The sequence below is a fragment of the Rhodopirellula europaea 6C genome (assembly GCF_000338295.1).
GTDB lineage: Bacteria > Planctomycetota > Planctomycetia > Pirellulales > Pirellulaceae > Rhodopirellula > Rhodopirellula europaea.
This window is the reverse complement of sequence record NZ_ANMO01000118.1, coordinates 1-57671: the sequence shown is the minus strand read 5'-3', so window position 1 is coordinate 57671 and position 57671 is coordinate 1. Positions and strand designations below refer to the sequence as shown.

Annotated in this window: 37 protein-coding genes; 23 read left to right on the top strand and 14 right to left on the bottom strand. The window is 56.1% G+C overall.

The annotated features are described in order from the left end of the window. Nucleotides 1-238 precede the first annotated feature (238 nt). Together RE6C_RS12400 and RE6C_RS12395 are read right to left on the bottom strand one after the other, a co-directional pair. Nucleotides 239-526, bottom strand: coding sequence for a hypothetical protein (locus RE6C_RS12400; protein WP_231846076.1), 288 nt, complete (start codon nucleotides 524-526; stop codon nucleotides 239-241). A gap of 611 nt (nucleotides 527-1137) precedes the next feature. Further along, nucleotides 1138-2025, bottom strand: a complete 888-nt coding sequence (locus RE6C_RS12395) for a formyltetrahydrofolate deformylase (RefSeq protein WP_008657006.1) — start codon at nucleotides 2023-2025, stop codon at nucleotides 1138-1140. Between the two features lie 65 nt (nucleotides 2026-2090). On the opposite strand from RE6C_RS12395, the gene RE6C_RS12390 reads away from it, so the two are divergent. Continuing rightward, the gene (locus RE6C_RS12390; protein ID WP_007329341.1) at nucleotides 2091-2582 is read left to right on the top strand and encodes a YkgJ family cysteine cluster protein; all 492 of its coding nucleotides are present in this window, start codon (nucleotides 2091-2093) and stop codon (nucleotides 2580-2582) included. Between the two features lie 114 nt (nucleotides 2583-2696). Beyond that, nucleotides 2697-4025, top strand: a complete 1329-nt coding sequence (gene hisS / locus RE6C_RS12385; protein WP_008657005.1) for a histidine--tRNA ligase — start codon at nucleotides 2697-2699, stop codon at nucleotides 4023-4025. A gap of 333 nt (nucleotides 4026-4358) precedes the next feature. Here hisS and RE6C_RS12380 read toward each other — a convergent pair whose 3' ends face one another. The 3 genes from RE6C_RS12380 to RE6C_RS12365 form a co-directional block, all read right to left on the bottom strand. Further along, nucleotides 4359-4865, bottom strand: a complete 507-nt coding sequence (locus RE6C_RS12380; protein ID WP_007333407.1) for a carboxypeptidase-like regulatory domain-containing protein — start codon at nucleotides 4863-4865, stop codon at nucleotides 4359-4361. A 57-nt stretch (nucleotides 4866-4922) separates the two neighbouring features. Then, nucleotides 4923-5927 carry a DUF1559 domain-containing protein gene (locus RE6C_RS12375; protein WP_039961894.1) on the bottom strand — a complete coding sequence of 335 codons (1005 nt, stop codon included), beginning with the start codon at nucleotides 5925-5927 and terminating at the stop codon, nucleotides 4923-4925. Between the two features lie 315 nt (nucleotides 5928-6242). Next, the gene (locus tag RE6C_RS12365; RefSeq protein WP_039961893.1) at nucleotides 6243-7391 is read right to left on the bottom strand and encodes a linear amide C-N hydrolase; all 1149 of its coding nucleotides are present in this window, start codon (nucleotides 7389-7391) and stop codon (nucleotides 6243-6245) included. 366 nt (nucleotides 7392-7757) lie between these two features. On the opposite strand from RE6C_RS12365, the gene RE6C_RS12360 reads away from it, so the two are divergent. From RE6C_RS12360 to RE6C_RS12350, 3 genes are all read left to right on the top strand, one after another. After that, nucleotides 7758-9539 (top strand): BBP7 family outer membrane beta-barrel protein, encoded by a 1782-nt coding sequence (locus tag RE6C_RS12360; RefSeq protein ID WP_236618158.1) that lies wholly within the window; start codon nucleotides 7758-7760, stop codon nucleotides 9537-9539. 191 nt (nucleotides 9540-9730) lie between these two features. Next, on the top strand, nucleotides 9731-9997 hold the full coding sequence (locus RE6C_RS12355; RefSeq protein WP_008656998.1) for a hypothetical protein: 267 nt from the start codon (nucleotides 9731-9733) through the stop codon (nucleotides 9995-9997). Nucleotides 9998-10102: 105 nt separating this feature from the next. Further along, nucleotides 10103-11935 (top strand): UbiD family decarboxylase, encoded by a 1833-nt coding sequence (locus RE6C_RS12350; RefSeq protein ID WP_039961892.1) that lies wholly within the window; start codon nucleotides 10103-10105, stop codon nucleotides 11933-11935. 260 nt (nucleotides 11936-12195) lie between these two features. Here RE6C_RS12350 and RE6C_RS32460 read toward each other — a convergent pair whose 3' ends face one another. From RE6C_RS32460 to RE6C_RS12335, 3 genes are read right to left on the bottom strand one after another with little or no spacing between them, the layout of a single operon-like run. After that, nucleotides 12196-13185: a hypothetical protein gene (locus tag RE6C_RS32460; RefSeq protein ID WP_039961891.1), complete on the bottom strand. Its 990-nt coding sequence runs from the start codon at nucleotides 13183-13185 to the stop codon at nucleotides 12196-12198. Beyond that, nucleotides 13178-14590, bottom strand: a complete 1413-nt coding sequence (locus tag RE6C_RS12340) for a DUF1501 domain-containing protein (RefSeq protein ID WP_039961890.1) — start codon at nucleotides 14588-14590, stop codon at nucleotides 13178-13180. The genes RE6C_RS32460 and RE6C_RS12340 overlap by 8 nt, the downstream gene beginning before the upstream one ends. 18 nt (nucleotides 14591-14608) lie before the next feature. Continuing rightward, the gene (locus RE6C_RS12335; protein ID WP_008656993.1) at nucleotides 14609-17890 is read right to left on the bottom strand and encodes a PSD1 and planctomycete cytochrome C domain-containing protein; all 3282 of its coding nucleotides are present in this window, start codon (nucleotides 17888-17890) and stop codon (nucleotides 14609-14611) included. 265 nt (nucleotides 17891-18155) lie between these two features. Here RE6C_RS12335 and RE6C_RS12330 point away from each other — a divergent pair, with 265 nt between their 5' ends. From RE6C_RS12330 to RE6C_RS12295, 8 genes are all read left to right on the top strand, one after another. Continuing rightward, nucleotides 18156-19127 (top strand): DUF2062 domain-containing protein, encoded by a 972-nt coding sequence (locus RE6C_RS12330; protein ID WP_008656991.1) that lies wholly within the window; start codon nucleotides 18156-18158, stop codon nucleotides 19125-19127. Continuing rightward, nucleotides 19124-20875, top strand: a complete 1752-nt coding sequence (locus tag RE6C_RS12325) for a TIGR03545 family protein (protein ID WP_008656989.1) — start codon at nucleotides 19124-19126, stop codon at nucleotides 20873-20875. Before RE6C_RS12330 ends, RE6C_RS12325 begins: the two co-directional genes overlap by 4 nt. A 392-nt stretch (nucleotides 20876-21267) precedes the next feature. Continuing rightward, the gene (locus tag RE6C_RS12320; RefSeq protein WP_008656987.1) at nucleotides 21268-22218 is read left to right on the top strand and encodes an aldo/keto reductase; all 951 of its coding nucleotides are present in this window, start codon (nucleotides 21268-21270) and stop codon (nucleotides 22216-22218) included. Between the two features lie 107 nt (nucleotides 22219-22325). Beyond that, nucleotides 22326-23144, top strand: coding sequence for a sugar phosphate isomerase/epimerase family protein (locus RE6C_RS12315; RefSeq protein ID WP_039961900.1), 819 nt, complete (start codon nucleotides 22326-22328; stop codon nucleotides 23142-23144). Nucleotides 23145-23408: 264 nt separating this feature from the next. Further along, on the top strand, nucleotides 23409-25028 hold the full coding sequence (locus tag RE6C_RS12310; protein WP_008656985.1) for a sulfatase family protein: 1620 nt from the start codon (nucleotides 23409-23411) through the stop codon (nucleotides 25026-25028). A gap of 163 nt (nucleotides 25029-25191) precedes the next feature. After that, nucleotides 25192-27018: an arylsulfatase gene (locus RE6C_RS12305; protein WP_008656984.1), complete on the top strand. Its 1827-nt coding sequence runs from the start codon at nucleotides 25192-25194 to the stop codon at nucleotides 27016-27018. A gap of 226 nt (nucleotides 27019-27244) precedes the next feature. Then, on the top strand, nucleotides 27245-28963 hold the full coding sequence (locus RE6C_RS12300; RefSeq protein ID WP_037252285.1) for an OprO/OprP family phosphate-selective porin: 1719 nt from the start codon (nucleotides 27245-27247) through the stop codon (nucleotides 28961-28963). Nucleotides 28964-29061: 98 nt separating this feature from the next. Next, nucleotides 29062-29736 (top strand): hypothetical protein, encoded by a 675-nt coding sequence (locus RE6C_RS12295; protein ID WP_008656979.1) that lies wholly within the window; start codon nucleotides 29062-29064, stop codon nucleotides 29734-29736. A 148-nt stretch (nucleotides 29737-29884) separates the two neighbouring features. On the opposite strand, the gene RE6C_RS12290 is transcribed toward RE6C_RS12295, so the two are convergent. Then, entirely contained in the window at nucleotides 29885-33031 is a 3147-nt protein-coding gene (locus tag RE6C_RS12290; protein ID WP_008656975.1) for an efflux RND transporter permease subunit, read from the bottom strand. Beyond that, the gene (locus tag RE6C_RS12285; RefSeq protein WP_236618156.1) at nucleotides 33031-34371 is read right to left on the bottom strand and encodes an efflux RND transporter periplasmic adaptor subunit; all 1341 of its coding nucleotides are present in this window, start codon (nucleotides 34369-34371) and stop codon (nucleotides 33031-33033) included. The genes RE6C_RS12290 and RE6C_RS12285 overlap by 1 nt, the downstream gene beginning before the upstream one ends. Nucleotides 34372-34655: 284 nt before the next feature. Here RE6C_RS12285 and RE6C_RS12280 point away from each other — a divergent pair, with 284 nt between their 5' ends. From RE6C_RS12280 to RE6C_RS12250, 7 genes are all read left to right on the top strand, one after another. Continuing rightward, nucleotides 34656-36422, top strand: coding sequence for a TolC family protein (locus RE6C_RS12280; protein WP_008656971.1), 1767 nt, complete (start codon nucleotides 34656-34658; stop codon nucleotides 36420-36422). Nucleotides 36423-36600: 178 nt separating this feature from the next. Continuing rightward, on the top strand, nucleotides 36601-36831 hold the full coding sequence (locus tag RE6C_RS12275) for a hypothetical protein (protein ID WP_236618155.1): 231 nt from the start codon (nucleotides 36601-36603) through the stop codon (nucleotides 36829-36831). A gap of 113 nt (nucleotides 36832-36944) precedes the next feature. Beyond that, nucleotides 36945-37292, top strand: coding sequence for a hypothetical protein (locus tag RE6C_RS12270; RefSeq protein WP_008656968.1), 348 nt, complete (start codon nucleotides 36945-36947; stop codon nucleotides 37290-37292). 173 nt (nucleotides 37293-37465) lie between these two features. Continuing rightward, on the top strand, nucleotides 37466-37891 hold the full coding sequence (locus tag RE6C_RS12265) for a hypothetical protein (protein WP_008656967.1): 426 nt from the start codon (nucleotides 37466-37468) through the stop codon (nucleotides 37889-37891). Between the two features lie 504 nt (nucleotides 37892-38395). After that, nucleotides 38396-39136 (top strand): cupredoxin domain-containing protein, encoded by a 741-nt coding sequence (locus RE6C_RS12260; RefSeq protein WP_039961883.1) that lies wholly within the window; start codon nucleotides 38396-38398, stop codon nucleotides 39134-39136. A 126-nt stretch (nucleotides 39137-39262) separates the two neighbouring features. After that, entirely contained in the window at nucleotides 39263-39643 is a 381-nt protein-coding gene (locus tag RE6C_RS12255; RefSeq protein WP_236618154.1) for a hypothetical protein, read from the top strand. Between the two features lie 66 nt (nucleotides 39644-39709). Next, nucleotides 39710-40006, top strand: a complete 297-nt coding sequence (locus RE6C_RS12250; protein WP_236618153.1) for a hypothetical protein — start codon at nucleotides 39710-39712, stop codon at nucleotides 40004-40006. A 14-nt stretch (nucleotides 40007-40020) separates the two neighbouring features. Here the strand turns inward: RE6C_RS12250 and RE6C_RS12245 are convergent, their stop codons facing one another. The 4 genes from RE6C_RS12245 to RE6C_RS12225 all read right to left on the bottom strand — a co-directional run bounded on the left by RE6C_RS12245 (nucleotide 40021) and on the right by RE6C_RS12225 (nucleotide 49166). After that, nucleotides 40021-43263: an efflux RND transporter permease subunit gene (locus tag RE6C_RS12245; protein WP_008656961.1), complete on the bottom strand. Its 3243-nt coding sequence runs from the start codon at nucleotides 43261-43263 to the stop codon at nucleotides 40021-40023. A 161-nt stretch (nucleotides 43264-43424) separates the two neighbouring features. Then, complete coding sequence (locus RE6C_RS12240; RefSeq protein WP_008656960.1) at nucleotides 43425-45290, bottom strand: HlyD family secretion protein; 1866 nt, start codon at nucleotides 45288-45290, stop codon at nucleotides 43425-43427. 16 nt (nucleotides 45291-45306) lie between these two features. Next, on the bottom strand, nucleotides 45307-46026 hold the full coding sequence (locus tag RE6C_RS12235) for a CerR family C-terminal domain-containing protein (protein ID WP_008656959.1): 720 nt from the start codon (nucleotides 46024-46026) through the stop codon (nucleotides 45307-45309). A 566-nt stretch (nucleotides 46027-46592) separates the two neighbouring features. Further along, nucleotides 46593-49166: a S8 family peptidase gene (locus RE6C_RS12225; protein WP_008656957.1), complete on the bottom strand. Its 2574-nt coding sequence runs from the start codon at nucleotides 49164-49166 to the stop codon at nucleotides 46593-46595. A gap of 503 nt (nucleotides 49167-49669) precedes the next feature. On the opposite strand from RE6C_RS12225, the gene RE6C_RS12215 reads away from it, so the two are divergent. From RE6C_RS12215 to RE6C_RS12205, 3 genes are all read left to right on the top strand, one after another. Beyond that, entirely contained in the window at nucleotides 49670-54238 is a 4569-nt protein-coding gene (locus tag RE6C_RS12215; RefSeq protein WP_236618151.1) for an Ig-like domain-containing protein, read from the top strand. A 313-nt stretch (nucleotides 54239-54551) separates the two neighbouring features. After that, nucleotides 54552-56315 carry a hypothetical protein gene (locus RE6C_RS12210; protein ID WP_008656955.1) on the top strand — a complete coding sequence of 588 codons (1764 nt, stop codon included), beginning with the start codon at nucleotides 54552-54554 and terminating at the stop codon, nucleotides 56313-56315. A gap of 252 nt (nucleotides 56316-56567) precedes the next feature. After that, the gene (locus RE6C_RS12205; RefSeq protein ID WP_008656953.1) at nucleotides 56568-57482 is read left to right on the top strand and encodes a lactate/malate dehydrogenase family protein; all 915 of its coding nucleotides are present in this window, start codon (nucleotides 56568-56570) and stop codon (nucleotides 57480-57482) included. Nucleotides 57483-57671 lie beyond the last annotated feature (189 nt).

The window sequence follows — 57671 nt, the reverse complement described above, 5'->3', positions numbered from 1 at the left end:
CGCCCCCCACAACCGAGGAAACGGAAAATACAGTCGTTTTATGGCGAAAACGCCGCTTTCAATCTTGATCCAAAACGCAATTTCACTTCGCGTGTGAACTTGGGCGTTTTGCATTCGTCGAGGCACGGATGCATGGTCCGCCACGACGTGATTGAATTCGCTTCGCGGGTGCCGGATCAGCTCCACCGGCGTCGGTTTTCCCTTGCCAGGTGACTCGCAAGAAGTTGATCTATCGGATTCAGGCGGCGGCCCGCGTGAGGTTTTCCATCGGAACTGTTTCGCAACGGACCCCGTCGACGCCGTAGTAGACGAGCGATTGGGTTTTGAGGTCGGCGATCGCGGTCAGCTTCACGCTTCGGGGGCCATGCAGACAAAAATAGAGTCCGCAGGTTGCTCCCCGTCGAACCACTTCCCGCTGAGTCAGCGGGAACTGATGGGGTTCAAGTTGGCCCAGATCGCACAGTTTGTCTTCGACTTGGCGACGCAGTTGCGGCAAATCGATCGTTTCGAGGGAGTACCCGATCATCAACATCCTTTCGTCCAGCGGGAGGTCTGCTGCCGATGGTGCCACGCCGCCTCGACATGGCAAATTTCCTCGAGAAACGAGGCCATCTGGTCACTGCGTGCATCAGACGCCGTGGGTATCGACCCGCCACGCGGAAAATCTTGGGGACGAATTGGTTCAGGTCCGGTCGTGCGGCCAACCCAATTGAAATTCATTCCCATTGCAAGCGTTGCGGCAGACTTGCGCGATTAGATGGGGGGAGCGACTCCGGTCGGTCAGACGGATTGAGCCCGTTGTTGGACGAAAAACCGCGACTGAAACGCTAATTGAAAGTTCGGCCGGAATAGAGCGAGATGCGGAGGTCAGGCCGAGGGATGTTTGAACGCGGTTGATGGGGCGCGACAACTGAATTTATTAGCCGGTGTGCGTTAGCACCGGTTTCTGCGTGGCGAGAATTCCGTGTGATGGGAACCGGGCCTAACGGCCGGCGGCTGATTGGTGCGGGACGCTGGAGGTAGAGGAGATCGTTCGCTGAGTCTGGAAGTATTCGCCGCCGTGCGTTAGCACCGGTTTTTGTGTGGTGAGAATCCCGCTTGTTGAGAACCGGGCCTAACGGCGTTCGGCTGATGGGGTCACTTGGTGCCGGCGAGATCTTTGCGGGGCACGACTCGATGGAAGTGCAGGTGGACCTCTCGGTCGACGACGCGTCGGACGCCTTCGACCAAACAGGCTGGTTCGTTTTCTGATTCGCCTTGGGCGATGATCTCTTCGAGTGGCGTGCCGGGTGCCACGGAAAAAGTTCGCTGGTTGATCGTTTGATTTCCCGCGTCGAGCTCGGGAATGATGAAGTGGCACGTCGCACCAAACGTCAGCATTCGGACATTGTGGGCGTCATGGTACGGGCGGAATCCAGGGAAGCCTGGCAGCAATCCATGATGCAAGTTGATGATTCGGCCGCCCGCGAATTGCCAGCACGCATCGGCGGGAAGGATTCGCATGTAGCGAGCCAGAATGAGATAATCGATGTCATATTCATCCAGCGTCGCCAACAGGGCCGCGTCATCGACCGCTCCGGTGCCATCGCCGATCATCCGGAAATCACAGTCGAACTCATCGGCCAGAAACCCCAACTTCTTCCGGTTGGAGATGATCACCGGCACTTCCGCGGCGATTTGACCCGAGGAAACAGCTTCCAATACCGCTCGCGGAGTGTGTTCGACATAGGTGCACGCGACCGCCAAACGTGGCCGGTTCGCACGAGCATCGGGACTCCAGGCCCGGATCGACAACCCAGTGTGCTCGCCGATCTGTTTCATCTCGTCCTGCAATTGCCCGAGCAGTTCTGCTGGATCGGCACCCGCATCGAACTGCAGTCGGCAGAGCATCGCGAAGAGCTCTTCCTCGTCGTGGTCGTACATCTGGATTTCGGAAATCCGAGCCCCTCGTGCGGTGACGTGGTGAATGATCGGATCGGCCAAACCGGAGTGATCCGGACCAAGGGCGGTGATGACGACTTCCATGTGGAGGCTTTTGCGAGGAAACTGTTGGCCCGACGAATTCGCAAATTATCACATTCGACCCAATCATGCCCACCGCATCCAAGTTGCCTGTCGCCACGCCGCCCTCGGTCAATGGCCGTCGCCGATCGGACTTTCCCGCCGACGCGAATCTGTGTGATCACTGCACGGCCAAGTGCTGCAAGTACTTCGCGCTGCCGATCGACGAACCGGTGACACGAAAAGATTTTGACTTTATGCGGTGGTATCTGCTGCACGATCGAGCCACCGTGTTTGTCGACGAAGACACTTGGTATTTGCTCGTTCACACGACGTGCAAGCATTTGCAAGACGATCATCGGTGCGGCATCTACGAAACCCGGCCTCAAATTTGTCGTGAGTACACGACGAAGGAGTGTGAGTTCGAGGACGATTGGTGCTACGAGAAGTACTTCGAAACGCCTGAGCAGATTGACGAGTACGCCGACGCTTTGTTCGGGCCGCAATTCCCCGAAGGAGCCGACCGGGACATCGATTCGATCCGCAGTCGACGCCCGACTGGATTGCCGGTCGTTGGGTAGCGGACCTTGTCAAGAGTTTTGGCAGACTTGGATGCCAACCGAAAGTCTTGGCGACTTCCGCTACGACTCACACCCTCCACTTTCCTTCTTCCCATTCACCCCTCACCGACCTCCATGATCCAACCTCGCACGCTGAAGGGATTCCGCGACTACTTGCCCGCCGCGATGATTCCGCGGGAACAATTGATGCAAACCGCTCGCGAAGTGTTTCGCAGTTTTGGGTTCGCACCGATCGACACACCGACGCTCGAACACCTGGAAATTTTGACCGGCAAAGGCAGCGACGAAACCGATCGGCAGCTTTACTCGTTTGAAGACAACGGCGGTCGCCCCGTCGGCATGCGGTTTGACCTGACGGTGCCATTGGCTCGCTTTGCCGCGCAGCACATTGGCACGTTGGGGACGCCATTCAAGCGTTATCACATCGCTCCGGTGTGGCGTGGTGAGAAACCACAAGAAGGCCGGTACCGCGAATTTGTGCAGTGTGACTTTGACACGATTGGCACCACATCGGAACTGGCGGACATCGAAGCGGTCTGCGTGATCGATGCGTTGTTGCGAGCGATCGGGATCGATGCGTTCACGATCAGCATCAACAACCGGGCGATCTTGACCGGGTTGTTGGAATCGTTGGGATTGGCCGACAAAACGACACCGGTGCTGCGAAGTCTCGACAAGCTCGGAAAGATCGGCCGCGAAAAAACGGCCAATGAGATGGTCGAATCCGCTGGTGTGACGGCCGAGCAAGCTGACGCGGTGTTGCGATTGGCAGAGTGCGACGGCGACGCGGAGTCCATCTTGGCATCGCTGCCCGAGATCACCGGTGGCAATGAAACCGCCGCGGCAGGCATCGAACGTTTGACCCAAATTTATCGTGGTGCCTTGGCGTCCGGAGTCAGCCCGGACCGTTTGAAGATCGATGTCTCGATCGCTCGCGGGTTGGACTACTACACCGGAGTCATCTTTGAAACGACGCTGGACGAATTGCCCGGCATCGGCAGCGTTTGCAGCGGTGGCCGCTACGACAACTTGGCGGGGCTGTACACCAAGCAACATCTGCCTGGCATTGGTGCGTCGCTGGGTCTGGACCGATTGCTCGCCGCGCTGGAAAGCCTCGGTCGATTGTCGGGTGTCAGCAAACCCTGTGCGGTGTTCGTTCCGTTCTTCGACAAGGGACACCGGGATGACTATTTGAAGTTGGCCTCGCAGCTTCGCGATGCTGGAATTGGCACCGAAGTTTATCCGGAACCCAAGAAGCTGGGACAGCAACTCAAGTACGCCGACTCACAAGGTTTCGCCGTCGCTCTCATCGCGGGCGGCAACGAATGGGAAGCCGGCACGGTGCAAGTCAAAACGCTATCAACCAAAGAGTCGCAAGACGTGGCTTACTCACACGATTCGCCGCAATCGTTGATCGAAGCGATCCAAGCGGCAACTTCGTAGGCCGCTTTTGCACGGTCGATCAGGACGACGCCGTATCATTTCGGCGCACGAACAACGGGTGCTCCCTTTAGGAAGCACCCGTTGTTGTTGAGGTTGATTTAATGAGCCGTACCGTGTTAGCGGCGGTTATCAGACGCCAACCGGGGCTAACGCCCATCGGCTAATTGTTGTCATTCGGTATACGACTCAATCAACAGCCCGTTAACCAGCTGGCGGCTGACCGGGCGAATCCTTAGCAACGCGTGAACAACAAGTGGCGATGTTAGCGGTGTGGCGCAAGCCGCCCGGTGAGGAACCGGAGGGCTCGCGCCCTTCCGCTACGTCACGTGGACCTTAAAGCGGTGAGCCGTCGGACTTCAGTGCGAAGTCGTAAACGGTTTGGCTGTCGCTGACGGTGGCTTTGATTTGCGAATTCTCGTTGTAGGCTTCAGGGACCTGCTCGTTCGGATTGCGTTTCTTCTTCTTTTTGCGTCGAGCCGCGGCGTCATCGTCATCTTCATCAGCGCCTTCCGTGTCAACTTCACCGGTCGAGGCGGTGGTGCTGATTCGCACGACTTTTTCTCCCGGAGGAACGCCCATCACTTCGCTGTTGAATTTGATCTCGTAGTTGCCTTCCGCGTCCGTCGTTCCATAGCAGAACGTCGTGTCGGGCGACTCGAACATCACCACGGCTCCTTCGAGAGGTTGGCCGTCTAAGGTGACGTTCCCGGTGATCGGGACCAAGCCGATCGATGCGTAGTCTGCTTGGGCACTTGGTCCGCAACCCGTGCTGGTTGCCAAGGTGAGTGCGAGGCAGGCGACCAATGTCAGCGCCATCGCTCGTTGGATTGCTGAGTTCATAGCCATGATTGAAAGTTCAATGTGTTGTCGGATGGAATGTGATGGGCGAACTGCGAATCAGAGTTCGCTGGGGATCTCGCCGCCGTCACGTGAGCCCAGGGCATCGTAGACGTCTTCGGCCAGCGATTCGGTCAAGAAGGTCACCGAGCCATCGCATTTCAGGAAGTGAGCACCACCAATGTGGTAGCTGCCGAAAGACAGTTCCATCAATCGACCGCTCATCAGTGGAGCACGGATGACAGCGTTGACCGGAGTGATCGTAACGCCAGCGACTTCGGAGAATTCCGTTCCGCCAGTTCCGCCGTCGCAACGGCAAGGATCGGTTTGTGGAGCACCGATATACCAGTAGTCCATGCCCTGGCCGTCTTTGACGAACTTCGGGTTGTTGTAGCTTTCGCCGATCATGATCGTGTTGGACGTTCCGTCCAGGATGTCACGGAACTTGGTTTTGCTGCAGGCATAGAAGATGCCGTCTTGATCCAAGCTTTCCAATGAAATCGTGTCGGGTAGTGCGGTGCTAGTGTCGTCGGAGGTTGCCAAGGTTCCGGCAACGCCGCGGTAGCTGGCGGGCACGCGTTGTGGGATTCCGTTGTAATCCATGTGCAATGGCAGCGCCATGCTGGGGCAACGATAGGTCGGGATGACCGTTTCGCAGGCCTCTTCGTTGGGGCCATCGTCGGTCGCCCAGTTGCCAAGCCCCGACTCTTGGAAGATCAGGGTTTGGTACAGGTTGGCTTGTTCGATCTGCGGCAAGATGTGACCGCTCCAGGTCATGCCGCGGTTGTCCCAGCCGTAGGGGAACTTATTGAATGTGTCGTGATAAACGTGAAGTCCCAAGCCAATTTGTTTGAGGTTGTTACTGCATTGCATGCGACGTGCGGCTTCGCGAGCGGACTGAACCGCCGGCAGCAGAAGTCCAACCAGGACGCCGATGATGGCGATCACAACCAACAACTCGACCAGCGTGAATCCGCGAGTTGATGTGGCGGAACGCTTGGTGATCGGAGCGGAGCACTGGTGGGCAGAGGTTCGGCGACTCGATTGGGTCGTCAGGCAGGTCATTCGTTTCTTCCAGCGAATTATGTGGGGTGAGAACGGCGGAAAGCGTCATCGCTGATTTGCCGCCGTCAGTGATTTGGGCGGGACTCTAGGAAACAAATGTGAAGAAACAGCGAAGCTCAAAGTGAAGGTTTGGTGAACAGAAATGAGCGTTCGTCGTTCGCTGCGCAGCGGGAAAATTGCGTGCTTGAGCGACGCTTTCTGGTCCGTCTAACGTTCCGCTCAGCTTCATAGAAGCGGATAGTCTCCCCGTGGAGGGGGTTCCGTTCCTCAAAAGAATTTTTCGAGAAAGCTAGTTTCCCGACGCGCAACCCAGATTCAGGGAGCGGTTTGAGCCGATCGAAACTTGTTCGGATAGTCCAGTAGAAGCTGTTTGATCATCAGGCTGGGCAGACCAGCGGGAACGAAATGGTCAAACGCATGGTTGACGATGCGTTCGTTGTCCGCATCGGTGACCGATTGCATGTGCGACGCCACGTTTCCATCGATGTTGCGATCAATGTCGATCGCCTGAGGAGTCTGCTCCGGATCGAAAGACAGATCATCCAGGTCGATCCATCGCCGTTGTGGCGAGCTTTGTGTGCGGAAGTGGATCCGACGCTCTTCGGGTTGGTAGATCAAGTTCCACTGAGTCAGCGGCCCTTGGGCGACCATTTGCAAACATCGAGTGGCGTAATCGACGGGAGCCGTTTTGGAGCCGATGTCATTTGCCATTTCGACCAAGCGGACTCCACGGCCGTAACGCATTCGGCTGGAGTTGTTCAGCAGTTCCGTTTGCGAATCTTCCCAGGACGAATTGGCCAACACGCACGCGTGAGTCTTTGGCTTTCCGTCGTCCAGGCGGTATTGGTCGCCGTGTCGGACCACCGCTTTGCCGTCGATGAACTCGACCACAGCAACATCGCCTGTCGCATCGGTGACGAAGTAGTGAACGGTTTCGACCTTCGGCAGCATTGGAATCGGCACGATGGTGGAAAGACTGTCGACGACTTCCGCGACGGTTTCGGCGGTGTCGAGTTGGTACTGAACCCACTGAATCGCGTTGACCGCCGTGAGGTTTGGATCGGCTTCCACCGCAACAGGATCCGGAAAGGTGGCTCCAGGCAAATGCAACAAATCAACCGTCAGTCCTTTTTCGTTCATCCCAGCAAACGGAATTTCGCGGCCGAACTGGCAAAACGAAACGCTGCCGTATTTGGATACCCAGGTCGCGGGTTTGATCGGCGCAAGCGATGTTTTCTCGATGCCACGATGGTTGGTGATCACGAGTGCTTCGCCAAACGGCCAATCGTGATTTCGGGCGATCACCAATTGTCCCTGGATGGTCATCCGCATCACGGTGCACGCGGTAGCGGGCCGGATTGTCGTGATGGTGAAAGCACCAACCATCGCGGCAAGCAATGCGAGGCCGAGTCCGGAGACGGAATGAATTCGTCGGGTGGAATGGCTGTTTCGGCGCAAACGCATGAGCGTGGACTCCGGCAGTGAGTGGGCGGCGACAAGAGCGAACGTGAAGGCCATTGCAGGACGCCTCGTTCGCGAATTCATCGTAGCAAATTCGATGAGCGAAAGCCGATTTCGTTTTGCCGGTGCCGATATCGACCTCAATGACAACCGTGAAACACGGCCAGCGTGAAACTGCGGTTCAGCCTTAACCGCGGCCTAACCCGCAAAGTTTGCCAAAACGGCTCAACCGTCACGATCATCCCATCCGATACCAGTTCACGTGGCATCTGGTGTTGCGCGAGGTCGCGTGTGGAAAGCACGCTCCGAGCCCGCCGGTCACTCCGATTCGCGACTACCCCCGACGATTGAATCCAAGCGAAACACCCCATGAACTCTTTGATCTGGCGCCGACTTCCCCGGTTTGCGAAAAACTGTGCTGTCCTTGTGGCATGCCTGGCGTGTTCACCATTGGCAGCTCAGGTCCGTGTCAAAAAGCCGGACCGCGGAACGTATCAAGCACCTGGAAGTGCTGCTGAGAAGACAACGGGCGATTGGGAATTGTATCCCGATTCTTCGCCGCAACTCAGCCGCATTCAAATCGACGAAGTCGTTTATGACGACATGGAAGTCACCTCCGACGCGGAAGTTGACGGCCTGCAAGTCATGGACGAACCGGGCGGTTTGCGACTGCGAAAACTGGGCGAAGTTGTGGGCTCAAACTCGCAGCCTTCCAACGCACAAATCGTTCGGCCTGTTTCGGCCATGTCGGTTCATCCTTCCTCCGGTGCCCATGGCGTTCCGAGGGAAGGGGTTCGCATCATCCAGTCGACCGGATCGAGTCACCGAGGCCGCGTGCTGCAAAAGACATCTGGCTCGGTTGCCATCATGGAACATCCGACATTTGCCGGTGAAACCATCGTCGGCTCAGGCACATCGATGAACTTCCATGGGCCGGGATGCGGCATGGAAGGGCCCGGTTGTGGAATCGAAGGTTGCGGGTGCGGATTCGACGTGGGCTGTGGACTGGAAGGTCCAGGGTGCGGATTCGAATCGTATGGCTGCGACAGTTGCGGCTACGGCGGCTGCGATGGAATGTGTGGGCCTTCGTGCGGTCCTGCCGGAGCGATCTGTGTTGATCCCAATCGTTGGTTTGGATCGGCTGAGTTGATGATCATGTTCCGCAAAGGCGATCGATTGCCAGCTTTGGTCACAACCGACACGGCACCGGACACCGGATCACTGGATACGGGCACGGTCTTGGCTGGCGACGACAGCGTGTTGAAAGATGCAACGGCCGGCGGTCGTTTGACGCTTGGCTTGTGGTTGGACAACCATCAATGCCGCAGCCTGGTTTTCCGGGGCTGGGTCGCTGGCGATGAAAACTACAGCTTCAGTGCTGACCAAAGAAACTTCGATGTGCTCGCGATTCCGTTCTTCAACGTCGCAACAGACGCGGAAGATTCCAACGTGGTCGTCTTCCCGAATGCACCGGTGGATCCCGCCATCAATGGTCGCTTTGGTGCGGTCGGCGTGGATGCTTACAGCGAACTGCACGGCGGTGATATCTCGGTGCGTCAATTTTGGCGAGGCGGTTTGGGAACGACCTTCGACGTTTTGTATGGTTACCAGTACATGCGATTGTCCGAGGGACTGAACATCTCATCCAGTTCAACGCTGACCGAAGGAACCGACGCGGGCAACTACATCTCGATTCGTGATTCCTTCGAAGCGACCAACGAATTCCACGGAGCCCAATTTGGTTTGGCCGGTCGCTACCGCGAAGGTTGCTGGAGCTTCAACTGGTTGGCCAAGGCCGCGTTCGGCAACGTTCGTCGCACGGCGGATCGTCAAGGCAGCACAACGGTTGGGCCTCCGGACACCCCGCAAGACGGCGGACTGTTCGTCGATCCGGACACCAACGAAGGCACCTTCACCAGCGACACGTTCGGTTGGGTCCCTGAGCTGGACGTGAACCTGGGATGGCACCGATTCAACCACTTCGACGTCACGATCGGTTACCACTTGATGGCCATGTCCGATGCGATTCAGGTCTCTGGCATCTTTGATCGAAACATCAACGACGCCAACAACAACCTTCCCGCACCATCGATGCGAGACAGCACGTTTTACGTGCAAGGCATCCATTTTGGTCTGAGCTACACCCGCTGAGCGAATTCCCCGGTTGGGGGCCGCATCGGGATCAGCGATTGGCCGGAATGTGGGCGAGATAGTACGGGAAAAAGCGGCTTCAGCAGATTGCCGGAGCCGAATTTGCCGACTCGACCAGTGGCAATTAGGATGTGGGGCGTCTTTCTCGATTCGCCCCACGACCTTCACTTTTTCCGGCTGACCTGTCTCCCATGATCTATTTCATTTGCTGGGTCGTTTTCTTGCTCACGATGATTCTGGCAGTGGTCGTGGTCGGATTCAAAAACCGCAAGCCTCGACCTGCCGCAGCGGTGGTTCCCGCCGGTGAGGAAGAGATGATGGCGGACGGCGAAGAGATCGAGGTCGTCGAAGGCGACGAATTCGAAGCCGTTCCCGCGGAAGGCGATGATTTCGGAGGTGGAGAATTTGTGGCCGAGGGTGGCGACGACTTCGCTGCGTTCGAAGACGAATTCAAATGATCGGTTGAATTCGATCGAAGAATCTCGCTCGCCGACCCGTTGTGAACTCGGCTGGCTTGGCGGTCAATCGATCGGATTCCTGGTTCTCGTCTGAAAGTTTTCGCGTTGAAACATCGAAGCACCCGAGACGTCGTGGAGGATCTGCGCGCCGGAGGTCGACTGATCACGGTCGATGACGAAGTCGATCCAACTCTGGAAATGGCTGAGATCCAACGTCGCGTGTATCTGCGAGGTGGACCAGCGATCTTGTTCACCAATGTCCGCGGCTGCAAATTTCCGATGGCGTCGAACCTGTTCGCGTCGTTGGACCAAGCCCGCTATTTGTTCCGTGACACGCTAGAACGTGTGCGTCGATTGATTGAGGTCAAACTGGATCCGTCGGCGTTGCCCAAAAGCCCGATGCGATACGCGGGCGTGCCGATGACGGCGCTGACGATGCTGCCGCGATTCACTCGAAGTGGTGCCGTCCAAGCGAACCAGTGTCGATTGAGTGAGTTGCCGGCGCTGAAGTCATGGCCGATGGATGGCGGTTCCTTTGTGACATTGCCACAAGTGCTGTCGGCGGACCCGGCGGCGCCCGAGAACCTGATGCGAGTCAACTTGGGCATGTACCGCGTTCAGCTGGCAGGCAATGAATACGACCCCGAGAACCAAGTCGGATTGCACTATCAAATTCACCGTGGCATCGGAGTGCACCACCGTGCCGCCATGGATCGCGATGAATCATTGCAAGTCGCGATCACGGTGGGCGGTTCACCGGCGATGAGTCTGGCTGCAGTGATGCCGCTTCCCGAAGGACTGACTGAGCTGACCTTCGCCGGTGCTCTGTCGGGCCGCCGAGTCCGCATGATTCGCGGTTCCCATGCGCCGGTTTACGCCGACGCTGATTTCGCGATCGTGGGACGAGTCGATCCGACCGCGACGATGCCCGAAGGACCCTTTGGCGATCACTTGGGTTACTACTCACTGCAGCACCCGTTCCCGTTCATGAAGGTGGAACATGTCTGGCATCGCAAAGACGCGATTTGGCCGTTCACCGTCGTTGGCCGGCCTCCGCAAGAGGACACTACGTTCGGGCAATTGATTCACGAACTGACGGACCCGATCATTCCAACGGTCATCCCCGGAGTGAAAGGCGTCCACGCGGTTGATGCCGCCGGCGTTCATCCGTTGTTGTTGGCGATCGGCAGCGAACGTTACATGCCGTACTTGAAAGCCAAAGAGCCGCAGGAGTTGCTGACGCAGGCCAATGCGATTTTGGGCAACGGGCAATTGTCGCTGGCGAAGTATTTGTGGATCACCGACGACCCAGATGATTCGATCAAGATCCATGACATTGGCAAATTCATGCAGCACATCCTTCGCCGAGTCGATTGGCGTCGCGATTTGCATTTCCACACCAAGACGACGATCGACACGCTCGACTACAGCGGCACGGGATTGAACCAAGGTTCCAAAGTGGTCGTCGCGGCGACGGGCCAACCGATTCGAGAACTCGCGACGGAGATACCATCTGGTCTTAGTCTGCCGGATGGCATTTCAGAACCGAAGTTGGTGATGCCCGGAGTGATCGCGGTGAAAGCGCCCAAGTACGGCGGCGACGCGTCACGTGAAGACGTTCAACGTCTCACTGAGCACTTGGCAAACCAGCCAAATCTAGAAAGCGTTCCGTTGTTCACTTTGTGTGACGATTCTGAGTTCGCGACAGCAACGCTGAACAATTGGTTGTGGTTGACGTTCACACGCAGCAACCCAGCGATTGATGTCGACGGTGTCGGAGTGCAAGTTGTGGCCAAGCATTGGGGATGCCGCGGACCGCTGATCATCGATGCACGAGTCAAACCGCATCATGCCCCGCCACTCGTGGAAGACGCTGAAGTGACCGCCAAGGTCGACGCAAGAGCCACCCGCGGCGAAGAGCTGGCCAAGTACTTGTGATTGTGTTGAAGATCCCTTGTCGGCCAGTTTGACTTAGGCGGGGTGACGTGCGGTTCAATTATGAACTTCAGATTCGTTGCCGGGCGACTCGCTTTATTCCAAAGCATCGGTTGAGACGCCAGGTAATGACCTGGCCTACGGAGCCCCCAATCACAACCTGCAGCGTTAGCAAGGTCTCACGCAGTTATCGGTGCGGCGCGATCCGCCCGGTGAGGAACCGGAGGGCTCACGCCCTGCCGCTACTTTGGGCGAAGGATCGCTCAACGTGACGCGTCGTGAACTTCCGCGAGTTTCCTCCTTAGGTCACGCACTCGGTCTTGGATTATCAGCGGAAGTTTGCTTCGTAATTGGTTGCGACCTCCGAACCAATCAACCGGTTCATGAACGACCAATTTGGCTTGCACGACCGTTGCGTCGGTATCGGATCCCGCGATGTCGGTCGGTAATCGCGTGGCGGTGATCAAGCCACCAAGCCCTCGATACGGTTTCGCGTCGCCGGTGACTTCCTCGCCCAAATCGTTTCGTTCAATCGGGCTCCAGGAATTATCAAAACGCGGATCCATTTGCCATGCGACGGTTACGAAATCATTCGGTGAACCTTCGATGCGTCGTTCGGTTTCCGCGTGGATCACGCCTTTGATCAGGACTCGATCAAGCAACGGGAAGCTGACCCGGCCAAACGATTCCGATTCCGCGTCGAGAGTGATGCCGAGTTGGGAAAGTTCCTCCGCGGTGACCTTGTTCGCCTCGCCGGCTTCTTCTTTTTCAGTCGCTTCGTCAGTGTCATCGGCTTCGTTGCTGACACCCAGTAACGATTGAAGTGTGTCGGAATCTTCGATCAAATCAAGCGGTGCGTGCACAACAAACGCGACGTCGAGCAGGTGTCCAATTCGTTGACCGTCTGGATTCGTAATTGAATCCATGTCGATTGCGATGGGAGCCACCACGGAGTCGCGAATGAAACGTTGGATGCCGCCGGCACGAGCCAGCGTGTCCAACTGCTTTTTGACTTTCGCGGAGTCAACTGGTTCACCGGAGGAATCAATGAACGCGAGACTCGGGATCTTTGTCGTGACATCGTCGGTCAATCCGATGCCGCCACTGCGCATTTGATGAAACAACGCGTTGTCGTCTTCGGCGTTTGCCGATCCGGCATGCACAACGAGCGTGCTGGCCAAAGCCAAAGCGAACAACCGCGGACGGGTTCGCTGTCTTCTATTCGCGAAAGTTTGGAGCATCCGATCAAGCATTCTTCAGAATTGGTTTCAAGACACGAGCGGGTTCGACCCCGGTCAAACGTACGTCGAGCCCCTGGTACTTGGCTGATAACTTCATGTGATCCAGTCCGCAGGTGTGCAACATCGTCGCATGTAAATCGCGAACGTGGGTTTCCTCGCCGTCTTTCAAGTAGCGATAGCCAAGTTCGTCTGAGTTGCCATAGGAGATACCGCCCTTGATGCCTCCACCGGCCATCCACAACGAAAATGCGTTGATGTGGTGGTCACGGCCGGACCCTTGTTTCATTGGAGTTCGTCCGAACTCGCCGCCCCAGATGACCAGCGTGTCGTCGAGCATTCCGCGACGTTTCAGGTCTTGAATCAATGCCGCGGAAGCTTGGTCGACCGCTTTGGCACTGTCCTTCATGCCGACTTCCAGATTGCTGTGGTGATCCCACGCACGGTGGTAAAGCTGGATGAACCGAACGCCGCGTTCAGCCAACCGCCGAGCCATCAAGCAGTTGCTGGCGAATGATCCATCGCCGGGCTTGGTGACTCCGTACAGGTTCAACGTCTCTTGCGTTTCATCGGACATGTCGGCGAGTTCCGGCACCGACGTTTGCATGCGAAACGCCATTTCGTATTGGCTGATCCGAGTTGCGATTTCAGAATCGCCGCGATCGGCCAGCAGGTCTTGGTTGAACGCGTTGACCGCTTCGATGGTCGCTCGCTGAGTCGTGTCGGTGATGCCGCCGGGCGGACGAACATAGTGGACCGCGTCGCCTCGCGATTGGAACTGAACGCCTTGGAAACGACTGGGAAGGAAACCGGCTTTCCATTGACGAGCCGAAACCGGTTGAGCCCCGTGACGGCCTTGGCTGGTGAAGACGATGAAGCCGGGCAGGGAATCGGTTTCGGCACCCAAGCCGTACAAGAACCACGAGCCCATGCTGGGACGACCTTTTTGGATCGATCCCGTGTTCATGAACGCGTGAGCCGGGTCGTGATTGATTTGCTCGGTGTGCATCGAGCGAATGATGCACAGGTCGTCGGCAACCGATCCGATGTTCGGAAACAGTTCGCTGATTTCGAGACCAGATTGGCCCCACTTTTTGAATTTGCAAAACGATCCGCGGGCGACAAGTTTCGAACCTTGAAGCTGCGCGAGTTGTTGACCATCGGTCATCGAAGCCGGAAACGGCTGGTCGTTGATCTTGTCCAGTTCCGGTTTCGGGTCGAGTGATTCAACGTGGCTAGGGCCGCCAGCCATGCAAAGGTGAATGACCGTTTTCGCCGTGCCGGGAAAGTGTGGCTGGGGCGTATCCGTTTGGCTGGCTTGGCTTTCGCGAGCGAGCATCGAACCCAGCGCGGCCATGCCGACACTGTACGTGCCGCTCTTGAGAAAGCTACGCCGCTGAATAGTTGAGAAAGAATTCATGATGTGTTTTAGCGAGGCTTAGTAGCGGGTGATGGTTTCGTGCAGGTTCAAAACGATGCGGGCCGTCGCGGTCCAGGCGGCCCACTCGGCGCGATCGGCTGGCGAAAGCGATTCGTTGTGGCGCGTGGCGGACTGGCCAATGCTGGTTAGTTGCACCGACAAAGCTTCGTCGGCGAGGAATAGCTCACGCTGTTGGTTCAAAAAGTTCGTGAGTCGTTCGATCTCTTCGCTGGTCGCATCGCGTTGAAGGGATCGTCGAACCATCGTTCGCAATCGCGTTTCGTCCGACTCCTTCTGCTCGATCATGTTCCACGCCAGTTCGCTGGCCGCTTCGATGAACGTCGGATCATTGAGCAACGTCAACGCTTGCTGAGGCGTGTTCGCGTTGGCTCGAATCGCGACGCAATCTTCGCGACTGGGGGCGTCAAAGTTGGCGAGCATCGGGTGCAAAAACGTTCGCTGCCAGTGCATGTAAATTCCGCGCCGGTATTGATTGTCACCCGCTGTCGAACGGTAGCTGCGATTGGGGAATTGCAAGTTCGAGTAGTAGCCATCGGGCTGATACGGTTCGACCGATGGGCCGCCGATCTCGAGGTTCAGCAACCCCGAAACCGCCAACGCGTTGTCGCGAACGATCTCGGCTTCCAAACGACGTGGTGGGTGATAGGACAGCAAACGGTTCTCGGGGTCGATCTCAAATAGCTCGGGTCGAACGCGACTGTCTTGCTGATACGTGCGGCTGGTTAGAATCAAACGAGTCACGTGCTGCAGATCCCAACCGGAATCGATCAGTTCGATCGCGAGGTAGTCGAGCAGTTCCGGATGCGATGGCGGATCGCCTTGAGCACCCAAGTCATCGACTGCCGCGGTCAATCCAACGCCGAAGAATTGCTTCCAAAGTCGGTTCGCGACAACGCGGGCCGTCAACGGATTGTCGCGATGCACAATCCAACGAGCCAGATCCAAGCGGGTCAGACGTTTGGCTTCGGCGTCTTTGGCGTTTGCTTCTTTGGCAGTCTCGGTGCCATAGCTACCGAGGAAAGCCGGTGTGGCTGGCTCAACCACGTCGCCAGATTTGTCTTGCCAATTGCCACGTGGCAAGACTCGCATTTCCATTGGCTCGGTTGCTTGCGTGACCATCGTCCAAGTTCGCCCGTCGCGGCAGGCGAGATAGCGGTCACGCCAGTGTTTGATCGCACCCGCATCTTTGGCTTGTTTGGGGTTGGACATCATCCAGCTCAACAACGCGTTGGGTTGGCTGATCGAGTCGCAGATTTGAATCGCTTCCAATTCCGCAGCATCAAACGGCCGCATCCGGATCAGAGGCGATGCCTCGAACGTCACCTCGGTGTCGCCAGCCAACCCTTTGATCTCCGCGACCAAGGATTGACCTTCCTTCAATTGCAGCGGTCCTGCCAGTTCAAACACCGCTCGCATCGGATCGTCGGCGTGTTTGGATTGATCGATCATGAACTGATGCGGGCGTTGCTTCACCGCGCGCCCGGCAGCGTCGGTCGCCGGGACGGACCAGCGTGACGCGACATTCTGCTGAGCCACCGTGCTGGAAAACGAAGGCAACCAGCGGTTGGCTCGTGCGAAGGAAACGGCAACGTTTATGCGATTAGGTTTCGCTTCTTCCTTTTTCTCGTCCTTGGATTTTTCAGGCTCTGAGTCGTCCGTTGCCGGTGGTTTGATCTCCTCGATGTAGAAGCGGACTTCGACATTTTGAGGGGACTGGTTCGCCGCCGGCAGCAGGCTGACTTGGATCGATTGAGGCGGCAGTGATCCCAGCGAGATCGATTCGCTGTCGGCAGTCCAAGCTTTTAGGTTTTTGTCCTTTGGCGGGGCCGAAGTCATCGGAAGCGACTGCCATCCGTTGGCTTCTCGTTCGAGCCAGCCGTTGACGTTGTTCAGCCAATCATTCGCTGAATTCTTTTGGTCGTCGGACAGGGCCGCCAATTGCAAGCGAGCCAGGTCGATGAGTTCTTGTTTGGCTTGCGTCTGCTCCCGCAGCAACGCTGGGCTGGTGACCTCGATTTCTGGTGGGAACGGAAAGTTATTGTTGTATCCCTTCAGGTCAGGGTTGGGCGTGTAGCCATAATCGCTGTAGACGCCCCACTGTTCGATATCAGCGAAGAACGCTCCGAGTGAATAGAAGTCTTTCGCGGTGAACGGATCGAATTTGTGATCGTGGCATTCGGCGCATCCTGTGGTCAGCCCCATCCAAGCCATGCCGACGGTGCGAACGCGGTCGGTCGCGTACTTGGACAAGTACTCACCGGGTTGAGCACCGCCTTCGCGAGTGACCATGTTCAAACGATTGAACCCTGACGCGATCAAGTCATCCGTCTTTGGGTTGGGAAGCAGGTCACCGGCGAGCTGCTTCGTCGTGAACTCGTCAAACGGCATGTTGTTTTGGAAGGCTTCGATCACCCAATCGCGATAGGGGAAGATGTGTTGGTTTTGGTCGCCGTGGTAGCCCACCGTGTCGGCGAATCGGACCAGGTCCAACCAGAACGCTGCCATGCGTTCACCGTGATGCGGGTTCTCGAACAGTTCATCCAGCTTCTGATCAATGAGAGATGACCGAGCGTCGGATGCCTGCATCTCTTGAGTACGAGAGAAGAAGTCTTGCGTTTCCTCCCAAGTTGGCGGCAACCCGACCAAGTCCAAGTGCATTCGCCGAAGCAGTCGGTCCGGTCGCGCGGGGCCGGAGAGATCGTGACCTTTCGCCAGCAGGCGGGCTCGCACGAAAGCATCGACCGGATGAACGTTCTTGCCTTCGACGTTTTCATCCCACTTCGTCAGATCCGGGACATCGGGGCGTCGAATCGGGCTGAACGACCAGTGTTCTTCGTATGGGGCGCCCTGAGCGATCCACGCTTTCAACAATTCCTTTTGCTTTTCGGTCAGCGTTTTGTGCGAATCCGGTGGTGGCATCACCAGTTCAGGATCTTCGTGATCGATACGTGCGACCAATTCGCTGCCATCGACATCCTCGGGAACAATCGCGGCGTAGTCGATTGCTTCCTCGCGAACATCCAGCCGCAATCCGGCTTGGCGATTGTTCTCATCCGGACCGTGACAGAAGTAGCAGTTCTCGGAAAGGATCGACCGGATGTCTTGATTGAAAGAGATCTCAGGTTCGTCGGCGGAAGCGTTCAGCAACCAGGGGCCGCTTAGCCCGAGCAAACAAACGGTCGTCCACCGTAAAAAATCAAAAAGGAGCGATCGGAAATGCATGGATGCAGAAACCACGGTGAATGGCAGGTTGGGAAGGAAGGAGGGCGGGAAACTCATTGTAACAGATCGACTCAAGATATCAGCGAAACCGTCTTGGTTCCGTGAGCTCCCACGCGATCAAAGGCGGGAAAGAACTCGCGTGAAACTCAAACGAGTCCATCGATCAGGCGGGCCGCCCATTGACGCGTTGCGATGCGTGATTGGCCGATTGGTCTGGCAGCATCGAATTTGCCGGTTGTACTAAATAGTTGTCCTCGAGATGCCGATGATGACGAGGATTCCAGTTGTTACATCCATCGATCAGCCGCGTGGGCCGAGTTTTATGATTCTGTTTTCGATCAAGCTGCTCAGCAGTCTTCGCAAAGCGATCGCGGGGAGGAAATATCCTTCTCAGCTCGCCTGGGGATTGGCGTTGGGTCTTCTCATCGGCCTGATCCCTCACGGCAACTTGTTGGCAGTTGCATTGGTGTTCGGAGTCCTGATGTTGCGTGTCAATCACGCGATGGTCGCTCTGACCGCGATCGGGGTGACGATGGTTGCACCTCGCTTGGACCCGATTTCAGATCAATTCGCACAATGGTTCTTCGCTCAAGAAGGCGTCTCAGACGTGATGGCCCAAGCGTGGGACTATCCGCTGGTGCCTTGGACGGATCTGAACAACACCGTCGTGATGGGCAGCTTTCTGATCGGACTGATTTCGCTGGTTCCTGCCTTCGCGATTTCTTACCCGATGTTCAAAGCAGTGTCGGGCAACTGGAAAGAAGACGACGATCTGGAAGACGATGTTGTTGTGACGCCCGCTCGCAAGCGACGTTCAAAAGAAACAGAGCAACACTTCGTCGACGCTCCGCACACCAAAGTCACTGAGCCGCACTTCACGCCTGAACCGGCGCGAGCTTCGGATTCGTCGACTGACGATGCGGTTGGCTTTGATGCCGAAGCAAGCTCCGGACGCGTGTTTGATTTTCGCCGCGTCGATGCTGCTGAACCGGTCCTGGCAAAGATCTCGCCGTACCGAGATGAACGGGCCGATTCGAAACGAGCCTCCGCTGCGATCGACGCACCCGCGGGCGACGTTTCCTCCAAACAAAACACAACTCATATCGAAGTCCTCGATGCGGAATCCAATCCGCAATCGATGTCGAACGAAAATTCAGTGGCATCGGGGAACTCGGGAGCGGGCAATTCCAATCGCCCGGGCCTGACTACGAACGACGACCAACACAAGATCGATGAAGCGCTCAGTTATCTGCTTCGTCAATTGCGCGATTCGCAAGACAAGGATGCAGCATGATTCGTTGGAGATTCTTACTGACACGGCTTATCGTTGTCGCGACCATCTTGATGCTGCTGTTCTGGGGCCTCGGCCCGATGGCCAGCTACATCACGGTTCGCGGGTTGGAAGCCTCGACGGGAGCCCGAGCCGATATCGGTGCGACTCGCGTTGGGTTGTTCCCACCTCAGATCCAGTTCGATTCGGTGCATGTCGCTGATCCGCGTGATGACAAAGAATTCCGAAACGCTTTCCAAGCGGACTCGGTGAACTTGGTCATCGACGGCGATGCGTTGCTTCGTCGACGCTGGGTGATTCGACAAGGCAGTATCGCTGGTTTGCAAATCGGAACGACTCGCGAAACGAGCGGACACCTGGAAGAAACGCCAGACGAAACGGAAGCGTCCGGCCCGTCCGTGATCGGAAACTTGCTTTCATCGGCAACGAACGGGCTGAGTGCTCGTGCGGAAGCGATGGGCAAGGATCTCGAAACCGTTCGCACCGGCGAAGAAATTCGTCGTCGCTGGAAAAGCGAGTACGAGCGCTTGGTGAAGCAAACCAAAGAGTTGGAAGAACGAGTCGAAACCATTCGTGAAGCAGCCAGTGGCATCGACAACCCGTTGCGAGATTGGCCGGAGTTGCAACGCACGTTGGCTGAATCGGAAGCCGCTCGTGAGCAATTGATTTCGCTACGCAACGCAATGAACGCGATGCCCGATCAAATGAAGAGCGACTTGGCTCGGTTGGAGAAGGCAAAGCAAGCCGACCTCGACAAGGTCGACGCGTTTGTGCCTGGCGACCTGAGCGAGTCAAAGAACTTTGGCGTCGATTTGGTCAGTGCCGAGATTCGACGTTCGCTCACGCAATTGCGTGATTACCTCGACAGCGGTCGCACGCTTGCCAACTACACCGTCGTTGCACCCGATACCGAACGAGTTCGCGGTGAAGACTACGACTTCCTCGGACGCAACCGTCGTCCGGAATTGATGATCCGTCACTGTGACGTCAGCGGCACCATGCGTGCTGATGGCAAAGTCTTCACACTGACCGGCGTGGTCGAGAACATGACACCAACTCCGGAGCTGTTGGCTGATCCAACGCGAGCTCGCTTGCGATTGGAAGGTCCCGAGACCGTTGACGTCGACTACGTTCGCGATCGTCGACAAGGCGAACAACTCGATCGTCTGACACTTCACTGGCCTCAAATGGATGCCGACCCGATTCACTTGGGTCGCGGTAAAGACGTCGGAGTTGCAATCGCTGGTGGTGTTCGCGAAGTGTGGGTTCAGTTGAGCAGCCGCGGTGAACATCTCGAAGGCCGTTTGGTCAGCAAGCAAACCGGCGTCAACATGCGTTTGGATGTCAAAGGCGACGCGGGAGCTTCGACGGCGGCGATTCAGATGAACCAATCGCTTGCCAACGTGGATCACGTTGAAATCGATGCCGAGTTCAATGGAACTTGGGAAGATTTGGATTTGAAGCTGAACACCAACCTGGGGCAGGTCTTCAACGACGCAGCTAAAACGGCCATCGCCAGCCAAATGGAAGCTTCCAAAGCAAAGGTTGCTGCCAAGGTTGATGAGGCTCATCGTGAGCAGATGTTGGAGCTGAACGAGTGGATGCTCGCACAACAGAACCAAGCTCAAACGTTGTTGGCCAAGGCTGACAAATCGGTCGAAGATCTCAGCCGAAAAATTCTGAGCGAAATCAATGGAGCGGATCAGTATCTTGGCAAGCTCAAGACCGCGTTTGGATCCAGTTTGCGGTAGTTCGACTAAGCAACGAGCGAAGAATAAGTAGCGGACAGCAGGTGAGGCACAGGCATCCAGCCTGTGTTCGGCGCAATCACAGGCTGGAAGCCTATGTCACTTATTTTTCGCTCCGTCCTCAGTGACGATGACGCCGCGAGCGTGATCGTGATGGCAAAGGCCGAAGGTGGGTGCACGAGTCAATCGTGCATCGACCTCCGGCCTTTTTTCATGTCCCAAGGGCAGAGCGATGGCGAAGCGTAAAAGCTTGGCAATGGCTTTCTAATCTATAGCCCTGGACGTGTTTTCTTTGGGTGCGGGTGCGTTGGCATCGGCGGCAACACGAGGTTACACTCGCTGCATCTTGTCGCCCTGGAATCCGTCACCACCATTCAACCCCAAGAACTGCCAAGATGCTGCCTCGCCGACGTTTAGGCCAAACGGACATGGAACTCACGACGCTCTCTTTTGGAGCGTCTTCGATTGGACAGGAGTTCCGAAGCGTCGATTTGGGTGAGAGTTTGCAAGCTGTTCGAGTCGCGCTCGACAGCGGTATGAACTTCATCGACACCGCCGCGTTCTATGGACGTGGAATGAGTGAGATGATGCTCGGCCGAGTCCTGCCGGACATCCCTCGTGATCAGTACTACCTGGGCACCAAACTCGGTCGCTACACCGGTGAGCACTTTGACTTCAGTGCCAAACGCGTCACCGAGAGCATCGACACGTCGCTTGAACGAATGAAGGTCGACCACCTCGACATCGTGCTGTGTCACGATTTGGAATTTGTCGAGATGTCGCAAATCGTCGAAGAGACGATCCCGGCGATCCGTCGCGAAATTGCGAAGGGCAAGGTCCGGTACGTCGGCGTCAGCGGTTACCCGATGAAGATGTTCAAGTACGTGATGAACAACGCGGACATCGATTGCTTGTTGACATACAACCACTACACCCTGCAAAACGACATGGCACTTGAGTTGGTGCCGCTGGCAAAAGAGAAAGGCGTCGGATTGATGAACGGCGCACCGTTCTCGGCACGTCTATTGACCAACGCGGAATTGCCGCCTTGGCACAAAGCGACTCCGCAAGTCCGTGAGGTTGCCGCTGCGGCAGCCAAACACTGCGCCGATCGCGGCAGTGACATCGCCAAGATCGCACTCCAATTCAGCATCGCAAACGAAGACTTCGCAACATGCATTCCCGGATCGGCCAACCCGAAACGAGTCGCTCAGTGGGTTGAGTGGGCGCAAGAGCCCATGGACGAAACCCTGGTTGCTGAAGTCAAAGAGATTCTGAAGCCAATCCACAATTGGTTCTACATCGAAGGCCGACCCGAGAACAACGACGAGCCCGTCGCCTCCTGAGTTCAGCCAAGTGGCATAGGCTTCCAGCCAGTGGAATATGAATCACAGGCTGGAAGCCTATGCCACATCGAATCCATCACCACAAATCTCCCCCGCAAGAAAACAACATGACGTTTAAATCTGCCATCACGGTCAGTCTGGTCGAAGAAGCTCGCGGAGGTCCGTTCGTTTATTGGGAAGGTCTCAAAGACGCTTGCCAAAAGTCAGCGTCACTGGGTTTTGATGCGATTGAAATTTTCGCTCCCGGCCCCGACGCGGTGGACGAGGCTGAACTGAAGGGCTTGCTCCAAGAGCATGGCTTGGTCGTCGCCGCGGTCGGCACCGGTGCTGGGATGGTCAAGCACGGCTTGAGCCTCACGCACGCCGATGCCGATCATCGCGCCAAAGCTCGTGACTTCGTCAAGCAAATGATTGACTTTGGTGGCAAGTACAACGCTCCCGCCATCATTGGTTCGATGCAAGGCAAATGGGGCGGCGACATCTCTCGCGATCAAGCGTTGGGATTCTTGCGAGAGGCACTCGATGAACTCGGTCCCTACGCCGCTCAATACAACGTCCCGTTGTTCTACGAGCCGCTGAATCGATACGAGACCAACTTGCTTCGCACGGTCGACGAAGGCGTCGAGTTCTGCAAGACATTGTCGACCGACAACATCAAGTTGCTCGCCGATTTGTTCCACATGAACATCGAGGAAGCTGACCTGGCCGCCGCCATTCGTGCTGGCAAAGGCTACGTGGGACACATCCACTTTGTCGATTCGAACCGGCAAGCCGCTGGCATGGGACACATGAATCACGAACCCATCATCCAGGCTCTCAAAGACATTGATTACGACGGGTATTTGTGTGCCGAAGCATTCGCGTTGCCCGATTCGGACACCGCCGCGAAAAACACGATCGAAGCGTACAAACGCCTCACCGCGTGAGTTTGTCGAAACACAAACTTGCATAGGTTTCGAGTCTGAAAGAAATGTGGCATTGGCTTCCAGCCTGTGATTCGAGAACCCCTCTTGGGCTGTTGATTTAGTAAGCCGTACCGCGTTAGCGGCGGTTGATTTGACGCCAACCGGGGCTAACGCCCAGCGGCTAGTTGTTGTCATTCGATATGCGACTAAATGAGCAGCCTGCTATGCCACTCAGCAAAAAGTCGACGTCCCCACCATCCCTCCCCACCACGAGATGAACTGAATATGTCACACGCTTTGATTGGGTCACGTGCCCTGATTTGGATGGTTGCCATTGCGATGGCACCCTGGGTGGTCGCCGATGATCGACCCAATATCTTGTTCATCATGTCGGATGATCACACCAGCCAAGCGGTTGGTGCGTATGGAAGTCGGCTTGCCTATCTGGACCCAACGCCGAACCTCGATCGTTTGGCCGAGGAAGGCATGTTGTTCGAGAACGCGTTCTGCACCAACTCGATCTGCACCCCCAGTCGTGCTTGCGTCATGACCGGACAATACAACCACACCAACGGTGTTTTTGATTTGGGTGGCCGAATTGAACCCGAGAATCAGCATCTCGCCAAAGAGATGAAGAAGGCCGGTTACCAAACTGCCATGATCGGCAAATGGCATTTGAAAGCCGAGCCAGCCGCGTTCGACTACTACTGCGTGTTGCCCGGCCAAGGCAAGTACTTTGATCCCGAGTTCCGAATCCAAGGCGACAAGCCCTGGCCAAAGAATACGATCAAGAAAGAAGGCATGCACAGCACCGATGCAATCACCGACATCACGCTGAACTGGTTCGACGAAGTTCGCGAAGATGACAAGCCGTTCTTTTTGATGCACCACTACAAGGCGCCGCACGACTTTTTCGAGTACGCGCCACGTTACGAAGAGTACCTCGCCGAAATCGCGATCCCAGAACCAAAGAACCTTTGGAGCCAACCGCAATTTGGATCGCTCGCGACTCGTGGGGCCAAGGACGAGATGATGCCGTTCATTGGTACGTCGATCGGCCGCCGCAATCCACGCCGGAACTACGCCAAGCATTATGGCGTTGACTCATGGCTCAGCGATGAAGAGGCAAAAAGAGAGGCCTACAACATCTACATGAAGCACTACCTGCGTTGTGTGAAGGGTGTTGACGACAACTTGGCTCGTTTGTTCGCGAAGCTGGAAGAAACCGGCCAAATGGACAACACCGTGATTATCTACACAGGCGATCAAGGTTTCATGCTGGGCGAGCATGACTACATGGACAAACGCTGGATGTACGACGAGTCGCAGCGGATGCCGTTCTTGGTCCGCTACCCCAAGTCCATTCCAGCCGGTTCACGCAGCGATGCGATCGTTGAAAATGTGGACTACGGACCGACCATGCTGGCTTTCGCGGGCGTTGAAACTCCCGAGTACATGCAGGGCAAAAGCTTTCGCGAAATCTGCGAGACCGGTCAAGAACCCGAAGGTTGGAAGCAGGAAGCATACTACCGCTATTGGATGCACATGGCTCACCATGACAATCCAGGGCACCTTGGTATCCGCACCAAGACTCACAAGTTGATCTACTACTACGGGGTCAACTACGAAGGGAAGCAGCAAACGCCTCCCGGTTGGGAACTTTATGATTTGGTGAACGATCCGACGGAAGTCGTCAACCAAATCGACAATCCTGAATACGCCGAAGTCGCGAAAGAGATGAAGCAGCGTTTGGCCGATCTTCGCAAGCGAGTCGGCGACGATGGTTCGCACTACCCAGCGGTGGAAGACGTTGTCCAGGAGTTTTGGGACTACAGTGACGAGGACCGTCAAAAGGCGATCAAAATCTCGCACGAGTATGTTCAGGCGAAGCAGTCGGAAAAGTAATCTTGCCGACGGAATCCAAGCGGCAGTTAGATCCGGCTGCCGTTTGGATGGTCGAGACGTCGCATTTCTGCCGTCCGAAGGCGGAATTGTCACCTGACACTCGCCGCCGTTCGGCTACGGTGGTTTCCCACCCCACAGTTTCCCTCCAGTTTGAGTCGCAGCTATGTCACGTTGGTTGTTTTGCTTGGCGTTTGTGTTCGCAAGTTCTTTGTGGGAGGGGCTGTCTCCGGTTCATTCCGTCCACGCGGCGGATCGTCCCAACGTCGTGTTGGTCATCACCGATGACCAGGGTTACGGCGATTGTGGCTTCACTGGAAACAAAGTCGTCCAGACGCCGAACATTGATGCGTTGGCAGCGGAATCGTCTGTGTTGACCGACTATCACGTCGCGCCGACTTGCTCGCCGACCCGGTCGGCTTTGGTGACCGGTCACTGGACCAATCGAACCGGAGTTTGGCACACGATCAGCGGTCGTTCGATGTTGCGGGACAACGAGGTGACCTTCGGTGAGATCTTCAGCGATGCCGGTTACCAAACGGGCATGTTTGGCAAATGGCACTTGGGCGACAACTATCCTTACCGAGCCGAAGACAACGGTTTCACCGAGGTCTATCGCCACGGAGGAGGCGGTGTGGGGCAGACTCCCGATTTCTGGGACAACGCCTACTTTGGCGGTTCTTATTTCCACAACGGAAAACCCGTCAAAGCGGAAGGCTTCTGCACCGACGTCTTTTTCAAAGAGGGAAATCGTTTCATTCGCGAATGCGTGGAAGCGGATGAGCCGTTCTTTGCTTACATCGCGACGAATGCTCCGCACGGTCCGTTGCACGCCCCGCAGAAGTACATCGACATGTATCCCGAGATGCGGGACAACGTCGCAACGTTCTTTGGAATGATTACGAATATCGACGACAATGTAGGACGAACTCGTGAGCTGCTTCGCGAGCTTGGCGTGCACGACAACACGATCTTTATCTTCACCACGGACAATGGGACTGCTGGTGGAGCCTCGGTCTACAACGCGGGCATGCGTGGCAAGAAAGGCAGCCCCTACGAAGGCGGCCACCGCGTTCCGTTTGTGATGCATTACCCCAAGGGCGGCTTTGCCACATCGAAAACCAATGACACGCTTTGCCATGCGGTCGACATCGTTCCGACGCTGCTGGACATGTGTGGTGTCGAAGCACCTGAAACGGTCGAGTTCGACGGGACATCGATCGTTTCGCTGCTGAAGGATAAGGCGGATTCGTCGTTCAACGATCGGATGCTGATCACCGATTCGCAGCGAGTGATTGACCCGATCAAGTGGCGTCAGTCATCGGTGATGCAGGACAAATGGCGTTTGATCAATGGCAAGGAACTCTACAACATCGCGAATGATCCGGGGCAGGAGAACGACATCTCGGGCGAGCATCCCGAACAAGTCGCCTCGATGCGAGAGTTTTACGAAGCGTGGTGGGCGGAGTTGGAACCCACCTTCTCGCAAACGACTGAGATGACCGTTGGGCACCCCGATCATCCCGTGGTCACCTTCACCGCTCACGACTGGATCGGACAGGCGCCGCCTTGGAACCAATCGGCGATCCGAGCTGCCGCGGCAGTGTTCCCCAAGAAGGCCAAGAAGCAGGACCTGACGCACAACGGTCACTGGGCAATCAATGTGCACGAAGCCGGCAAGTTTGAGGTCGCTTTGCGTCGTTGGCCCGAAGAATCGGGTGCCGCGATCGCTGCCGCTGTGCCGCCGGGCGAAGATGTGCCGGGATCGTCACCCGCGTATCGAACGCAAGCCGGCCGTGCGATTCCGGTTCAGTCGGCTGAAATTCGTGTTGATGGAAAGTCCATCGCAAGCAAAACCGTCGGTGAAGGGGACAGTGTCGTGACCATGGAAATCGAACTGTCCAAGGGCTCACACCAGCTCGCTCCCGTCTTCAAAATCCCGACCGGTGAAGTTGGGGCGTACTATTGCACGCTCTCGCGAATTGGCAAATGAGTTTGCTTCGGCGGTCCTGTTGTAAGGATTGTTCCGGCACACCAAGGATCGGTTGTGCCGGTTGGTCGGAATGCAGCAAATTCAAATGTTAAGAAAGATCGAGATTTCTTCGCGCGGCAATCATCAGCCGTACAAGCTGAAATAATGGATCGATGAAAACTCCGTTAGGCGACATCAACCTAGGGATTGGTTGGTGCTTTGATTCAGAAAACGGAGTCTCAATTCGATGGAATCTTCATCCAAGCGGCGCGGCGGTAGCGTTGCCAGACGAACCCTTGCGGCGTTGGTCTGCTTGGTAGCCAGCGGCGGAACAGTGGCGACGGCCGATGAATGGTGGAACCCCGCGAACCAGGTGGGCAGTGATTCCGTGCTGGTCACGCCTGAATCGACTCCTACGACCAACTCGTTTGACGGCATGCTGTCCAACGAGTACAGCGCAAATCCAGTCAGCCCGCAGGATGGTTTGGTAGAAGACACCTTGCAATCGTTGCCTGCGGACGTGGACCAGGAGCCTTCCGGACTTCAGACGTTGTCGGAGGACACGCAGAATCAGGTCGCGCTTGCCGACGAAGAGTCTTTTGAGGACCGCTTGGATGCATTCGCGTCGCGGTTGGAAGCTCTCGACACGTTGGAAGAGGAGTGGACGGACTATCAAGATGAGTTAGTGGCTGAGGCCAAGGCCAAGAAGAAAAAATCAACGATCAAGATCGGTGGCCGAGTCCACATTGATCACTGGTCGTTTTCCAACACCGATGCCGGCATCAATCGAATTGAAAGCGGCCGTATCGGAGGTGCCGCAGGCGATCCGGAACAGAGTCCAGAAAATATCACCGCGTTCCGCCGTCTGCGATTGGAGATTTCGGGAACCGTTCCTCAAAACATGAAGTACCGCTTGCAGGTGGACTTCAACAATCCGCAGACCCCCGAGATCAAAGACGCGTATCTTGGTTGGACGAACCTGCCCAACAATCAAACATTGATTCTGGGAAATCAAAAGCGTCCTCTCGGTTTGGACCACCTGAACAGCTCACGCTACAACGTGTTCGCAGAACGTCCCCTGGCCGTGGAAGCATTCAACGAAGATGCTCGTCGATTTGGTTTGGCCATGTATGGTCACAACGACGAGGAATCGTTCTGTTGGACGTACGGTATCTACAATCTCGAAAACATCAACACGGATGGACGTTTCATCGGTGACTCGGCCCAAGCCGGTGGATACTCACGTTTGTGGGGATCGCCATGGTACGACGACACCAGCGGCGGCCGAGGATATTGGCACTGGGGTCTGGCCGGTGCAGTTGCCAAACCTGACGGCAATGCGGGTGCTGGTGACACGAACAATAACGAAGGCCGGTTCCGCACTCGACCTCTTGCACGAAGCTCACAGCGTTGGTTGAACACTGGTCGCATCGACGGTGCAGATTGGTATCAAAACATTGGATTTGAAAACATCCTGAACCTCGGTTCGCTGCAAATCACCGGGGAATACATCCTGACCCCAATGCAAGTGGAAGACCCAGCGGCGGGCGTGGATGACAATCTGTTCTTCCACGGCGGCTACATCTACGCGTCGTACTTCTTGACCGGTGAGCACATGCCATACAATCGTTCGACGGGAACATTGGCACGTGTGAAGCCTCACGAGAACTTCTTTTTGGTTGATCGCTGCAACGGTTGTCGCGGCAACGGTTGGGGAGCTTGGCAGCTTGCTTTCCGATACGACCACCTCGATCTGACTGATGGCGGCGTCAACGGTGGCGTTGGAAATCTCTATACCGCCGGTTTGAACTGGTACTGGACGCCTTACTCGAAGGTTCAGAACAACTTGGTTTGGGGAGAAATCAGCGAAAGTGGATTGGCGGCCAACGGCAACAATCCACTTGACGCACCCGTAAACGCGGGAAACTTCCTGATCTTCGGAACTCGCTTCATGATCGATTTCTGAGTTGATTGAAACGAAGCGTTGAACCAAAACCATTTTATGTGCGGGGCTGAGTCTCAGCCCCGCACGCAAACCGCACAGAACTGAAAAAGGAATTTCAAATGAACCGATCCATTCAATTCGGTCGCATCGCGTTGTTGGGACTGTTCGCGTTGACCGCCTCGGTCGTTTTCTCGAGCAACGCCAGTGCATTCGGCCCCGCCTGCTGCTTCTGCCAAGCCGGACGCTGCGCTGTCGAAGTCGAAAAAGAAGAAGTGGACGTCACTTGTTTTGATGTCGAATGCGAAACCATCTGCATTCCGCCATTGCGTTTCCCATGGGAATGTGGCCCGCTGAAAAAGTGCGGCAAAGTTCGCACCATCAAGAAGTTGGTCACAGATAAGCAGAAGAAGACAATCTGCACCTACGATTGGTCCGCTATCGCCTGTTGCCCGGATTGCCGTCATCGTGCTCGTGGCATCTTTGGGTGCGGAAAGGGATGCAACGATGGCTGCTGTGACACCGGAAATTGTGATTCCGGTTGTGACGTGGGCGGTTGCGACATCGGATGTTGTGCCAGTAACGAAGCCGCTGCATCATTGCCACCAGCCACGTTCGCCAACAATGCGGGCGAAACGATTCAATTGGACAAGCAAGAGTCGGTCGCTTTGGCCTCGGCAATCAGTCGTGCTGAGCCCGATGCCAAAGGTTGGGTCACGATCACAAATCCCAATACGACATCGCTTCAAGCCGAAGACGATTTGATCGAAACCTCGGTTGAAGTCCTCGTTCGATAGAAATTTTCCAGCGTCACCAACGTTCGGAACGCATACCACCGGCACGACTCAGTCGTGTCGGTGGTTTTTCGTTGCGTTGTTGCAAGGTCAATCGACTGGGTGTTTGTGTGCGGTACAATCGCAAACGGCATGCCCATGCCACTTGATCTTAGGCCGGCGCCGATCGTTTTCGATGGAGCAGCACATAGACACATGGCACCAAGACCAGTGTCAGTAGCGTTGAAACCACCATGCCGCCCAGCAACGCACGGGCGAGCGGAATCATCGCTTCATTGCCCGGAGCGAGTTGGAACGAAAGCGGCAACATCGATGCGACCAACGTCAATGACGTCATCAGAATCGGTCGCAAGCGGACTTGAGCTGCGGACAGAGCTGCTTCATGGGGAGAGACTCCCGCGGCAAGTCGTTGATTCGCGAATTCGACCAAGAGGATCGAATTGTTGACGACGACGCCGATCATCATCAACGTTCCCATCAAGGATTGGATGTTGAGGTACGTGTTGGTCAAGTACAGCGAGATCAAAACCCCACCAATTCCTAATGGAACGGACAGCATGATGATCAGTGGATCCAGGAAAGATCTGAACTGAGCCATCAACACTAGGTAGACAAGCAGCGTCGCAACGCCTAGTCCCATGCCCAGCATGTTCATGCCGTCTCGCATCTTTTCGATCGGTCCGCGAAGAGCGACGGAGACTCCGTTTTCAAATTCCATGTCGGCGATCACGGCGTCAATGTCCGCCGCGACGCTTCCGAGGTCTCGTCCCGCGACGTTGACGTGAATATCGTTGACCCGCGAGATGTTGTAGTGGGCGATCTCGCCTGGGATCGTGACTCGACTGACCGTGGCGATGTTCGAGAGCGGAATCGTGATGGGACCATCGGGTGTGTCGAGCGACAGTGGCATGTTTCGCAGTTCATCCAGCGATTGGAACTGGTTCGATGCGTATTGGACTCCCATGAAGAAGTCGACGCCGCTCTTTGGATCGATCCAAATGGTCGGTGAGTAGCCGACGCTGGATCCCAACGCGGTCAGTACTGTTTGGGCCACTTTTTCTTGATCAAGTCCCAGGTATTTTGCTCGCGTTCGATCGACCTGCACGTCGAATTGAGGGTAGTCCAAAGACTGAGCGATCTGCACGTCTCGCGTGCCTTTGATGGGCGAGATCTCTCGCACGATACGTTCCGCAGCGTCGCGACACTGTTGCAATGTCCCCGCGGAAATTTGCACGCTGATCGGAGTCGGGACGCCTTCGTTGAGTGCCATGTTGACGATGCCACCGGAGACAAACATGAATTGTTCCAGTGGGAATTTTGCGTTTAGCTGCTCTCGCAAAGTGTCAATGTATTCCTGTGTGCCGACTCGCCGGTTTTCCTGTTTCAGGTTCACGATCAAGTAGGCCGTGTCGGGGCCGGAGTTCGAACTCAGGACCGTGGAGAATCCGGCTCCCTTTCCGACCGGCAATCCGATGTTCGAGATGATCGTGTCGATCGATTCGGATGGGATCACTTCTTGGATCGTGTCTTCAATCTTCGCGACCAATTCCTCGGTCTTCGGCAAAGCGGTACCGGGCACCGTTTTCAAGCGAATTTCAAAGCTGCCTGAATCGACATTTGGAAACAACTCGGTTCCGATTTTCGGAAGCAGCAAGAACGATGCTCCCACGCCAATGATGATGACGATGGCCGACAAGGCCGGTGCACGCATGGCGTTTGAAAGCAGACGCCCGTACAGCCCCGATGGTTTGGTCGAAATTTGCTGCTCATCACTGGCTTGTTTGCCAGAAGCCTTTGCCTGGACGCGTTCTCGGACGAAGGTCGCACAAAAGGCGGGGACAACAGTCAACGCCAAGATGTAAGAGGCACCGATGGTCAGCGTCGCGGCCAACGAAAGCGGCGCAAACAAATACTTGATCATCCCCGTTAGGAAGATGGCAGGTAAAAAAACCGCCAACGTCGTGATGGTTCCCGCCAGGATCGCACCTGAAACTTCTTGAGTTCCGTCACGTGCGGCTTCCATTGGCGATTTACCCATCCGCCCGTGACGGATCACGTTTTCAACGACCACGATTCCAGCATCGACGACCGTGCCAATCGCGAGTGCAATTCCGCCCAGCGTCATCACGTTGATGGTTTGGCCGGAGAAAGCGAACCCTAAGGCACCAATCAAAATGGCCAGTAAGATCGTCGAAATGATGATCGCAGTTGGAAGCAGTCGTCGCAAAAAGATCAGTACCACGAGCGCGACCAACACCGAACCGAGACCAATTTGCGACAGCAGGTTCGACATCGCTTTGCGAATGTAGATGGATTGATCCGAAACCAGTGTCACATCGGTCGCTTCGGGGATGTCACCGCGTTCTTTCATCTTGGGGATCTCTTCTGCAATCCCGTCGTAGATCCGGTCCACCACCGCGATGGTGTTTTCGCCGGGTTCGCGAAGCAGCGGGCAGTAGACGCTGCGGTTCCCGTTGACTCGAACGATGTTGTATTGCAACGCCGCATCATCCTTCACCGTTGCCACGTCTCGGACGAAGATCGGGCGATCGTCCCGAACGGCGATGGGAATCGCTGCGATCTCTTCAATGTCAGGCAGGGTGTTCCGAGGGTGAACCTGATAGTCCGTTCCGCCCATGGTCGCGGTGCCGCCGGCGAGCACCAGGTTCGATTTCTTGAGCGCGTCGACCACATCGGTCGCACTGATGTGGTAAGCCTGAAGTTTGACCGGATCGACGTAAACCATCATCTGGCGGAATTTGCCACCAAACGGGTGAGGGATCTGCACACCTTTCAATCCGCCCATCTTGTTGCGGACCGCGTAGTAGCCAATCGAGTAGAGTTCGGACTCGCTCAGGCCTTCGCCCGAGATCGCTGCCAGAACCACGGGCAAGTTCGACGGTTCGCTTCGCAGCGTGAACGGCCACTCGATGCCAGGTGGCAAGTGAAACATGTCGCTGGCTTCCAAGTTCACGATGTCGTTCATCGCAGAGCTTGGATCGGCACCGGGTTGGAAGAAGACTTTGATCACGGCCGCACCAGGAACCGTTCTCGATTCTTGATGTTCGATCTTTCCCGCCAGCGTCAGCGCACGTTCGACCCGCGAGGTGACGGATTTCTCCATGTCCAAGGTCGGAAGACCAGGGTAGGAGAAGAAACTGACAACCACCGGCTTTTTGAAGTCCGGAAGGATGTCAATTGTGATACCCGGGATGACGGTTGCGCCGAGCACGCACAAAGCAATGGATGCGGCCAGAACCGCAAATCGATTGCGAAGAGAAAATTGGATCAACGACATCAGTGAGCGGCTCCCACGACGGCAACTTTTTGCCCGTCGATGAAGCGGCTCAAGTGAGCGTCCACGACTGATTGGCCGGGCTCAACTCCGGAGAGGACTTCGATGAAGTTTCCATCATCCATTCCGGTTGAGATTTCTTGAATCGAAATTGTGTCGTTGCCCGCAACCACGTACACGAAGGCATTGCCAGACTCATCAAACCGAATGGCCTGCGCGGGAAGCATGTTGGCCGCGTCTTGCGTAGCCAGTTGAATCGTTGCTTGTCCGAACATTCCTGGGATCAGCTTGCCGTCGGGGTTGTCCATTTCGACTTCCACCATCATCGTTCGCGTTTGGGCATCGAGACTTCCGCTGCGACGCGTGACCTGCGCGGTGATGGAAGGTTCCGATGCAAAGGATGGAAACGTGAGGCTGACCTCGTCACCGGGACTGACCAGAGGAGCGTGATTTTCAGGAACGGGGATTTGCACGCGGACGCGGTCAATTTGGCTGATCACAAACAACGGCTTGCCGAGTCCGACTTCGTTGGCGGCACGGACCAAATCACCTGGTTCAATGTTTCGTTCCGTGATGATGCCGGAGAAAGGAGCTTTGATTTCGGCGTAGTCGATCCATGCGTCCAGCTCATCCAGTTCGCGTCGTACGACATCGGTCTCCGCTCGGGCGGTCTCAAGATCTGCTCGTGCTGACTCGACTCTTGCCGATGCGACTTCCACGTCTGCTTGCGAAGATGCAACGGCGGACTGGACTGCCTGTTTGCGAGCCGACTCACTGTCGCGTTTCATCCGAGCCTCGTCCAGCATTCGGTTCTGCAAGGAACCTCGGTTGACCAAGTCTTCGGTTCGGTTGAATTCCGCGGTGGCAGCGGCCACGGAAGCTTCCACGGCGTCGACTTCTGATTTGGCTTGCGCGAGTTTGGCTTCGGCGGATTTCCTGCTTGCCTGGGCCAGTTCGATTTGCGACTCGGCTTGCTTTTCCTGCGATTCCGATCGCCGGATTTTGGCTTCCATCACCCGGCGTTGTTGTTGCCGTTCAGGAACCGAGATCTTGGCTATGACGGTGCCGGACTCGACGTATTCACCGATGTCCGCAGTGAATGACTCGACATAGCCCGACGCTTGCGAGCGAAGTTCGGCTCGATAGTAGGCGTGGACGGTCGCGGGTTGAACGCTGGTTCGAGTGACCTCGGTCGGAGTGACGGACACCGTTTTGACCGGCGTGGCCGGCTGCGGCTGAGTTTTCTCGGCGACGCGATTCGCGTCAGAGCAGCCGGCGAGAAGGCACAACGCCGCAATCGTCGCGAGCGGGGGGAGGAGTCGAGGCGGGATTGCGAGAAGCATGTTGAGAATCGAGGACTGGCGTCCTTGGCTCCGCTGGAATAACTGGAGGAATCGGAAGAATCGATCTGACCGGGCGCGGTTCGCCAAACGGTCGATGTAGTCTAGTTCGCGCAATGAGTGTTTTCGATGCGCAGCAGATTAGATCTGACTAATCCAAGGCATTCGATCGTTACCATCTGGATGATCATTTGCCGAAGTGCATTAGTAGAAACTGATGCGTTCGGGACGAGCTGAGCAAGGCGAACGAACGCTGTCTTCCGAACAGATGAACCAGGAGAGCATGGATGTCCCGTTCGTTGCTATACACGCTGATTGCCCTCTCGAGCACCGTTCCAGCGATTGGGTGTGTGGGGCAAATGAACCAGGCATCGGTGCAAAGTCTCCCGTCATCAGCAGCGGTCACCGCGAGTTCCGCCGCATTGGACCTGGGTGCGGTAAAGGCCCGTGAAAAATCGTCGGCCGACGAGTCCAAGATTCGCCCGGTGGCCCATCGTGATGTTGTTCAGCCAATTGCCGATCAAACATCGGCGAACGAACCGGTTCTGACGATCGACGGCAAACGCTATCGGTTGCAACCACTCGAGAAAAGGGCCGTCGCTAGCAGCAGCGATCATTCGTTGGCCGCCTATGAAAGCGCACCCGTGTTGGAGGTGCAAGAAAGCGGACTGGGGCGACTGCCTCCTGAACCGGTTGTCGTTGATTCGATGGACCACTCACCCGATGTGGCGATGGTCTCGCCGCATACGGTGCAGATGAACCTGCCGACGGCGCTGGCGATGATTGACTCTCAGCACCCCGCGGTCGGATTGGCCCAATGGCGAACGCGTGAAGCTTATGCGGCACTCGATCAGGCCAACGTTTTGTGGTTGCCATCTATTCAAGCCGGATTCAGCTTCCATCGCCACGATGGCAACTACCAATCCAGCAACGGAGACATCGTTGATGTCAATCGAAACTCGTTCCAGTACGGATTGGGAGCCGGTGCCACCGGTGCCGGAACCACCAACACACGCCCGGGGTTGGTCGCTCAATTCCACATGGCCGATGCGATCTTCCAACCAAAGATCGCAGAGAAAACCGCCTGGGCTCGTGGTCACGCTGCCTCGAGTGTTTTGAATCAGCAACTGTTGCAAGCCGCGACCGCCTACACGGAATTGCTGGAGGCCTACCAGGACGCTCGCGTGTTGGAAGAGTCGCGTGAACGCGTGAGAGAACTGGCGGGGATCACATCCGATTTCGCTGCGGCAGGTCAGGGAATGCAAGCCGATGCGGATCGCATGCAGACTGAACTCCGTTTGATCGACAGTCGATTGGTGGGAGGACAGGAACGGGTCGCGGTCGCGTCAGCACGACTCGCCCAAGCCATCAGCATGCATTCTGGCGAGACGCTTCTACCAATGGACGTCACCGTCGTGCCGTTGGAGTTGATGGCCGCCGGCGCGTACAAAGCCTCGCTGATCAGCACCGGTTTGGCGTCGCGGCCGGAACTGAAAGAGTCGCAATCGTTGGTTGCCGCCGCGTGCGAAGCCTACAAACGCGAAAAGTACGCTCCGTTTGTTCCGAGTGTTTTGCTGGGCTACAGCACTGGTGGCTTTGGAGGAGGATTGGGCAATGACCTGAGTGACGTCGACGGACGCTATGATTTCGACGCCGTGGTCACTTGGGAAATTCGTAACTTCGGGCTCGGCGAACGAGCGGCACGCAATCGAACGTCTGCGCGGGTGCAGCAAGCACGGTATGAGAAACTTCGTGTGATGGATCAGGTCGCTGCGGAGATTTCAGAATCGGCGAGTCAGGTCGAGTTTCGTCGTCAGCAAATGGATCTGACACAGCAGGCGATTGCGACTGCGGAACGTTCGTATGAATCCAACTTGGAACGAATCAAAGATGGCGAGGGGTTGCCGATCGAAGTGTTGCAGGCGGTTCAGGCGTTGGAGTCCGCACGGCGTGCTTACCTGCAAGCCGTGACGGCGTACAACCAATCTCAATTCCGTTTGCAGTGGGCATTGGGTTGGCCCGTCAGTGACGATCTGGCATCGATAACGTACTGATTGCCCAATTGAGTCGAAGTACAATTCGTATCGCCGGTCATCGAACCAACCGATCAAATTCTCCCGGCATGGCATGGTCAATCCTTACGAAGCACCGAGAATTGGCGTTGGCGCGGAGACGACGAAGCGGCCAAACAATCCATTTCTGATAGGGTTTCGCAACGGCACCCTTTGGTCAATGATCGTGCTGGTTTTGGTTGTGCCTGCGTTCTACATGGAATTCGCGATTCCTTTCACGCAGCGGGCGACATCGAGTTTGCCTGCCGACCGCATGAGCTGGGCGACATCTGCGTGGCTGTGGTTTGCGGCTTGTGGAACCGGACTGACATTCATCACATTGCCCTGGGCGATCGCGGCAGGGTTCGTCAAATGGGCGTCCAAACGCCGTGAGTCAGATGCAACGCGATAAACATTCGCGCGATAGGATGACGAATGATTCCGGGGTGGTCTCACCGGCATGAGACCCGCACCGTCTTCTCAGATCCTGAAGGGGAAGTTTTCAACGTCGTCGAGGATGGGTAAATGTCGAATCCGTATCAGACGCCATCTGAGGAAGTCAGCAAAGAAGCCAGGGATGCGCCGGTTTGGCACTGGTTTGCAGCCAGTCTGTTCTTTCTCAGTGCGGCCGTGATCAGCAGTCCCGGTGTCGTCTTTGGAGTGGCCGGCGCGTTTCGTCCGAATTCAGGCGGGCGCCAGTATGCGACTTACGATCCGGAGGTCTTCCTATTGGGAATCCCCATCATGCCGGCAACTGCTCAATGGCTGGCTTTTGCTGTCGCGCCCGCTCTGGTTGCTATCTCCATTGGACTGATCTGGCGGGGTATCTTGGTCAGGAAATGGCATCGAGCGACGATCTCGAGTGACCAGTGATGGTCGTGGGCAATGCAGTGGTCAACTGAACCCCAAGTCATTTATTCATTGAAGTGGGACGGCCAGCGAGCGCCCCGTTCGTCTCTTGATTGAGCCTATATGTTGGGGTGAGGCGGAAGGGGCACCTGCAGTTCGTCCGCAAGTGACACACCAGAATTTCAACGAGTGGGAGAATGGCGATGGACCATGACAATCAAGATTCGGAACAGCTACGTCTGTTGTCCATTTTCCACTACATCGTGGCTGGGATGTTGGCGTTGTTCTCGCTGTTTCCGGTAATCCATTTGGCGATCGGTGTTGGGATCGTGACGGGCGCGTTCGATGGAACAGGGACGGGCGAAGCGCCGCCTGCGTTCATGGGGTGGTTGTTCATCGCGATTCCGCTTGCATTCATTGCCTTTGGATTGACGATGGCTGCCTTCGTCGCTCTGGCGGGACGGAAACTGACCCAAAGACGCGGTCATCTGTTTTGTTTGGTTGTCGCCGGAGTGGAATGCTGTTTCTTTCCATTCGGGACCGTTCTGGGTGTGCTGACGATCCTCGTTCTGACGCGTCCAACGGTAAGACAGGCCTTCGGTGTTGCTGACTCTGGGATTTGACAGTCGGTGGTGATTTCTACCCGCTAGGTTGGCGATGGTTGTTGGCGATTTGCAGAAGCGGCTTGATCCGGCCTAGGCGATCACCACGAAGGACGCGAAAAGCACGAAGGTTCAGGTTTGTTGTGGACGGATCGGTTTGTTTGGAATCTTGATTGCGAAGTGGCCGAGACTTCTGGTTTGCCGTCTGTCGCATTCGAATTGGAATCGGGGCTGAGATCGAAGAGATCGGGCCGTTCGTGCTGTCTCTTCTTGCTCATCGAGGCTTTCGTGGTGCACTTGCCAGCAGGGATTCTTCACCACGAAGGGCACAGAGAGCACGAAGGTTTCGGTTCACGGAGGAGATGCTGGCGGAATTGTCGTGGGCTAACCTTGTGATTGGTCTTTCGATGTGTGTCGGAGGGTGCGTTGACCGGATTCGCATGTGCGGTTGATGTCCGATAGCATGTCTCATTGCGTGAACGAGAATGGTCGTGACTCTACAAAAAAGGGAAGGCGATGGGGCGAATGGCAACCTTGCTGGTTTTGTTTTTGCTGAGCCTGTCGTCGGCTTTTGCGGAAGAGGCGTCCTTGTCGATGCGGTTTGTTTATGACGGTGTGCCTCCCAAGCCAAAGCGTTTGGTTTTTCGCGGCGTCCCCTTGATCGTCCAGGATGAGAAGTTGCTGGTCGATCAACAAACGAAGGGGATTCGTAATATCGTCGTCCAGCTTTACACCGGACGTGGTGGTTCCGAAGTCGATGTCCCACCCCACGAAGGTGTGCGTCAAAAGTTGCTCGTGCGGAACGGTCGCTTTGATCCGCACGTGCTGCTGACGCAAAAAGGCGATTCGCTGGAGATCGACAATCAGGGGAGGTTGATGCACAACGTGGCGCTGAACTTCTTCGCGAACACGGCGAGCATCCAGCTACTCAAGCCGGGGGAATCTTTCTCGGTTGAGTTGGAACAACCTGAGCCCGCGCTCATTCCAATTGACTGCAACATCAATCCGTGGATGCGAGGGTTCGTGGTCGTTGTCGACCATCCGTATAGTGCGGTGAGTGACTCCGACGGCCGGTTGAAGATCGAAGGCCTGCCTGTTGGCCAAGAGCTCGTCTTTCGAGTTCGTCATGAAGTGGGCAAAATCGATCAAGTGACCATTGAAGGGCAGGAAGTTCAATGGCGGCGTGCTCGGTTTTCAGTTTCGCTCGATCCCGGTGAGAATGATTTGGGTGACATTCTGGTTTCCCCTGAATCGTTTTCAAACTGATCGAATGAGTGAAGTGGATGATAAAGGTTGCAGGTGGTTGTGAAACGGTTTCGGATTTCAACGTTGCTCATTTTCACGGCACTGTGTGCTGGTGCGTTTGTGGTGTTGCGCCCGTTTGATCCCCCAGTGCGAATTTACGATCCAATGGATCTTGAGCGATATCACGGTTACTACCGCGGCGCCAAAATCTACGAAGTCTCGGTGGTGAACGCTGGTGGACATGCAATTTGGTTGCCGGACAATTCAGAGCCTTTCGCATCGTCGGCGATAGGAGGATTTGTTGGAGGCGTGAAAACGGATTGGGTTTTTGTTGGGGCAAAGGATCGGGGAGTCAAACTAGTTCAACCTGGCGAAGGTTTGGTCTACCAAATCTGCATGAGCGAGGCTTATACAGATTTCGAGGTGGTGATTGAGGTTCAGGATTGGCGTGGCAGAAGCAAGAGGATTGAGGATCGTGTGTACGTTTTGAAGGCGAGCGAAGCTGGCGTGTCGACCGCCTCGTATTAGCTGCTTGATCGCGTTAGCGGTTCGAATATTCCTCTTTCTCGAAAGTGCATTGGATGCAGATCAAAAATGGAACCCGAATCACATCGGAATCGGCCTGATTCAGACCTGAAGGCGAAAATGGACGCCAAACGGATGGAAGAGAGAACCGATGATCCAATCGTCAACCTAATCGCAGGTGGACTGCTGGGGTCGGTGGGCGGTGCAGGGCTGGGGTTCTCTGTTTCGCTGGCTTTCACCGGATGGGCCGTCGTTGCATTTTTTGCTGGCGGCGTTGCCGGTGGAGTTTTGGGCATGGCCTTGGGCTACTTCCGCGGTGACAGCTTCACGGAGTGGCTCAAAGAGAATCTTTGGCGATTCTGGTAGCGACAGGACGACGTCTATTCTTCGACTTCGACGAATGGAATGTTCAACGATTGAAGGATGAGTAGATAGAGCATGTACAAGACGGGGATCAGCAGCAGCACCAAGGCCGTTGCGAGCATCAATCCAAAGGCGAGGCTGCTGGCCATCGGGATTAGCAATTGAGCTTGGAATGATTTTTCGGTTAGCAACGGAATCAAACCCGCGATGGTCGTCATGCTGGTCAACATGATGGGGCGGAAACGCCGGCGGCCCGATTCCAACAAGGCTTGGATGGGTTCGTCGCCTGCTCGAACACGCGAATTGATGAAGTCGATCAGGACGATCGAGTCGTTGACGACGACACCCGCTAGTGCGACCAAGCCAAACATGCTGAACAAGGTCAGCGGAAGATTGAGAAATGCGTGTCCCCAAACTGCACCGATCATGCCAAAGGGGATGATGGCCAGAATGAGGAGTGGTTGCATGTAGGATCGGAACTGAAGGACCAGCAGCACGAACATGCACAAAATCGCGACGGCGAATCCAATCATCAGACTGCCGACCGATTCACGGCTTTGTTCTTGTTGCCCTTCCCAACGAATGGAAACGTTTGGGAATTGGGCTTTGAAACCGTCCATCTGTTTCTGAAGGCTAGCGATGATCAAATCAGCATTGGCGGTCGTTTCGTCCAGGTCGGCCGAAATCGTGATGCTGCGTTGTTGATCGACGCGGTTGATCTCTGAAAAGCCACGTTCCAAATTGATCTCCGCCAACTCGTTGATCGGTCGTTGTGTGCCATCAGCACCTCCCACGCGAATTTCTCGGAAGTTGACGAGAGAAGTGCGTTCTTCGGGAGGGTAGCGAACCATCAGTTTCACTTCGTGACGTCCGCGTTGCAGACGCATGACTTCAGCACCGAAGTATGTGTTGCGAACGGTTTGTCCAAGGTCCGTCGGCGTGACGCCTGTCGCGAGGGCTTTGTCTTTGACGCGGAATTGGAATTCCCATTTGCCGGGTGTGTTGTCATCGCTGATGTCAAAGACGCCGGCGAACGTGCCGACCTTTTGTTTCATGACTTCCGTAGCCGCCAACAGCTCGTCGACGTGTTCACTGGAAGCAAGCAGCTTGAATTCGATGGGCGTTCCAGCGGGGCCGGTACCGATGCTGCCGTAAACGATCCGTTCGACGCCGGCGATCTCACCGACCTCGCGTCGCCAGCGTGCGATCAGTTGATCACTGTGAACCTCACGGATTTCGGTGCCGTGAAGTTCGGCAAAGATCTGACCTGCGTTGCTGCCGCTGGAACCCTGCCCGCCCATGGGGCCAGCGGTGTTGGTGATCGAACCGACTTCGCGATAGGCAAAACGCACGGGGCCAAGGTAATCGGCCTCCGGTGGTGGGTAGAGAGACTCGACGGGTTGGCGGGTTTCGGCGGCGCGTTCCAGAGCGATCTCTCGGCTGACCTTTTGCAGAGCTTTTTCCATCCGCTTCGTGGCAGCTTCGGTAGCGCTGGCGGGAGTGCCATTGGGAAAGACGACGGATGCTTGCAAGTAGTTGTTGTCGGACTTCGGAAATAGAACCGTGGTCACGACGCCACCCCGAATCATACCAATGGTCCCGACGAACAATGCGATTGCGACGGCGATTGGGAGAACGGGATTGAGCAAGCAGAAATGGAGCGACGGCACGTAAATCTTTTCCGCGAACCATTCCATCGCGATGCTGGCTTTGGAGTTAAGCCAAAATAGCAACAGCATGAAGGGGCGAAGCGGATAGGTCACAATCGTCGCGACTCGGAAGAATCCCGAATGGCTGTGGGCCAAGTGGCAAGGCAGAACAAATGTGCTTTCCCACAAAGACACCAGCAGCATCGCGATCACGGCGAACGGAATCACCGCCATAAATTTGCCCATGACGCCCGAGACAAAGAACATGGGCGCGAAGGCGATGACGGTCGTGGTGATCGACGCGGCGACGCTGGGGAGGACTTCCGTTGCACCGTCGACCGACGCGTCGTGCAGGGATTTGCCCATTTGGCGGTGAGCGTAAATGTTCTCACCGATCACGATCGCGTCATCGACGACGATCCCCAGTGCGATCAGGAAGGAGAACAAGGAAAGCATGTTGAGCGTTTGGTCGCCCCATGCGAGAGCAGCACCCGCGCCCATGATGGAGATTGGAATTCCAAGTGCGACCCAGAACGCGAGGCGGACTTCCAAGAACAACGCGAGGACGAGGAAGACCAATCCCAAACCTTGGACGCCATTTCGTAGCAGCAACGCCATCCGGTCTCGGACGTCCACCGACGTGTCGCCCCAAAGGACGAACCGATACCCAGGCGGAGGTTCGGTTCGTGCGACATAGCCGCGGACGTCATCGACGAGGTTCAGCAAGTCTTCTGATTTCGTGCGTTGCACGTTGATGACCATGGCGGGTTCGCCATTGATTTCAGCCGTTGCGGTGACGTCTTCGAATTCATCGCGGACATTGCCCAGGTCGCCAACGTTCAGAACGACACCGTCTTCGCGGGTGATCAGAGGGATGCGTTCGATCTCGGGGCCGACGCGGCCTTTGTTTTTGGCTCGCAACAGGATTTCTTGGCCGGATGATTTCAGTTGGCCGCCGGGCAGTTCGACGTTGTGTTGCCGAATTTCCGAAGCGACTTGGTCCAACGTCATTCCATAGGACCGCAGAGTGGCTTCAGGAATTTCAACATCGATTTGATAGTTTCGCGTGCCCATCAATTCGGCGACCGTGACACTGGGCAGCATCAGCAGTTCGTCACGCACGGACTCAGCGACCTCGCGAAGTTTCAACTCGCCTCGGCGTGTTCGGTCATCGGGGCCAATGATTCCCAATCGAATGGCCGTGTCACGAAATGTGATTTGTTCGATTTCGGGGTCTTCGGCCAAGTCGGGGAAACTCGGGATGCGATTGACTTCGCGATCGATCTCCGACATCACTTTTTGAACGTCTTTGATGTCGCTTTGCAATTCGGCTAAGACATAACCGCGGCCTTCCATCGCGATGGACGTGACTTTTTTGATTCCGTCGATGGACCGGATCGCTTCTTCAATCTTTTGACAGATCGCTTCTTCCGCGTCTTGCGGCGTGGCACCGGGATAGGGCACCGAGACCATCACGACTTCGAGTTCGAATTCCGGGAACACCTCTCGACGCATACCGACAAATGCAGCAGCACCGATGATCACCAACGCCAGCATGACCACGTTCATGCCGGGTGCGTTTTCGATGGCCCAAGCGAGGACACGTTTCATCGAAGGTTCTTTGATTGAAAAGGAAGGAACGGTGTGTTGAGGTTGTCCGCCAAGCGAGATGGCGAACTGTTCTCGTGTTTCAGTCGGTCAAGTGTTTCAATCGGCCAAGCGGTTCATTCGTTTTGCGTCACGAATTCCAGGCGTCGCCGATTCGGTTGCCGTCACAGACCGGTGACTGCTTCGGGGGCGGGGTCATCTGACTTGGTCTCGATCGCGTCGGTCAAGTTCGACTTCTTTGCACGGACCGGGAACGTGTCCGCTTCGATGCTGCCGAGTGGTGAGACAACGACAAAGCTGTCACCGTTGATGGATTGATCGGGCACTTCGCAAATCCAAAAGTCAGAGCTTCCGCCGACCGAAGACAGCAAATCGATCGGGCGGATGTCTTGGCGAATCACCAAGCGTCCGGGGGACCATTCTTCGGGAACGAAGGCAACTTCCAGTTCGGCCTCCGGTTTGGTTTCGGACTCATCATCGGTTGACTCCGCGTTCTCTGTCTTTGCGACGCTGTCATCGGTTTCCGTTTTGGATTCGGCCACCGCGTTTGACTCGTTCGTTTTCTCTTCCTCTTCCGCGACGTCCAACACGGATTCATCCGGAATGAATTCCCAAACTCGGTTGCCAGGTTTGAGGGCTTCGGATGGCAAGATGACCAGAGGCACGGCGGGTTGAAGTTGCAATTGCAAGCGAACGAACATGCCGCGAACCAGTGCGGTCGGTCCGGTGGAGATGACGTTCTCTTCAGTGGGACGCTTCGTCGACTCGTCATCGCCTTGACGTTGGACGTCAAACATTTGAGGCTGATCAACGACAACGCGAACGGGAACGGTACGAGTTTGTTCGTCCAAGCCAATTCCGTCGTAGCCGATCAGTTGCCCGTCCCAGACGTAAGTCACATCGTCTCGTCCGGACAGTTGGTATTGAACCTTCACCTCGGTGGGCGGCAGTTTGTAACCACGGTGAGCACCGTTGGCGGGTGCGTTGAGTTCTTCGATCGGCGATTGCGACGTTTTTTGGTTCAGCACCCAATACAGTTGATCGGTTCGTAAGCTGGTTGCGACTTCGACTTTGGAGGTGTCTTCCATCGTCACGACCGGGTTTCCTCGAGCGACGAACGTATTGAGCTCGGCTTGTTCGCTGGCGATGACGCCGTCAATTGGAGCTCGGATTTCGGTACGTTCCAGATCGATTCGAGCTTGTTTCAATTGCGTTGCGGCAAGTTGCTCGGCGAGCTCCAATCGGGCGCGTCGTTTCTTCAGCAAATCGATTTGGTTTTGGTAGGTCACCTTTTGCTGTTCGGCTTGCAGGACAGCTCGGCGGGCCGCGTCAACGTCCCGGCGGGCGGCGAAGTCCTCGGGCAACGAATCGAGACGTTTGACTTCTCGGCTTTGGAGCTCGATGTCAGCGTCTGCGATCTCCAGTAAGCGACTGGCATTGATCAACTCTTGGTCGATTTCGTTGATCGACTCGTATTCGGATTGCTGGGTTTGTTCTAGCCGACGAACTGTGAGTTCATAGTCGGTCGGATCGATTCGCATCAGCACGGTGCCGGCGGTGACGTACTGGCCGGCTTCGCATTGAGGCGACTTTTCGATGATCCGTCCGGCAACTTCGGTCGCCAAGACGACTTCGCGAAAGGGAACAACCGTGCCATCGGTGTTCAGGTGCAATGTCTTGCCACTGTCGGCGAGTGACTGCGTCGGTACGACATCGACGGCGGGCAACGCTTGCAGTCGACCGGCCAGCGATGTGTCGGCAGCTGGGCGAGTGGATGGTTGGACGGCACCAAGGAAGAAGACCAACCCAATCGCCGCACTGAGTAACAGCAGGGGAATGCCGATGTTGAACAACAGCCACGAGAACACGTTGGACGAATCGATTAATTGGACCGTGTTCGTGTCCTGCTTGGGCGAATCGACTTCGATGCCATGTTCGTAGGACGATCGCGATGGTTCGGCAGGCGGTGGCGCGGTCGTCGTCGACACCGAGGACGCTTTGGCATCTGCGGATAATTCGTCTTCGGTCATCGTGGGTGTCGGCTCGTTATTGTTGACAAGAGACATCTTGAGGCTCGTTGAGCGGCGATGGTTTGAGAAGCTTGTGTTGATCGATCACGTTTTGGTCGCCACACGCTGCCAAGGTGGACGCGGTGATCTGGCGACACAACGAATCCAATCCGTAATGTGTTTCCATCAATTCCGGTGAAATCAAATGAGCCATCACGGGACGGCCGATTCGATAGTGAAGGCATTGTCCAACGACGCCGAGTGCCAACTGAGGCACGAGGGCATCGGTTTGCCAGCTCGATTTCGCGTCGAGCGGTGGAAGCAGCGATTGGATCGTTTTGCACAACGCGTCATACAGCGGTCGGAAATAGCCGCGGATCATGCCTTCGATGGCGGGCGTTGGGTGTTGCATCTCACGCATCATCAACATGGCTTCCCAACCGGTTTCGTCCGCGGCAAGCATTCGTGAAAGCAAGGTTCGAACGAGCAGTTCGAGATCCTGTTGCGGCGTTCCTTTTCCAACCACCGGGGTCGGATAAGCACGCTCGCGTTTTTCGCGGATGGCGGTGATGACGGCTTGGTACAAACCCATTTTGTCGCCGAAGTAGTAGCTGACGGCGGCAACATTGACGTCGGCGATGTTGGCGATCTCTCGGACGGTGGCGCGATCGAAACCTCGCTCGGCAAAGACCGGTCCGGCCGCGGCCAACAATCGTTGGGTCGGATCAGTCGTCGAGGATTCGGGTGAATCTGCCATGAAAACGGGTCAAGTCGTGTTGTCGGACGAGTTTTCTCTGGCAATCATGATTCAAACAAGCGTTTGAAACAAGTGTTTGAATTGAGGTAAATATTGGCAGGCAGGAACGTCTCACTTTGCAACGAGACATTTGCGATCTCAAGTCTGAATGCGTATCGAATTGAATCGAGGCACCCAAATGCCGTAGAGCACGACTTTAGGGCGTGTGGCCAGCCGCAGCGCGATGTGCGGCGGCCAATCGAGCAGATTTGGCTCCGCAGCCAATTGGTCAAATTGTCGCTGAATCTTTGGACGCTGGAGCTTTCGGTACTGAAGCCTTGGTTGCTGGGGCTCCCGTCACTCGTGCTCTCGTCACGGGACGTGAGCGAATTGCAGCCGTCCGGGTTCGCGGTGAATTGTGAGATGACCAAGAGGTTCGCTTCGAAGCGAGTTCTGTCGAATAACTGACCGTACGATGGACTTCCAAGTCCGTCGATCCACCAGCATCTGCGTGATTAAAGAATGTCCTGAAAGGAATTGGCTCAACATCTGAAAGTTGGCGTGGACGGCTGATGCAAACGATCCGCTCAGAGAACTTCAAACATCCGCCGAAGTGCGTCGCGGTGGGCTTCTTCGTCGAACGGATTGGCCAGTGGTTGAGGGGCGGCGTTGGCAGCGGACGCTATTTGGTCGGATGACGGAGCTTCGCCGGAGGGCTGGGGAGCGTCAGTTGATTCGGCGGCGATGGATTGGCCGGACGTTTCGAATCGCTCGAACGTTTCGCTGTGTTCGAAGCCGCGGGCGATGCGTGAGGTTCCATCGGATCCGTTCCACTGGGTCAGCGAGTCGGTGGTGTGCCAAGTGCCGCCAGGTTGTGTGACATAGATACGGACCGTGTCATCGCCGCCGGCGGAGGCCTTCGCGGTGACATCGTCGAATCCGATTGCCGTGGCTCGATAGCCGCTGCTACTGATCGTTGCTTGAGTGTGCGAGATCGACATCACGTCGTCGGCGGCGGAGTCACCGAGGTCGGCGGAGTCATGACCACCGGCTTCGGCGTAGGCATAGACTCGCTCAAATCCAAACACGGCTTGTGTCTGCGTGTCGCTGCGAAGCGAACTGAATTGGGGGCGGATGACCAAGCGATCGTCACCGGCTGAATCGTTCAGGTGCGCGGAGTCTTCGCCGCCGGAGGTTGCGTGGGCGAATAGTTTGGGAACGTTGTCCACTCGGAACTCAAAGCCAACGCCGGACATGCGAGCCGTTTGGCTGGACGCGTTGAGCACGTCGTCGCCGGTGCTGTCGTACATCGTCGCGTGGTCGAGTCCGCCTCCGCCGACGAAGGAGATGTTTTCGAAACCACGAATTTCTATGACGCCGCCGAGAAATGTCAGGCGACTGACCCCGTCTTCGCTGCTGGGTGGACGAAGAAGCAGGCTCTCGGCTTCGGCGGATCCCATGATGCGAAGCACGTCACCGCCGGCTCCGCCGTCGATGACGATCGGTTCGGTCATGTCGAGTGTGTAATTGCCGCTTGAATCGGAGAGCAGTGTTTCACCGTTGATTCCGCCGCCAACGGAAGACGTGAGCCCTCGCAGGTCCAAGACAACTTCGTCGGAACCGGAGGTGCCCTGGTAGTCGCTGACCAGCGAACTGGCCGGTGGAGTGGGATCGGGAGTTGGGGTGGGCGATGGTTCCGGAGTCGGCTCGGGCGTCGGCGTGGGACTAGGAGTCGGGTTGGGTGCCGGCGTGGGCTCGGGAGTTGGTGTGGGATTCGGTTCGGACACGCTGAATGCGAGAGCGGCTTCCAGGTTCAACGTTTTGTACTGAATGCCAGTGACCGGATCGGTGTGCTGATCGGCGGTGTCGTTGAGTCGAGCCAGGATGGAGTCGACGGTCGGTGACATTCCCGCATCCGTCATGGCTTGGCGAACCAGCGCGGAAGCACCAGCGATTTGTGGGCTGGCCATGCTCGTGCCACTGAGCAATGCGTAGTCGTTGGCGAATCCATCTGCGCCATAAACATGTTCGGGAACGCTGCTGCGAACGGCTTGTCCACCGGTGGTCAGGATCCCGTCTTCACGCTGTGAGAAATCACTGAGCATGTTGTTCGGATCCACTGATCCGACGCCGACCACGTACTGGCTGGATGCCGGGTACATCAACGCGTCGGCGTTCTGGTGGTCCATCGTCGCGTAGGAATTGCCCGCTGCGGCGAAAACCATGATGTTGTTTTCGTACAGTGTTTGCAGTTCGTCTTCGAGCATTGCCATCGCGTCGAATCGATTGGCGTCGGTGAGCTCGGTTCCCAGCGACATGTTCACTGTCGTGATTGGGTTTTCGAACGTGTCGTGGTTTTCGATCACCCACTGCAGCGCGGATTCGATCCACTGAAGGTTTCCGTTTCCCGCATCGTCGAAGACTCGTAGTCCGACCAAATCGGCTCCGGGAGCGAGACCCTGGAAGGCTTCGCCTGAATCCAAGTAGCCATCGCCCCCGAGAATCCCGGCCACGTGTGATCCGTGATATCCGGCCGGAGCGTCGTCGTATGGATTGTCGTCGTTTTCGGCGAAGTCATAGCCGCCAACGACTCGGTAGCCGGGCCCGTAGCCTCCGCCCAAGGCGATGTGGTCGTAAGCGATGCCGCTGTCGATGACCGCGATGGTTTGCCCGCTTCCATCCAAGGCATCTGAATCAGTGTCGTCGGCGAGTACTCCGCCGTCTTCTCTCAAAGATTGGGCTTGATCGAACAGTGACCCTGACGATTGGCCGTCGACGAGGCTGTCGAAATTCAGTCCGGAGGCACCGTTGGTGGCGGGATTGGCATCTGATTGGGTGGGTAGGTCGCTATTGGAGGTGCCAGGCAGCAGTGGGCCGGCGGCAAACGCGTCCGCGGCGGTTGCGTCGGTGATCGGTGTGATTGCGGGGGCGACAGGAATGGAAGCGGGTGCTGCCGACTCGGCGAGCGGGATCGGCTGGACATCGGCGGAGCAAGCTGGCAGTGGCTGGGTCGGATCCGCCCATTCGGCGAGCCAAGCTCCCATCAGCGATGCAGACAAAGCCAATCTTTCTTCGCAGGGCTGGATTGCCGGCGAGGGCAGTTCCAGGGTGTCGGAATCCGTCGCGTTTGGATTCGATGGCGAATGAGATGGATTGGACATCTGCGGAGTCGGCTTGATTCGGTTGACATGGAAAGGTTTTTCAAAGGTAGGTCATAAAAAATTGCCGGCACCCGAGAGCTGGGGGGCGAATTGTGACGCGCTCGCCTTCGCCGCTTTTTCGATGAGATTTGACGTTGGTGGATTGGGCAAGGAGCGTCATCGGAAACGGCTGTCGTCATTTTTTGGGTTTTTGATGAGCTCCATTGGAACTTTTTGCCCTCACAATCCGTCCAACCGCGACCAACCCATCGTTTTTGTTCGCTCGGACCAAGCAAAGATTGATAAAGGCGGTGGTCTAGGTAAGATGGCCTTGCTTTTCAAATTTTCGCACCCGCCCAAAGTTTTTGGATTACGCTGGCGGTCCCGACCGTGGAAGCGGTCTGCGGGAGCCCGTTCTAACTTTGCGCGGACGCTGAAATGCCCGTCGATATCGGGGCATTTTGACGAACGCGAAGACCCATCACATCGACCCAGCCCAACCATTCGAATTGCCGAGAAAACAGATGAAAAATCTGCGTCAACTGCTTCGCAGCGTGAGTCCATCGTCATCACGAAAGCGAAGCGAAGACCGGTCGCGCTCCAATCGTTCGAACAAGCGTCGTCTGCTCAGCGAATCGCTTGAAACTCGACAACTGCTGGCCGGTGACGTTCCCTCGGTGGTCGATTCCGCTCCTGAAGGCGAAGCCACATACGCGGTCGCCCATAATTACTGGCGTGCCTACGATGTTGACAACAACAAGTATGTGACGGCACTGGACGCGTTGATGGTGATCAACCACCTCAACAGTCACGGCGAAGGTGAGCCGCTGTCAGACTCGGACGAATTCACTGGTTTCGTCGATGTGACCGGTGACAATCGAGTGACGGCCTTGGATGCCCTGAGCGTCATCAATGCTCTGAATCGCGGTGAAGGCGAAGCGGACATGCCGCTGGTTGAATTTGTGCTGGCTGCTCGCAATCTGGATGACACGCTGGTCGACAACACGACCGGTGCAACGGATGTCTTGCCTGACGACGATGTCGAACTGACCTACAACGTCGACGTCAACGAAGTCTTCAAATTGGAAGTCGGCGTCAAGGATTTGCGTGGGTTCAGTGCAACGGGTGTGTTCCGTGCAGTGACCGACATCATCATCGACCAGTCGGACGTGCTTGAGCCTGCCGTTGGCGAAGTTCAAAGCATTGTCTTCGACAACACGGTGCTCAACTCTCCGCTTGAAGGCAACATCACGTTCTCGTTTGCGGATAACCCGTCCGTTACTTTGACGCGGTCTTTGAACGACTTCATTGGCGGCAGCCTGGCGAACGGCTCGAACAACCTTGAAGAGATCATTGCCCAGCTAAGTCCTCTGGTCGGATCAGCTGATGATGTCGACGTATTGTCGAGCATCAACTCAAGTGCAGGTGGTCCAAGCGGTGGAGGCTCCTACACAATGGAGATCAACTACAGCGGTCCTGACTTGATCAACGTAGATGTACCTCAATTGCAGGCTGTCTTGGAGGTCAACGGCACCGCCCAACCAGTTAGCCTGTCACAGATCAACGTTCAGAACCCAGATGGTTCTTTCAACAGCACCCCGATCCTCCGTGCGTTGGAATTGAACACACGGAATGCGGGAAATGCCGGTGTCTACGGGCAGACCCGTTCGTTTGGCTCGTTTGAGCTCGACGAGGATTTAGGAAACGGTTTAGTTGATCTGTTTGACGAAATCGGCGTGCTTGGCCCTGGTGACAAAAGTCTGGCTCAGGAGTTGGGCTCCGAGTACAACCCCAATCTGGCTTATGACGCCTTCAGTATTCCAGTCCGTGCTGTCGTTCCGGCGACTGGCGTCAGCGTGAGCTTGGATGCTCCCGATGAAGGTGACAAGGTTCTGATTTACGGTACCGAGGTCGGCAAAGAGAGCGTGCCTGACAACATGATTCAGTTGGACGCTTCATCGCGATTTATTCTGAATGTGAATGGTGTTAACACAGGCCTGACAGCTGCGAACAGCACGCTGAGTTTGACCGAAGATGATCCGGCAACGACGATTGATCTAGCGACGTTGAACTCGGGTAATCCGAGCGGAACCACCTACGCGATCTCGTCTGCGACTGAAAATCTAGGCGACTTCGCTCTCAACGGCAGTGTCATTACCTACACGCCGGACGCCGATGCATTTGGTAGCGGCGACCAACTGATCTACACCGCGAGTGATGGTACTGACACGGTTACCGGCACGATCGCTGTCACGATCGCAGGTGTGAACGATGCACCAACATTGGTCGATGACACGGCAACAGTCGAGCAAGGTGAAACTGCCCAAATCGACGTTTTGGCCAACGACAGTGCTGGCCCAGGCGAGAACAATGCTGACTTGGTGCTGCAGAATCCCGCGACCGCGGTGACCACTGCAAATGGCGGTTCGGCCATCATCGCCAACGGACAGATCAGCTACACCGCACCGGCCGGATTCTCTGGTTCGGATTCGTTCACTTACACAGTTGCTGATGGTGCGTTGACGGCGACCGCAAACGTGGTTGTCACGGTTACTAATAGTCAAACGGGCATCAATGCGGCAGATAAGACGATCACCATCGACGAAGACAACGGCGGTGGAGTCACGAGCGAAGTCCTGGTCGCTGACCTTAGTGCAGACAACCTGATCACGATCAACACCGGTGGCACCACCATCACGCTGGACTCTGCGGTGATTACGTCGGGGAACGGCACTGTACGGACCGATGGTGATCAGATCTTCTTCACTCCGGATCAAGACGATTTCGGCACCACGACGATCACCTACACCGCTAGCAACGACGGTGCTGAGGGCGGCAGTGATACGGGTGTCATCACGGTCAATATCACGGCCGACAACACGGACCTGACCGCCACAGCGGATGACTTCAGTGTCAACGAAGGTGCAACGGTCACGTTGGACGTGCTGGCGAATGATTTCGATGGTCCAGGCGAAACCGGTGTGCTGACGATCACGTCGGTCGGCACTCCGAACTTCGGAACCGCGACGATCACCCAGAACGGCACGCGAATCAGTTACACCTCGACCGGTTCGGCATCCGACGGCGATGATTCCTTCACTTACACCATCAGTGATGGCCAAGGTGGTACCGCGACAGCTGTTGTGAACATCGATATTCAAGATGTCTTGGATGCTCCGATCGCCGGAAATGGATCGGAAACCATCGATGAAGACTCCGGAACGTTCACGTTCAACCTGAATGATTTGGTCACACTCGAAGGAACCGATACGGTCACCTTCAGCAAGGTCAGCGGCACCGACGCGATCGGAACATCGTCGGTCGCAGCGAACGGTACATTGACCTTCAACCCAGTCTTGAACGCCAATGGCACCGCGACAATTGTTTATCGTGCGACCAGCACGCAGGGGTCGCAGTTGTCCGATGAGGGCACTCTGACGATCAACGTGACACCCGTTAACGATGCTCCAACGGCCGCGGATCGCACCGTCACCGTGTTGGAAGACAACAGTATCGACATTGATCTGAATGGCGATGTCGCTGACGTCGACAGCACTGGTTTGGTGATCACCGTAGCTTCCAATCCAAGCAATGGCACAGCCACCGCGATTGGTAATGGCCAAATTCGTTACACGCCGGTCGCTGACTTCAACGGGCAGGACTCGTTCACCTACCAAGTCACCGATGGCGATTTGACCGCGACCGCGACGGTCACCGTCAATGTGACCGATGTGATTTCGCCGCCGGTTGCCAACAACGGCTCGTTGTCGGCCACCGAAGATGGCGGGGCAGTGACGTTGGATCTGTCGACCTTGATCAACCTGGATTCGGGTGATTCGGCGACGGTCACGATCACCACAGCACCTACCAACGGCAGTGCAACTGTTAGCGGCACCTTGGGTGTTCTGACCAACTCAACGTTGTCATACACACCAAGTGCTGATTACTTCGGAAGCGATTCCCTCGTTTACACGGTCACCAACTCACAAGGTGCGACCGACACTGGAACGATCAGTATCTCAGTGGCCGGTGTGAACGACGCACCCGTTGCAAGCAACGACACCGCGACAACGGTCCGCAACCGAGCGGTCACGATCGACGTGCTCGCAAATGATTCACTGGGACCTGACAACGAGAATGAAACTGCGACGGTTACCGTGCCAAATCAACCGGCCAACGGAACGGTCACGGTCAACGCTGACAATGAGCTCGTCTTCACGCCAGCGACCGACTTTGTTGGCACCACGACAATCACTTATCAGCTCAGCGATGGCGATCTGACCGATACCGCAACGGTTGAGGTCACTGTCAACGACTTCAGCCCATCGGTCATCTCTGGTCAGTTGTTCGTCGACCGGATCATGAACATCCGCGACGTGATCGACAATGGTGCCGATCCAATCCGCAACGGTGTTCGAGATCCGGGTGAGACCGCTCTTGGTGGCGTCGCTGTTCGGTTGGTGTCTGCCGCTTCAGACAATGAATTGGGCGTCGATATCGACCAAGTCGTGCTGACAAATTTGGATGGTGAGTACACCTTCGAAGACGTCGCACCGGGCAGTTACCAGGTGATGTACAACTTGCCTAACAACGCGGTCGCTGCAGGTGAAGCTGCCGACGGAATCATTCCAATCGAAATCGGTTCTGACGGTGGAGCGTCGCCTGTCGGATCGTTCGCTTTCGCGACGTTGGGTGACGCGGGACAGGGCAACAGTTCCATCTTGTCGACCAACACCAATGGAGGCAACGGTTTGCCAAGCGGAGTTGATCCGGGCGAAGGTGGATTCATCAACCTGGTCGACGGTGCACAAACGATGTTCTTGGCCGGCAGCGGGTTCGAGGGAGTCGCCTACGCTGAATTGGCGATGAACCGCAACAACGATGCGGCCTTGCTGACGATCATCGAAGAAGATGGTGACGTCCGCACCGCTCAGGTCGACGGCGATCACCTGCGAGTGAACCGAAGCGGCACATCCGTTCAACTGCTCGGCGGCGTGGACGATTTTGACTTCGACGCCAGCCTCGAAGATCTGGTTGAAAGCGAGTACCCCGCTTTCCGCGACGCGATCGATATGATCCTCGGCGATAGCTGAGTTTCATTTCGGACGATCGAATAACGAAAGCCCCGTCGGTTCAATCCGGCGGGGTTTTTTCGTGTTGTACACCTCAATGAACACCTTTGGCTTGCGCACAATCGTCACAACCGGCAGGGACGACGCGATCGGCTAGCTTTCCCGACTTGATTCGAATTACCCGAAAGGAAACAACTTCGATCCCCCCGGGCGCGAGTTATATAAGTTGCGACGTGGAGTTCGACTCGAGCTCCGGCACAACCAATAGTCAATTTTGGGGGGGCACAACTTTGCAATGGCCCTCGCTCTTTTCGAACCCTTTGAGGTAACCCCAGTGAAGAAGTTGTTTTACTCTTTCGCGATTGCTTTGACCGCAATGGCTTACGGCACGACCGCCAACGCACAATGTTGTGGCGCACCTGTTCCTGCACCCGCTTGTGGCGGATGTGGAGCAGTTGTTTCTGCATCGCCAGCCGAAGGTGCTCCTGCTGCTGACGCATCGGTAGCTCCCGCAGCTGTTGCTGAAGGTTGTGGCCCTGCCATGACGACGCAAACGATCATGGTGCCTCAACAGGTCACCGAGATGCAAACGGTCACCGTGACCGAAATGAAACAAGAAACGCGCCAGCGCAACTACACCGTTGTGAAGTCGGTGCCTCGCACTGAGACTCGCACTCGCACCGTCACCAAGCAAGTTCCTCGTCAGGTCGTGAAGACCGAGGAATACACCGTGATGGTTCCGTCGACCAAGACGGAAGAGTACAGCGTGCAAGTTCCCGTGACGACAGAAGTCGAACAGACTTACACCGTCATGGTTCCAAAGAAGAGCACCGTCGAAGAAACCTACACGGTTCAAGTTCCCGTTACGACGGAAGTCGACGTGCCTTACTCGGTTCAGGTTCCTTACACCGAAACCGCGACTCGCACCTACACCGTCAACGTTCCTTACACCGAAATGGTTTCGAAGAACTACACGGTTTGTGTGCCAGTGACCGAGCACGTCGAGCGTAGCTACACCGTTCGTGTTCCTTACACCGAACAAGTTGCACAAACTTACACGGTTCGCGTTCCTTACACCGAAACCGTTGAGCAAACCTACACGGTTCAAGTTCCTTACACAGAAACGTTGACCGCTTCGCGTACCGTTTGCAAACGCGTCCCAGTGACGAAGACCCGTACTGTCTGCAAAGACCTCGGTAGCTATCAGTGCGTGACAGAAGAAGTTCCTGCCAGCAATGGTTGTGGATCGAGCTGTGGCGGATGCGGATCGTGCGGCGGTTGCTCCGACGCATGTGGTTGCGGCAACAGCTGTGGCGGATGCACTCAAACGATCACCAAACGCGTTTGGGTTCCAAACTTGGTCAGCGAAGAAGTTCCTTACACCGAGTATGTGAGCGAGCGTTCGGAAGTTCCTTACACCTACACCGTCACCAAGTGCCGCACTGAAACTCGCACTCGTCCTGTGACGGTTTGCAAGTACCGCAACGAAACGAAGACCCGTATGGTCAACGTTACCAAGTGCCGTTTGGAAACTCGTACTCGTACGGTTCCAGTGACTCGTATGACACGTGAAGTTCGCACCCGTCAGGTTGCTGTTCGTCGTTGCCGTCAAGAACAACGCACGCAAGAGTACCAAGTCACCAAGTGCCGCACTGAGCAACGCGTTCGTAAAGAACAACGTACCAGCTACACCAGCGAAACTCGCACTCGTTCGAAAGAAGTGTGCACGATGGTTGCCGAAACTCGTACTCGCATGGTTCCTCAAACGACCATGACGACCGAAGCTCGCACTCGTGAAGTCACCGTCATGGTTCCTGAAACCAAGACTCGTGAGTACACCGTCACCGAGTGTGACACCGTCACCGAAGAAGTTCCTTACACGGTCACCGTGATGGATCAAGTTGAAGAAGAAAAGACCGAAGACTACACCGTTTGCGTGCCTGTCCAAGTCCAAAAAGAAGTCGAAGTCACCAAGACGATCATGGTTCCTCAAACGGTTGAAGTTCCCGTTTCGGGCGGATGTGGATCGGCTGCTGGCAACGGCGGATGCAGCGGTTGCGGTTCGGCCGCACCAGCCGCATCGGGCTGTGGCTGCTGAATAGCGGTCTTCGACAACTCGTCGAATTAGAACGATCTCTCACGTTCGCGTGAGTTCGAATGAGGCCAGCAATCTTCGGGTTGCTGGTCTTTTTTCGTTTCTTGCTTCCTGTTTCGCCGTCAGTGCCGTGATTGACGCCTTTCGCGACGTTCCCGCGATGCGGGGCATTGCTGAATGAGTCTCGCTTCGTTCGGATACGCCAAGCCGAGGCGTTAGAATGAAACGAACCCGACACATCGACGGAGGGATAGCATGAAGATCACATTGGTCGGAACAGGACGGGTCGGATCGGCGATTGCCTTTGCATTGACAATCAATCCGTTAGCCAGCGAGTTGTTGTTGCTGAATCGTTCGCGCGAGAAGGCCGAAGGCGATGCGTTGGATTTGACGCATGCCGCGGCGCTCGTCGACAGCAACATGAAGATTCACGCGGGTGAAATCGCGGATTCAAAAGATTCCGACGTGATCATCTTCACCGCGTCGGTTCCGTTTCGGTATCCAAACCAAACGCGATTGGAAATGGGGATCGACAACATGCCCATCCTTCGCAAGTGGATGCCAGCCTTGGCGGAGGCGAGCCCCAACGCGATCGTGCTGATGGTCAGCAACCCCGTCGACGCGCTCGCGTATGAAACGATCCGCCTTACCGGCTTTGACCCCAAACGCGTCATCGGCACCGGCACTTTGGTTGACAGCATTCGCTACAGAGCTTTGTTGTCGACTGAGCTGAAAATTCACGCTCAAGACATTCGAGCGTACATCTTGGGCGAACACGGCGACACGCAATTCGCGGCTTCGTCGATCGCTATGACCGGCGGTGAACGGTTTTACCCAAGCGACACGTCGCGGCGAATGTTTGAAGAAACCAAGGCGATGGGGTACGAGGTGTTTCGCCTGAAAGGGCACACGTCGTATGGCATCGCGATGGCAACGATCACCATTCTGGATAGCATTGCGTATGACCTGCGCCACACGATGCCGGTCAGTGTGTTGGTCGACGGATACTTGGGCGTGGAAGACGTTTGTCTTTCTTTGCCGGCCGTGATTGGCCGCGAAGGAGTCACTCGCATATTGCACCCCACTTTGTCCGAAGACGAAGAAGCCGCGTTTCGTAAATCGGCTGAAATCGTCAAGCAGACGCTGGCGGAGATGGAAGCCGGGCAGTGAGTGTTTTGGCGAAGGCTATTGAGACCAACGCTGGGCTGTCCAATCTTCGGTGTTGACACCGGAATTGGCATGGATTCTTGAGGCGGTTTTCTGTCTTCGGTCACCCCTCCCTCGGCGAAGGTCGCGCAGTTTGTTGATGCAAGTATTTATGCTGCTTTCTCGTACTGCACCTCTCCCGAAACGAAGTTC

Bases quoted from the DNA above. Each gene is read 5' to 3' on its own strand.
- RE6C_RS12365 (WP_039961893.1), bottom strand. From the start codon at position 7,391: ATGCGTTTGCGCCGAAACAGCCATTCCACCCGACGAATTCATTCCGTC.
- RE6C_RS12235 (WP_008656959.1), bottom strand. From the start codon at position 46,026: ATGGCAGATTCACCCGAATCCTCGACGACTGATCCGACCCAACGATTG.
- RE6C_RS32460 (WP_039961891.1), bottom strand. From the start codon at position 13,185: ATGCTTGATCGGATGCTCCAAACTTTCGCGAATAGAAGACAGCGAACC.
- RE6C_RS12250 (WP_236618153.1), top strand. From the start codon at position 39,710: ATGGAACCCGAATCACATCGGAATCGGCCTGATTCAGACCTGAAGGCG.
- RE6C_RS12205 (WP_008656953.1), top strand. From the start codon at position 56,568: ATGAAGATCACATTGGTCGGAACAGGACGGGTCGGATCGGCGATTGCC.
- RE6C_RS12265 (WP_008656967.1), top strand. From the start codon at position 37,466: ATGGCGATGGACCATGACAATCAAGATTCGGAACAGCTACGTCTGTTG.
- RE6C_RS12275 (WP_236618155.1), top strand. From the start codon at position 36,601: ATGATCGTGCTGGTTTTGGTTGTGCCTGCGTTCTACATGGAATTCGCG.
- RE6C_RS12390 (WP_007329341.1), top strand. From the start codon at position 2,091: ATGCCCACCGCATCCAAGTTGCCTGTCGCCACGCCGCCCTCGGTCAAT.
- RE6C_RS12245 (WP_008656961.1), bottom strand. From the start codon at position 43,263: ATGAAACGTGTCCTCGCTTGGGCCATCGAAAACGCACCCGGCATGAAC.
- RE6C_RS12270 (WP_008656968.1), top strand. From the start codon at position 36,945: ATGTCGAATCCGTATCAGACGCCATCTGAGGAAGTCAGCAAAGAAGCC.
- RE6C_RS12295 (WP_008656979.1), top strand. From the start codon at position 29,062: ATGAACCGATCCATTCAATTCGGTCGCATCGCGTTGTTGGGACTGTTC.
- RE6C_RS12320 (WP_008656987.1), top strand. From the start codon at position 21,268: ATGCTGCCTCGCCGACGTTTAGGCCAAACGGACATGGAACTCACGACG.
- RE6C_RS12335 (WP_008656993.1), bottom strand. From the start codon at position 17,890: ATGAGTTTCCCGCCCTCCTTCCTTCCCAACCTGCCATTCACCGTGGTT.
- RE6C_RS12290 (WP_008656975.1), bottom strand. From the start codon at position 33,031: ATGTCGTTGATCCAATTTTCTCTTCGCAATCGATTTGCGGTTCTGGCC.
- RE6C_RS12340 (WP_039961890.1), bottom strand. From the start codon at position 14,590: ATGAATTCTTTCTCAACTATTCAGCGGCGTAGCTTTCTCAAGAGCGGC.
- hisS (WP_008657005.1), top strand. From the start codon at position 2,697: ATGATCCAACCTCGCACGCTGAAGGGATTCCGCGACTACTTGCCCGCC.
- RE6C_RS12315 (WP_039961900.1), top strand. From the start codon at position 22,326: ATGACGTTTAAATCTGCCATCACGGTCAGTCTGGTCGAAGAAGCTCGC.
- RE6C_RS12375 (WP_039961894.1), bottom strand. From the start codon at position 5,927: ATGACCTGCCTGACGACCCAATCGAGTCGCCGAACCTCTGCCCACCAG.
- RE6C_RS12400 (WP_231846076.1), bottom strand. From the start codon at position 526: ATGATCGGGTACTCCCTCGAAACGATCGATTTGCCGCAACTGCGTCGC.
- RE6C_RS12300 (WP_037252285.1), top strand. From the start codon at position 27,245: ATGGAATCTTCATCCAAGCGGCGCGGCGGTAGCGTTGCCAGACGAACC.
- RE6C_RS12225 (WP_008656957.1), bottom strand. From the start codon at position 49,166: ATGTCCAATCCATCTCATTCGCCATCGAATCCAAACGCGACGGATTCC.
- RE6C_RS12330 (WP_008656991.1), top strand. From the start codon at position 18,156: ATGATTCTGTTTTCGATCAAGCTGCTCAGCAGTCTTCGCAAAGCGATC.
- RE6C_RS12395 (WP_008657006.1), bottom strand. From the start codon at position 2,025: ATGGAAGTCGTCATCACCGCCCTTGGTCCGGATCACTCCGGTTTGGCC.
- RE6C_RS12215 (WP_236618151.1), top strand. From the start codon at position 49,670: ATGAAAAATCTGCGTCAACTGCTTCGCAGCGTGAGTCCATCGTCATCA.
- RE6C_RS12380 (WP_007333407.1), bottom strand. From the start codon at position 4,865: ATGAACTCAGCAATCCAACGAGCGATGGCGCTGACATTGGTCGCCTGC.
- RE6C_RS12325 (WP_008656989.1), top strand. From the start codon at position 19,124: ATGATTCGTTGGAGATTCTTACTGACACGGCTTATCGTTGTCGCGACC.
- RE6C_RS12355 (WP_008656998.1), top strand. From the start codon at position 9,731: ATGATCTATTTCATTTGCTGGGTCGTTTTCTTGCTCACGATGATTCTG.
- RE6C_RS12360 (WP_236618158.1), top strand. From the start codon at position 7,758: ATGAACTCTTTGATCTGGCGCCGACTTCCCCGGTTTGCGAAAAACTGT.
- RE6C_RS12240 (WP_008656960.1), bottom strand. From the start codon at position 45,290: ATGACCGAAGACGAATTATCCGCAGATGCCAAAGCGTCCTCGGTGTCG.
- RE6C_RS12305 (WP_008656984.1), top strand. From the start codon at position 25,192: ATGTCACGTTGGTTGTTTTGCTTGGCGTTTGTGTTCGCAAGTTCTTTG.
- RE6C_RS12310 (WP_008656985.1), top strand. From the start codon at position 23,409: ATGTCACACGCTTTGATTGGGTCACGTGCCCTGATTTGGATGGTTGCC.
- RE6C_RS12280 (WP_008656971.1), top strand. From the start codon at position 34,656: ATGTCCCGTTCGTTGCTATACACGCTGATTGCCCTCTCGAGCACCGTT.
- RE6C_RS12260 (WP_039961883.1), top strand. From the start codon at position 38,396: ATGGCAACCTTGCTGGTTTTGTTTTTGCTGAGCCTGTCGTCGGCTTTT.
- RE6C_RS12285 (WP_236618156.1), bottom strand. From the start codon at position 34,371: ATGCTTCTCGCAATCCCGCCTCGACTCCTCCCCCCGCTCGCGACGATT.